This is a genomic window from Bacteroides sp. B1-V-101 (assembly GCF_023656585.1).
Lineage (GTDB): Bacteria > Bacteroidota > Bacteroidia > Bacteroidales > Bacteroidaceae > Bacteroides > Bacteroides thetaiotaomicron.
Genome location: NZ_JAMOKH010000044.1, coordinates 1 through 50150, shown reverse-complemented (window position 1 = coordinate 50150; position 50150 = coordinate 1). Strand labels below are relative to the sequence as shown.

The window sequence follows — 50150 nt, the reverse complement described above, 5'->3', positions numbered from 1 at the left end:
AACTCCAAAGAACTCTAATAATACTCTAACGAAAAACAAGAATATAAATACAGAATCACTATAGCTTTGTTCGATTTGCTATAGCGATTCTTTTTTATACGGGTACTTTATCGGGGGCTTACATTTAAATATTGTTTGTGAAAATAGTATGCAAGATGTATGTGTCTATATTTCTAATAAGAGTAATGGAAGTATAATCTATGATGAGATGGTTTCTTTCGATAGGTATCCTTTATGCATTGATTTATCAAGTTATGATAAAGGAGATTATGAAATAGAATTTGTTTTATCGGATGAAGTGCTTGTCGGTGATTTTGTTTTGTAATAGAAAAACTCTAAAATTTATTCTTATGAAACGACTATATTATTTCTTATTTTTGTTAGTATGTATAGCATGTTCAGATGCTATAATAGAACAGCATGTTTATACTCAGGATTCTCAAATGGATGTTTTAACTCGAAGTGGTGGAGATAGAAAGTATGATTTACTTGGGTTTGGTTACGATATAACAGGGAAGTATTTTACTAACACATCGGCTAAAGCTCAAGTTATTGATCCAGTAGCTTTAAAGAAAGATTATAATGATAGGGTTGATTATGATTTAATAGCTAGTACTGATGGCAGATTGACAGCTGGAGTTTCTGCGGGTGAATATACAAAGAATTTGAGTGTACATTTAAAACTCTACTCTGATTCAGATTCTATCTCAGCTTTTAAGGGGCATTTGGAATCAAGCTTTAGTAGCGCAGAACACTATTCTGCTAAATATTCTATAGCTGGTTATTCTTTATTTATGAGAATGAAACAATTATATATGACTGCTCCTAATGCTATGTTGTCAAAATACCTCACGAATAAATTTAAAAAAGATTTAGAAACTCAAGATATGGAGTATATTATAAATAATTATGGAACACATGTTTTGACGAATATAACATTAGGTGCTCGTCTAGATATTATGTATCGTAGTTTGGTTGCATCTTCTATGAAAAAAAGGACAGTTGAGTCAGGCTGCTCTTATCATGTTAAAGGGATTTTTGGGATAAATGTGGATGGTCATATTGATGAAACATTGTTGAAAGATAATACGGAGCAAGAACTGGTTTATAGGGCAATAGGAGGTAATCCTAATAAACCTTTTGTTGGGAGTATAAATGCAGACACACAGACTCCAATATCTATAGATATTTCGGTGTGGCAATCAAGTTGTGATACTACCAATATGCAACTAATAGATGCAGAGTCCCAAACTGTTATTCCTATTTATGAGTTAGTAGAGGATTTTGCTAAAAAAGAACAGTTAAAAGCTGCTGTAATGAAATATATAAGAGAAAAAAGTTATATCGATGTCGGGGATCCTATACCCTTATATAGGTATATTTATGAAGGTGAAATTCATACGGTCAATGATCGAGGCGGAGCTACTAGAGATATATTTTGGCCCGTAAAAGACTATTATTACACAACTGATTATAGAGAATATGGACAAGGCAATGGTATATATACTTATGACAAAATATTGTGCTATGTATATTCTGCATCTGAACATCCAACCGGTACGATTCCATTATATGAATACTTATATAAAATAAAACCTACCTCAGATAAGGTTAAATCTTATTATACAACTGATTGGAATGAATTAGGGCAGGGTAATGAATATTATAAATATAGACGGATAGCTTGTTATGTTTATGCACTTGATAGTAAACCTTCTAATAGTATTCCACTTTATAGCTTCTCACGTTATTATGAGAAGGTGCTTAGGCCATATCATTTTTTTATAGACTTGAATGAAGCTAATTATAATAAAAATAATGGTTCTGGAAATAGTTCAAGAAGGGATTCAGGAAGCGATAGAGATTCGGGAAGTAGTCGTTCTTCTGGCAGTTCAGTCAATAATAGTGCTAGAAATAGTCGTTCATCACGTAGACCTGGTACAGGGGGGAGAGATGAGTCTACAATAAAACTATCATTTGCCACTTATTCATCTGGGCCAGACACATGTTGCTACGTATTACCAATCATTCCCCCTAGATGAGATGAATGACTAATATATATATTGAAGAAATTTTGCCCATTGATAGAGATGTCTGAGTTTGAATAAGGGTATAATCTATAATCCCTGGAATGCTGAGTGTCTACAGCGGTTCCAGGGATTTCTTTATTATCTTTTCATTTACTGCCAAAGAAGGTTGTTTCTGTTTCGAATATTGCAATTTTATTAGCGGATATAATTATTCTTTTTGTTTAAAGAAAAAAAACTACTTAATTTCTTGTTATTTAAAATAATTTCATATTTTTGTAATCGTAGTCAGAACCAAACTATGAAATTTTGATGTCCTCTCTACACACAGACTATTTTTATTAACCTTAAAAGAGCAGTATTATGTTTAAACCACTCAAATCAGTAAGTGTGCTGTTGCTCTTGTGTGCCATGCCGGCAGCAATTTCCTATGCAGCCTCTGAGAATGGAGCAACAAGTGTGAATGTCACACAGCAAAACGGTACGTGTAAAGGTGTAGTAAAAGACAAGGCAGGTGAAGCGGTTATTGGAGCTTCAGTTGTAGTCAAAGGTACTACAAATGGTGTAATTACCGACTTGGACGGTAATTTTGTTCTTTCCAATGTTCCTGACGGAGCAACGATTCAAATCTCTTATGTAGGTTATACTCCACAGGAAGTGAAGTTCACGGGTAAACCTTTAGACATTACCTTGCAGGAAGATACGCAGACACTCGATGAAGTTGTTGTGACAGCTTTGGGTATTAAGCGTCAGAAAAGGTCCCTCGGCTATTCTACAACGACAGTAGGAGGAAAAGATTTCACCGAAGCTCGTACAACGAACATTGGTAACGCACTTTCCGGCAAGATTGCCGGTGTTTCTGTTTCCGGAAATGCAACTGGCCCGGGTGGTAGTAGCCGTGTCGTAATTCGTGGTAATGCTTCTTTGACGGGAAACAACCAGCCGCTTTATGTTATCGACGGTGTTCCGTTTGATAATACTAATATCGGTAGTGCAGGTCAATGGGGAGGTAAAGATATGGGCGATGGTTTGTCAAGTATCAATCCGGATGATATTGCAGATATTCAGGTGTTGAAGGGTGCTGCTGCATCCGCTCTTTATGGATATCGTGGTGGTAACGGTGCTATCTTGATTACTACTAAATCCGGTCAGAAAGGAAAACCGGTCTCCGTTGAATTCAACAATAACCTGGCTTTTGATGTGATTTATGATTACCGAGATTTCCAGAATGTCTACGGGCAAGGAACTCAGGGTAACCGTCCGCTTTCTGCAGATGTGGCAAAAGCAACGGAAACATCCAGCTGGGGTGAAGTAATGGATGGAAAAAAAGCAGTAAACTTCTTGGGGAACGAATATGCCTATTCTCCTGTAGATAACTGGAAGAACTTCTATCGTACTGGGATTAACAATACAACAACTTTGGCAGTAAGTGGTGCTTCCGATAAGATATCCTATCGTTTTGGTGTTTCCAATATGGCGGTAAAGGGGATACTTCCCAATTCCAGCATCAGTCAGCAAGGTATCAATATGAATACGACTTATGACATTTCTTCAAAAGTTCATTTAATGGTGAATGCCAACTACGTATTCGACAAGAATAAAGGTCGTTCTAACTTGTCCGATGGTAACAGTAACACGAATGCCGCACTTCTTTATCATGCCAATTCATTTGATATCCGTTGGATGGAACGTGAAAATCCGGATTGTGACTGGGGTACCGGTGCTGACGGCAAAGAGTTGCTAGGCGGTACGAACGGTTATTTCAATAATCCGTATTGGTTGCAGTACAGGGTTACCAATGAAACCAACCGTAATCGTCTGACTGGTGGTATGACTTTGAAGTATGATATTTTTGACTGGTTATACATTCAGGGTGCTGTGACACGTGACGGTTATAATCTGGAATATTCTGAAGTGAAGCCAATCGGTTCCGCTTCTCCGGAAGATCCACGCGGTTATATAAAGGAATACACTCAGAACTTCTCTGAAATGAACCTGAACTATTTGATCGGATTCAATAAGACATTCGGAGACTGGAGTGTCGGTGCTACTTTCGGTGGAAATCGTCAGAGAAATATTACAAAGAAATACGGTCTGGATGATAAGGCCTCTTCATTCTTTGTGCCCGATTTTTATTCAAGCAGCAACACTGCGAAGCATGTGTATAAGAAAGAATATACAGAATACCGGGTAAATTCAATCTATGGTACTGCAGACCTTGGTTATAAGAATCAGGTATTCTTAAACTTAACCGGACGTAATGACTGGTTCTCTACACTGGACCCGGATAATAATCATTATTTCTATCCTTCTATCGGCATGTCATGGGTATTTAGTGATACATTCAAGACTCCCGACTGGTTTACTTTCGGAAAGGTGCGTGCATCTTATGCAGCTGCATCCAACGGAACCAAAGCATATCAGAATCTTCTTACCTATAAAGTGGATAATTACCAATCGAACGGACAGCCTGTAGTAACGATCAATAATTCAACCGTACCTAACAAAGGACTGAAACCGGTTCAGATTTCCGAATGGGAAATTGGTTTGAACCTTTCTTTCTTGGATAATCGCCTGTCATTGGATGCTGCATATTATGTAAAAACAACCAAAGATGATATCGTGCAGGTAACCACCAGTGGTGCTTCCGGTTTTGAATCAGCTATCCAGAATGTCGGAGAAATCAGAAATAATGGTGTGGAAGTAATGGTGAATGCCGTTCCTGTTCATACAAAGGACTTTAACTGGAATTCTACATTCAATATCGCTTATAACAGCAGTGATGTGAAATATCTGGGAATAGACGGAACGGGAGAAAAGATAAAGAGACTTACTCTTGACGGAGCCAATTCACGTGTAGGTAGTGTTTCTGTTCAGAATATCTTGGGACATCCTTATGGTGAATTAGTAGGTTATGAATACAAACGTACTTCGGATGGACAAGTTATTTTTGAAAACGGTCTTCCTGTACACTCAGACGAGGTACAGGTATTAGGAAACGGCGTTTATAAGGTAACCGGTGGATGGCGCAATGAGTTTACTTACAAAAACATAACTCTTTCTTTCCTGATTGACTTCAAGGCAGGAGCTAAGATGTTCTCCGGAACCAATCTGTCTCTTTACAGCAACGGTCTGCACAAGAATACTTTGCAGGGACGTGGTGCTGACGGTAAAGGAACAATGGTGGGCAATGGTGTAATGTCTGATGGTAAAGGGGGCTATGTGAAGAATACCGTAGCCGTTTCTGCACAAGATTACTGGCAGGCTATTACCAGTCAGAATATTGCTGAAGAGTTTGTTTATAATGCGAGTTTTATAAAACTGCGCGAATTGTCAGTCGGATATACTTTGCCGCAGGCATGGTTGAATAAGCAGACACTTATAAAGGGGGTAACCCTTTCTTTAGTCGGTCGTAACCTTTGGACTATATTGAAGCATACGGATAATATTGATCCGGAATCAGCTTATAATAACGGTAATGCTCAAGGTCTGGAATTGAACGGATATCCTGCCACGAGAAATGTGGGATTCAATGTAAATGTTAAGTTCTAACATCTTAAATACTGTAACAATGAAAAAGTTTACTTTATATATATTGACGGCTTTTGGTCTGATGGGATTAGCGACGAGCTGTAATGACTTTGGGGATGTGAATAACGACCCTATGAACCTGAATCCCGGAGTGGTGGATTATAAAATGGAATTTACTCAGGTTGAAGCACAGATATGTGGCTCCGACTGGGACGTGTGGCGTAATGGCTGTATCTACACAGCCAACATGATACAGCATACGGCTAGTGTAGATTGGGCGTATGGAGTTTTCTATACATGGAACGATCAGTATAGTGGTGCTTATTGGGGAGGATTCTATTCCGGTGGGCGTGCAGCTATTCGCAATATTATAGATGTGATGAATAATTGGGAAGGAAATCCCGCTTATGCGAATGAATATCAGATGTGCCGCATTCTGAAAGCATATATGTTCCAGAATATGACTGACCTTTATGGAGACGTTCCTTATTCTGAAGCAGGGCAGGGGTATTCTACCAATCCGATTCCGTATCCTAAATATGATACACAAGAAGCAATCTATAATGACCTGCTGAAAGAACTCGATGAAGCACAAGCTGCATTAAGCACTTCTGCCGGTAATACGATAGGGGCTGCCGACGTTATCTATAACGGTGATGCTGCGAAATGGAAGAAATTTGCAAACTCACTGATGCTCCGGGTAGCCATGCGCCTGACCAAAGTAGCTCCTGATAAAGCGAAAACATGGGTAGCTAAAGCGGTTTCGAATGGCTTGTTCGTAAGCAACGATGATAATGCGATCGTCAGACATACCAATGGTTCACCAAGCGATGACTCTGCCGAACCTTACGGAAAAGTATTTTCCAGTCTGGATACTCAGGCGTTCTATATCAGCGAAACATTTATAAACATCCTTCAGGACGATCCTCGTCTGCCTCTGATTGCTACAGTTTGTACCAGAGATCCTAAACCGGGATGGGGAGATGCTGATTTTGATTTAGGTGACAACGCGGCTGCTAAGCAGAAAGGTATGCCAGTTGGTTATGATGTGTCAGGAGGAGACTGGGATTTGAGTAAAGCTCCAAGCTATCAGGTTGATTGGAGAAAAGCATATTCTGTTCCTAACCGTACAGTTTATGCACGCCCGGATTCACCCTCTATGCTTGTCACTCATGCCGGTAACTTGTTATTATTGGCTGATGCAGTGAAACGTGGACTCTATACAGGAGATGCAGAAAAATTTTATAGAGATGGAGTAACTGCTGCCATGAAACAATTCTCCTATTATGAAAAAGCCTCAGCTACGATTACAGATGATGCGATAACTGCCTATCTGAATGCTAATCCATTGGATGCTGATACGGAAAAAGCGCTGGAACAGATTAATACGGAATATTATATTCATACGTTCTGTAATGAGTATGAAGCTTTTGCAAATTGGCGTCGTACCGGATATCCTAAATTAACCCCGTCTCGAAATGCAGCCAGCTATCCTAACAATGTGACAAATGGAGAGATTCCTCGTCGTTTCATTTATCCGGCAAGCGAGATAACGGCTAATCCTGTTAATTACAACGATGCAGTAAAGAGACTCAGCGACGGTGATAAGATGACATCACGTGTATGGTGGGATAAAAAATAATACGCTATAAATAAGTCGGTCGGTTCCTAGGAGCTGATGACCGGCCTTATATAGTTTTTAGGTATAAATAAAAAACGGGATTCATCATGAATCCCGTTCTTTTATTTATATAATCTGCAAGATTGCCTTTAAGTGCAATCTTCTTATCTGTACAATGGAACATTGCCATCAATAATACCTCCGAATCTTTTTGATAATCTGACAGAAAGTGTGCTTCCGGCTTTTAAATCAAGATCTTCCACTGCACTGATCTTCTGAGTGACTCCTCCGACAGTGATCGTTCCTATTTCCTCTCCAGCATTGATCTTTTGCGGGAGAACATTGGTAGTAACGCCTTCGGATACTTTCTTTACTTCGATATTCTCTGACAGCGCATTTTCGTTGATTTCTATGGTACCGTTCAATAAATCCTGCGTACCTTCGTTTTTCAGGCTGAGCTCAACTTTAGCTTCGCCTTCATACGGACGATCGTTCTCATCAAGTATAATAACCGGCACGGTCATTCGTTTGAATTTCAGTGATACATTCTGGCTGCCCGGAGCTGCTTCCGCTGTTCCGAACAAGTGCTCCTGACCTCCTTTTAAATAGCGTTTGTTACCGCCTGATCTGGTAGCGGCTTCGTCTGTCAATGCCGGATAGTGGGCGTAGAAGGTTACTGTGCCTGTGGCAGTTCCTATTTCGTTCCATGCGCGGCTGTCTTTGCCAACAATAAACGGAGTATAGTCCTGACCGGAGGCAGCCATGGAGATAACTTCTCCTGTAGTGATGCTATTTCTGGCAGGGAACAGATCATTGCTGGTACGGGTGAGCGGGTCAGAGAGAGCGTCGTCGATAGAGATAGAGAAGTTGGTTGCTTCTTTACTTGTTTCTTGCAGTTCATCCTGTTGCTGACAACTGAACAAACATCCTGCGGCTAGAAGAATCAAAAAGTTTTTTCTTTTCATTTTACTAAGTATTAGTGAGTTTAAGTGAGATTAGATGCTAATATTCTACTTTGTCTTCTTTGGACATCCAGGCTTCAAAGGCTGTAATGGCTTCGTTGTGCAATAATACTTCCGAGGGAAGTTTTCTGTCGGCAGGTTTTAGAGCCAGCTCATCGTAAATAAAGGAATCGTCAAAACCGATGTTTTTGGCATCTGTCTTGTTGTTCCCATAATACATTTTGTCCAGTCGTGCCCAATAGATGGCACCCAGACACATCGGGCAAGGTTCGCATGAAGTATAGATTTCGTATCCGCTGAGGTTGAATGTTCCCAGTTTCGCGGCTGCGGCACGTATGGCACTAACTTCGGCATGAGCAGTGGGATCACATGAAGAGGTTACTCTGTTGACTCCTGTAGCTATAATTTCTCCTTCTTTTGTTGCAATGACAGCTCCGAACGGGCCTCCACCATTAGCAACATTTTCCTTCGAAAGCTCTATTGCTTTCCTCATTAGTTCTTCTTTGGTCATAGTTATAAAAAATAAATATCGTTAGTTTTGCTTTTATTGCTACCTTTCGCAAATATAAAGAAAACTAACGATAGAATATAGTGATTAAATTATTTTAAGAAACAAACGAGGGAGCTTTATCTTAGAGCTTCCCTAATATTTTGTCCATTACCCAGTTAGTCAAGGTAGCACTTTCTCCGTCGCATGAGCAGACTGACTTACCGAGCAGATGATCTACTACTGCCTGAATAAGAGGTTGTTGAACATGCTCAGGGTTACCGATACAGATTTCCTCCCGGCCGCGTTCGGTGTGCAGACCAATCGGCTCGTACGTAAAGACAGAGAAGCAGATCATACCTTTATCTCCGATAATTTCGATGCGGTCTTCGCGGGCGGAATCATGGGCAACAAAGCACCATGAACCACTGCCGACCAATCCGTTGTCGAACTGGAAGCAGGCGCTCAGCGTATCTTCGGCAGGATAAAGCCCTCCACGATTGCTCTTATATCCGCTGGCTTCGAGGATGCAGCCGAACATATCTTGCAGCAAGTCGATCTGATGCGGGGCGAGGTCATAGAAGTAACCGCCACCGGCAATATCAGCCTGTACACGCCAAGGAAGATTTTCACGGTTGTAATCCAAATCACGTGGCGGCTGTGCAAAGCGGACTTGTACGTTGATGACATTACCGATAGAACCGTTCTCTACCATTTCTTTCACTTTCTGAAAGTAGGGGAGATAGCGGCGGTAATATGCGACGAAACAGGGAACATCCGTTTCCTTAGAAATACGGTTGATACGTGTACACTCCTCATAAGTGACAGCCATTGGTTTTTCAATATAGGCAGGCTTGCCTGCTTTCATAGCCATAATGGCGTATGTAGCGTGTGAAGAAGGAGGAGTGGCGATATAAATGGCATTTACTTCCGGATCGTCTATCAGTTCCTGAGCGTCATCATACCATTTTCTGATTCCTCTTTCTTTTGCATAAGCCTTTGCTTTGGCGCCGTCGCGGCTCATTACAGCTACTACTTCAGAATGTTCTACCTTTTGAAAGGCGGGGCCACTTTTGGTTTTGGTTACTTCTCCGCAGCCGATGAAGCCCCATTTAATCATCTTTTCACTCATAATATACCTATTGTGCTTGTTTTAACAACTCCCAAAGATAAAGCTATTTTTTATTAAGAACAACTTTATTGATTGTTAACTGTCAGAAATAGGCAAGGGTCTGAGTATTTACTTTACCAGTACCAGCATACACCGAAAGAGAACGGATAAAGTTCGGGACCTTTGTTCTTCTCAAAGAGGCCGTAGGTGGAGTAACGCATATACACTCCTAAATCTGCATAACCGGCTTGTGCAAGTAAGTTGATACCTAGCGGGCGCCCGTTCAGTCCCTTGTCAATCGTCTTCTTCGATCCATTGACTTTGGCTTTGGATCTGAATCCGTGACGTATTTCGGCTTCGGGACCTACAGCAAAAAACAAAGGACCTTTGCCGTTGATCCGTGTTTGCCATTCGATGGAGAGCGGAATGCGGAAGTAGAAATAGCGCAGACGGCTTTTGCTGTACTCTGTAGGTTCTTCTGCCTCCATGCCGGAGTAAATTTCAGTCACTCCGTCTATTTCACGAAAAGCATAATTGCCGTCCAGGCGCATACTGCGGTATCCCCATCCTAGTCCGATGGTGATCCCCCAGTTATAGGTAGGTGCAAAGGCGTGCGAACCGGTAAACAGATTGCCGCCTATCTCCCATGAATGACTGGTGTTGAGGTCGGCACCGTTCGACGGATTGAATGAGAGGAAGTCATTGGACAGTCGGGTGTAGCCGATGTAGAATCCGCCGGCATGTGGCTCGAACCTGTTTCTCTTGTTGTTTTTCTTCGAGAAGGGGAGAGCGCTCAGCACGGTACGGCTTTCCGTACTCTGCCCGTTCAGGTAGACTCCTTCGAAGATTTGCGCGTTTGTTATCGTATCTCCGCCGGATGCGCTTTCGTAGAGTTTCACTTTAATCTTGTCGCCTTGTTCCTTGATTACGATCTTTCGTCCGTTGACGTAAAGTGTTGTATCCTGCGGTGTACTTTCATTTTGTGCCATGCCGCTCATTGGAGCTATCATGAGCCATAGTAATAATAGTTTTTTCATATTCGTATTTCTTTATCTGTTTTTTATTCTTTCTTCATGAATAACATGGTGATCAGGTCGTCGGCATCTAGTTCTCCTTCAATATAGATAAGGGTAGCCGAATCTTTCTTTCCGGTTTTGAAGAGGATAAAGCGGTTCACATCTTCCTTAAGCTGGGGAAGTTGGTAATAGCCGGACTTGATTTGCCCGTTGGAAACCACTTCTTTCACCTTCTTTGCTTTCTTCTTGTCGGCTTCCAGGCAACGGAGAATCGTAGGTAGTGCATCGCTGGCATCCTTGAAAACAAGACTTTTATAAAGAGTCATCTGGTAAGTTTCCAGCATTTCATTGGATAGCTCTACCATAGTTACCCCTTTTTGCTTTCCGTACTTCTGGAAGACGGTGGCAATCTGTAGTCCCTGTTGGGCGGCCGCATGGGCGGCGAATGTAAGTAACAGGGTGATTAGTGTGGTACGAATGATTTTATTCATCATAATTATATGCTGTTTTTATATTATTCATCAAATAAAGTAGCGAATACTTCCTCCTCGCTGAGGCTGACGTCACGAAAGGCGACCATCGCCTGTTCACGGATTAAATGAACGTCCGTATATTCCTTACCGTCAATGATCACATAGTTGGCCGGTGCAGGGGATAGATGACGGTAGATACCGGAGATGCCCACCAGTAGCAGGATGGCGGCAGCGGCAGCACTGAGACTGTAAGTCAGATACTGTCTGACCGTTTTTGTCTTTTTCTCGAATGGGGCGAGTTCCGGCATCTCGGCGGCATTACCTTTACCGGAGATTTCCGCAAGTTCCTTCTGTTCCGCTTCGAAGAAAGCGAACATCGGGCGATATACCTCCAGATGTTCCGGTACGAGCCCTTCGGCAAAGAAACGTCGTAGTCTGCGTTCTTCTTCGCAAGTGGTTTCTCCTTCGAAATATTTGTTTAGCAAGGTTTCTATATCTTTCATGCTTTGTTCCTCCTTTTTCGTTCTTGTATCGTTTGCAAATAGACTTCCCTTACTTTCTTGCGGGCCCTCGACAGATTACTGCGGATGGCTTCTGCGTTGCAGCCGGTGATTTCGGCAATCTCTTCCGTCTCGTACTCTTCGATGTCTTTCATGCGGATAATCGTTCGTTGCAGCGTAGGCAGGGAGTCGATAATTTCCCGCATCAATCTGAACTCATCTTTCTCTTCCAGCAGTCGCTCCGGAGTAGCCGAAGGGGTGGGAGCCTGTACACGGTCGAGTGATAGAGTGTCCGGTCGTTTGGCACGCCACATATCCATGCAGAGATGATGCGTCATGGTCATGGCTACGGCTTCGATACTTCTGTACTCGTCTAGCTTCTGGCGCAGATTCCACAGCTTCAGCATGACTTCCTGTACGGCATCTTCCGCATCCGAAGGATCATCTGTCATCCTTCGGGCGTAGTTCAGCAGCTTGTCTCGAAGGGGTACAACGGTTATTTTAAATTGTTTCAGTTCCATTTACACTGATAAGACGGTGGCGGATTAAAAACGTGACATCGAAAAGGAAATTTTTTTCAAAAGTAGAGCAAATTTTTGTCAAGAGCAACTTTATTGATTGTTAACTCTTGGGAGCTGTCCGGAAACAGAGCTTCTGTTTTGGGAGAACAAAGCATCGGTTTATGGATAACAAAGCATCTGATTAATCATAACAAAGCATCTAATTAGTCATAAGATACTATGTTAAGTATGGTAACAAACGAGGTAAAACGGACTAAGCTCGGGGGTAAAATGAGCAAAAAGCTGGGAAAAAGGCTGATTTTCATTCATTGTAACAAAAAGAAAGGAGGGAACTGTGATTCCCTCCTTTACGTGTAGTTTAACTGAAACTACTTTATGATTACGTTGACAAAGATACGACATTCAAATGCGAAAGTCAAGTCTTCGGCGTATTATTTTTTATCTATTTATCACCATAGTATTTCCGGTAAATCTTTTGATACTCTTTTTCTTTTTGGAATTTATCCAGCCATGTATTCAAACTATCGAGCAATGCGGGTGATTGCTTGCTGACTGCCCATGAGTAGAATTGAGTAAAACTGATTGCGGTATTGATATCTACCTGAGGCAATGAATCTGCCACTGCACGGGCAATGCTTTCATCACAGACGGCATAATCGATATCTCCATGAGCAACTAACGAAATCAACTGCTCTGAACCGTATTTCTCTATTTCCTTTATATAAATAGTATCTCCGATTTCATTTCCCAGATTCTGAATACGTAGAATAGAAGGCGAGCCTTTTACCACATGAAGTGTCTTTTGGGCAAGGTCCAATTGGTTTCGGATATAAAGTGAATCATTCTCCCCGTTCGCTTTTCGTTGCACCAGCACCTGCTTGTTGAGTATGATGGGGGAGGTGAGAAGCAGAGAATCTTTCAGTTCGCTGGTTGCCAGTATTCCGTATGCTATGACATCGTAGCGTCCGTCGCTTAATCCTCTCAGCCGTTCGTCGAAGCTCATGACAGGAGTGATTTCAGTTTTCAGCCCCTTGTCACGTGCGAACGCTTCTATCAGTTCATAATGGAATCCGGAGACAGTGTCACTGTCTACATAAAAACTGATTGAATTATATTCGGTGGCTACATGCAGGATGCCTTCTTTGGCGATGGCTGCGTAATCACGCGGATGCCCCAGAGGTTTTTCTTGTTTACCGCAATAGCGGACAGAGAAGATAAGTGCCAATACAATGACTACCGGCAACAGATATCTGAATAGTCTCAATTTCGGGCGCGTTTTCATAAGCCATAGAGGTTTTGTTAATCATAGAAGTTCCATGAAAGTCCGAATTTCAGCACACGTGGGTTAATGGGGTAATGAGGTGCCAGGAAGTAATTAGGTTTGCTCATTCCCTGATTGACGTGATACATCATCACATAGAAACGGGTACGTTTCAAATGTAAGTTAGCATAAACATTCACTATCGGATAACCGCCTATCTCTACTTTACCTTCTTCCGGTTGCAGGTAGAACTGCTGTGTAGCAGGCATATAGGCCGGAGCATCATATTTAGTGAAGTAACGTACATCAGCACCTAATTGTACACTCAATACTTTTTTCGCCAGTTTGAACTGCATATAGAAGTTATGATACAGCGAAAGTTCCGGCAATGGAAGTACAGCCTGATCACTGGATTTCTGCCAGATCACTTCATTGTCCAGATGGAAGATTCCCACTTTGAAATCCTGATTGAAGCAAGCTGATACTACTTGCAAGCTACCACCTTTTTGTTCCGGTAATGCCTGCTGGTTGAAATAAGTATAGTTCTTTATATTTTCAACGCCGGCTCTTAAGCGGGTCCCCCAATTAGCTATGCTCAGCTCGCCTTCGATACGGGTGCGGAATTCCTTATCCATATCATCATCCCACCAAAAATGTTTGGAGTGGTAATGACGCATGTAGAATGGAGCAAGTTTATTACTGATTTCTCCGCGTGCAATCACACTGACGGTATCTTTCCATAAAGGGATGTTTAAGTCGATATCTCCTTTGACATCAAACTGTCCGATAGCCTTTCCTGCCATTCCCACTTCACCGATTGCGTGATAATGAAGAAAGTTTCCCTGTTTTTTAGTCAGTTCGCCACCGATATAGATTTCTGTCTCATTGTATTTATCCTGCTTTAGCGGGTCTAGGCTCATTAATGAATATTTGCTCAGCTTATGTGAGGCAAAGGCTGTCAACCCTGCTTTTGCATATTTGTTGAAGCCTTCGAGCAAAGCAATACCTATGGTATTCTTGACTCCGATATAGACAGTACTGTCTCTGACGAATGTATTCTCTTTATCAAGGAGAGTTTGCTTGTAATAGTTTTCTACATTATCATCCGAACGGAAATTATGGCGCGAACGTTCTACCTGAATGGTATGTATAAAGCTGGTGACCGGAACAAATTCCTGTTTGGCAGGCATCGTATCATTTTCTGCCTGTGGAATATCCCGGTGGAATCCCAGATTATAGCGTTGTGTCAGAAAGACATAGAAGTCATGGTTACGGTTGGCACTGGCATTGAGTACGGTAGGGATATTGACAGATTCATATTCTTTTCTTCCTTCTGCCATTTCTTCCGGTGCGGTAATGTATCGGTCGTCAGTGATACCACCGTTCTCATTCGTTTTCAGATAGTTGTTGCTATAGATTCCCTGCACCTGATAGCGGTCGCCAATGTAACTACCGAAAAGCGCGGCATTAAAATAAGAAGTATTTTGATTATTATAGTAGCCTCGGCCATACAGATAATCAATATTAAAGCCGAAAGCCAGCTTCTTGTTTACATTGACTGAAAAATAAGATTTGAAACGTTCTTCTCCATTTTGCTTATTTCCGGCCTTGTGATAGGTCAGGTTAGTATAAGGAACATTACTATTCGTAAAGTTAAATTCCGTCGGGCGAATGAAAAAGCTGGAGAAAGGCTCCATAAAGATGGTTGGCTCCGGATAACGACGCTCAAAGAAGATACGCGACAGACGCGGTGAACCTAGGTTGGCCAGATAATTATAATGTCCGGTGATTCCTTCTGTAAGATTTGTATTCTGAAAGTGATGATAAGTTGTATCTGCCGGAATCATTGTCCGGTCGCCCAATTGATTTTTAATGCGCCACATGTAGAGTGTAGGTGGCAATCCCTGTACTTCAACATTGGCACTATCCAGTTTGTCCGGAATCATGGCAGGGTCTACCTGATTACCATATTGGTCGCGTCCGTTCTCGTCGATTTGTTGGCGGGCAGGGTTGAGCTGTGCATGGATAGCACTCAGTCCTACAACGGAGAATAATATATATAATAGTAAGATTCGTCTCATAATTGGAGGCAAAGATACTTACTTAAATTGAGAATTGAGAATTGAGAATTGAAAATTATGTTGCATCGCGCTATTATCTAGCAAATAATTCTCAATTCTCAATTTTAAACTCTTAATTTATTAAACTTCGTGGATTAATTCCATTCCTTTTTTGATCGCTTCCTCGTTCATAGGAATCAAGTGGTGATGGCGTTCCGGAAGAGTTTTCTTCAATCCTTTGATGACGTTTTCCAGAGTTACGATAGGACGGAGTTGCAGTAAACCGCCAAGTACGATCATATTGAAGGCTTTCGCATTATTCATTTCGTTGGCAGCATCCATTGCGTCGATGCGATATACTTTGATATCCTTGCGGGTAGGAGGGTTGATAATCCCATATCCGTCATAGATCAGGATACCGCCCGGCTTTACTCTGCTTTCAAACTTTTCCAGTGAAGGCTGGTTCAGTATGATCGCCGTATCATATTTACTCAGGATCGGTGAAGAGATTTTGTCATCGCTGACAATCACTGTCACATTGGCTGTTCCGCCTCGTTGTTCAGGACCGTATGCCGGCATCCAGCTCACTTCTTTTCCTTCCATCAGTCCGGAATAAGCAAGGATTTTACCCATGGACAATACGCCTTGTCCACCGAATCCAGCAATAATTATTTCTTCTTTCATTGTTCTGTTGACTTTTGCGTTATTCTTTATCTTTTAAATCACCCAGCGGATAGAATGGGAACATATGTTCTTCCATCCATTTATTTGATTTTTCCGGAGTCATCTTCCAGCCGGAGCTACAAGTTGATACGATTTCTACCAGATTGGAACCTTTGCCGTTCATCGAATTTTCGAATGCCTTGCGTATTGCTTTCTTGGCTTTGCGGATGGCGGGCACTGATTGTACCGACTGACGCGTAACATAAGCAGTTCCTTCCAGTTGGGCGGCAATCTCGGTAATCTTCAATGGATAGCCGTGTAGTTCGACATCACGTCCGTAAGGACAAGTAGAACTCTTCATGCCTACCAGAGTCGTCGGAGCCATTTGTCCGCCGGTCATACCGTAGATAGCGTTATTGATAAAGATAATGGTAATGTTTTCGCCACGGTTCAGTGCGTGGATTGTTTCGGCGGTACCGATACAGGCCAAGTCACCGTCACCCTGATAAGTGAAAACGAGACGGTCGGGCCATAAGCGTTTGATAGCCGTAGCTACTGCAGGTGCACGTCCGTGAGCGGCTTCCTGCCAGTCTATATCCAGATAGTTGTAGGCGAAAACTGCGCATCCTACCGGAGAGACTCCCACCGTTTTTTCTTCCATGCCCATTTCCTCAATGACTTCGGCAACGAGCTTGTGTACCACGCCGTGACTGCAACCCGGGCAGTAGTGCATGGCATTATCATTCATCAGAGTCGGTTTTTTATAAACCAGATTCTCAGGTTTGATTATTTCTTCTTTAGTCATAACTTCTTCTCCTTATCTGTTGGTGAACCGTATAAAAAACTCCATCAGCTTGACAAAGATTGCCGCGCCGCATACGTAGATAAACATTTTAAAATCTTCCTTTCCTACTACAAAGTAGACAATGATAGCGGCAAGTGCCAATATCATGAAAAGGATGTTCAATACGTTTCTTATTTTATCGGGATTCATCGTCGTTTCGTTATTTGATTATTTTTTCTTCCAGAGCAGTTACAATTTCATCCGGATCGGGAACAATACCGCCGAGACGTCCGAAATGTTCTACTTTTACTTTACCATTGACAGCCAGGCGGACATCTTCAATCATCTGTCCGGCATTCAATTCTGTAACGAGCATACCTTTCACTTTGTCAGCGTAAGCGGCAATGGCTTTGGTCGGGAACGGCCACAAAGTGATGGGGCGAAGAATACCTACTTTGATTCCTTTTTCGCGGGCGAGTTCCATTGCTTTCTGACCGATACGTGCCATGGAACCGAAAGCTATGATCAGATATTCTGCATCTTCGCAGTTGATTTCTTCGAAGCGTACTTCGTTTTCCTCAATCTGTTTGTATTTAGCCTGGAAACGGATGTTGTTGATTTCCATTGCTTCCGGCTTCAGTTCGAGTGAAGTAATAATATTCGGTTTACGACCTTTCGCTTTTCCGGTAGCAGCCCACGGACATTGTTCGATAACTTCTGCATCGGTGCGGCGTGGCTTCTGTGCAGGAAGAACTACTTTTTCCATCATCTGTCCGATTACACCATCGGCAAGGATGATAGCCGGATTACGGTATTTGAAAGCAAGTTCGAATCCGAGTGCAACGAAATCCGCCATTTCCTGTACGGATGCCGGAGCAAGGGCAATCAGTCTGTAGTCACCGTGACCGCCTCCTTTCACTGTCTGGAAGTAGTCCGCCTGACTCGGCTGGATGGTTCCCAATCCGGGGCCGCCGCGCATTACGTTTACAATCAGACAAGGAAGTTCGGCACCTGCGATGTAGGAGATACCTTCCTGTTTCAGACTCACGCCGGGACTTGAGGAAGAGGTCAATACCATCTTTCCACTACCTGCGCCTCCATATACCATATTGATAGCTGCCACTTCACTTTCTGCCTGGAGAACTACCATGCCGGTTGTTTCCCACGGTTTCAGTTCGGCAAGCGTTTCCAGTACTTCCGATTGGGGAGTAATAGGATATCCGAAGTATCCGTCCGCACCGCAACGGATAGCTGCGTGGGCGATGGCTTCGTTTCCTTTCATTAATACAACTTCTTCTGCCATATTCTTTTTCTTTTATTCTACTTTTACTTTATACACTGAGATACATCCGTCGGGACAAACCATTGCACACGAGCTGCATCCGTTGCAGGTATCTTCTTTTACTTGCCAGGCATAGTTATAGCCTTTCATATTCACCTCTTTGTTGAGGGCGATTACATCGAGCGGACACGCTACTACACATAGGTTGCATCCTTTGCAACGCTCCGTGTCGACTACGATTGCTCCTTTAATTTTTGCCATAATCTCTATTTTATTACGTTATCTTTGAATTCGGTTATTGATTATACATATCTTTGTGGTAGAAATTCAGGATATCTATCGCCATTGTTCTGGCTTGAACAGCGGGGCTGTCGGGATTAAGATCGATAGCATACTGGTAGTTATCCAGCGCCTGCTTCCAATCTCCTTTTTTTCGGTAGGCATTTCCCCGTAAATAGTAGAGCATATCTTTATCTTTCTCGACAGAATCGTCTTGGAGAAGTTGGTCCAGTTGCTTGATTGCTATGTCCACATCCCCTTGATTGATAAGCTCTTTTAGGTTGTCTATTTGCTCCATTTTCTTTCGTCTTTCGGGATTCTGAATCGCAAAGATAGTTTTTATTTATGTAAATGGGGGAAAATGAGAAAGGAAATTTACCTCCTTTTGTTTTTATTGCATATTGGGTGAATAAATAATCAATATTAAATATGCCTTAAGATAATTCTTGAGTATAAAAGACAGAATTAGAGAAGATGTATTTATGTTAATGACAGGTAAAACCGTATATTTGTAAGCCGTTTATCTGCAAACAATGCATAGGCGGTAAGGTGAATAACATCTTTATTTATGTGCAGAATCAAAGAATAATATGGAAATAAAAGAACGTATACAGTTGCTGCTGTCCGAAATGAACAGGGGGGTATATGAGAAAGAGGCTGAAATCGGTTTGTCTTTGCTGGCTGCTTTGGCGGGCGAAAGTATTTTGTTGCTGGGACCTCCTGGGGTGGCAAAGTCGATGGTGGCCCGTCGGTTGAAGAGAGCTTTTGTAGATGCAAGGGCATTTGAATACCTGATGTCTCGTTTCTCCACACCTGATGAGATCTTTGGTCCGGTGAGCATCAGCCGTCTGAAGGAATCGGATAAATACGAGCGTGCTGTGGACGGGTATCTGCCTACAGCGGATGTCGTGTTTCTGGATGAAATATGGAAAGCCGGTCCGGCTATTCAGAATACGTTGCTGACGGTCATCAATGAAAAGCTGTTTCGGAATGGAGATACGGAACTGAAACTTCCGTTGAAGCTGCTGGTGGCTGCCAGTAATGAACTGCCTACGCAGGGCGAAGGACTGGAAGCCTTGTGGGACCGTTTCTTGATTCGCATTATCAGCACTTGCGTGAAACAGGAGGAAGCGTTCTATCAAATGTTGCTGGACGATGATGACGAAGAAGAACAGGAAGCATGTCGGTGGCAGATTTCGGATGAGGAATATGCCGGATGGCAGAAAGAGATACGGCAGATCAAGGTATCTGCCGAAGTCCTGTCCTGCATCACAGAAATCCGTAAGAACCTGGAGAAAGTCGAGATTCAAGGCTCGGAAGTACATCGGAATGTCTATGTGAGTGACCGTCGCTGGAAGAATATCGTGAAGCTGCTGAAAGCTTCTGCTTTCATTCATGGTCGGAAGGAAGTCTGTCTGACAGATTTATTACCTGTTTACCACTGCTTGTGGAATGAACCGGAAGAGTGTGCGGATATCCGGCAGATCGTTGTCCGTGCGCTGTTTGTTCCTTATGTGAAGGAGATAGCCGCTATCAACTTATCATTAAAGTCGGACCTGAAAGTGAGCCGCGTGTGTGAAGCATTGGAGAAAGCCCGTCAGAAAGGTGACCGCAGAGACGATGATTTGATGATCATCGATCATTTCTACTATCAGATAGAGAATCATGGTACGGGAAATACCTACATATTTATTGTGGATTATAAGAATCTGAAAGAATACAGTCCGAAGGATGTTCCTGCAACAGGAGTCATGTATGCCGATCCGCTGAATCCGAAGCGAACGATTATACGTACTTTTTCGGATGCCACCAAAATGAAGGAACAAGGTGCCGAAAGGGTGACACTTTACAGGGATGAGAAGAATCTTTATATCAATGGTGTCCGCTTTCCGATGCGTCGGCTGAAGAGGGGAGAGCAACAGCAGTTGTGGCTGGGCAATATGACTCTCACCGACCGGGATTATGAGACGGAGTTGGAGACAGCCCATGGCCGGATTGAGAAATTAGTAAAAGACTTGTCTGAGAATATTTTTATTTCCGAAGAAGATAAAAAAGGGGTGGCACAATATGTGGCGACCCTTCGTAAAGAGATTGCATGGGCACGTGTGGATGTCCGTAAACTGAGATACGGCGATGAGTCTTAGATATGATGCTGCATTTTATGTGCAGGTGCTGGATAAGTATGTAGCGACCGGAGAGTGTGCGGAGGCGGATAACGAACCGCTGTACGCTTACCTGCTTTCCGTCATGAACGATCCGATGATAAAGATACAAGTCCTGAGTGATGAACTTTGTGCCCGAATCTTTTACGATGCAATGAGCCAGTTTATCCGTCTGAATCTGGAAAAGCAAAAGTACAATATGCAGAAAAGCCAGTCGGAACAGCAAGGAATGGAACTTGTGCTGGAATGGTCCGAGACCAAGCGGAAAGACGGGTGGCAGGCTTTACTACAGGAGGTTGCCGACAAACATGAAGGTAATGGTTTCGACAAGGCATTTTATCAGGGGCAGTTCGGCAATGAAGGGAAATATGCGGATGAGGAAGTCTGGGAGAGGATGGTGGACGACTGGAAAGAGGCTTTCCAACGGGATTTGCAGGAGCAAAAGGAAAAGGAGATAGAACAGCGCAAAGATGATTTCGAACGCAGACTTCATGCCAATCTCAGGAATATCCCCGGATATATCCGGCAAAATAACATAGAGAAAGACGAGTTCTATCAGGCTTGGGGCTTGATGAGCGGTATGTGGAATACGGTGGATTTTGAGCGGATACGCAAAATCGTCCGCATTCAGAAAGAATATCCGGAAGTGGTCAAGGTTGCCAATAAGATGGGGCGTATGGCTGACGATGAAGGACAGGAGCAGCTACATGTCGCGCAGGGGAATGTATATAAGATGGAGCATTCTTCTAAAAGTGACATTTTGGGTATCACAGTAGGGAATGACCTGAACGCATTGCTTCCTACAGAACTGGCGCATTGTGCCGATGATGAGCTGGAAGACTTGTTTGTCTATAAATATGTTACCCGAAAACTTCAGACCTTCCGCTATAAATCCGAGATCATGCAACCGGCACGGCGACTGGAAATAAAGCCTGCTACGCAGAAAGGACCGATGATAGTCTGTCTGGACACTTCCGGAAGTATGGTCGGGAAACCGGAAAAGATTGCATATTCGCTGCTGATTAAAATATTGGAAATAGCTGACAGGCAACGTCGGGACTGTTTCCTTATTGCCTTTTCTGTATCCATCAATCCGATTGATGTGCGGAGAGAGAGGGCGCGGCTGCTTGAATTTTTCTCCACCACCTCTTGTGGAGATACGGATGCTACCCGAATGCTGCAAGCTATCTTCCGGTTGCTTCAGTCAAAAAAGGAGTATATGAATGCGGATGTGTTATGGATCAGTGATTTTAAGATACCTTTATCCGTGCCGGAACTGACTGACAAGATGCTGGAATATAGAAAAGTGGATACGCATTTCTACGGTCTGCAACTTGGGATTGCGGAGAATGAATGGAGTCCTTTCTTCGACCGTATTTATAGAATTGATTATACTCCTTCCCGACGTTACTGATTGTTTTTTGGAGGATTCGGTTTATTTGCTTAAATTGCCACCGGATATAAAGTACATCTTTCAAATGCAATAAAACGATGTTAGATATTATTCTGATTATACTAGGTGTGTTATGCCTCATTACCGGACTGATGGGATGTATTCTTCCCTTTCTACCCGGTCCTCCCGTTGCTTATTTGGGATTGGTCCTTCTTCATTTTACGGATAAGGTTCAATACACTACCACACAACTTATTGTATGGCTGCTGATTGTTCTTGTCGTGCAAGTCTTGGACTACTTCACCCCTATGCTTGGCAGCAAGTATAGCGGTGGTAGCAGATGGGGCAATTGGGGATGTATCATCGGGACCCTTATCGGCCTTCTTTTCCTGCCTTGGGGAGTGATTTTCGGTCCGTTCTTGGGAGCAGTTATTGGCGAATTGCTAGGGAATAAAGAGTTTTCTCAAGCACTTAGATCGGGGGTAGGATCATTGATTGGATTTCTACTGGGAACATTCCTGAAATTTGTAGTTTGTGGCTATTTCTGTTATCAGTTTATAGTCGGGTTTATTCGATCATAGAATTCGTTTTGTACGGATTTGAATTATAAGTTTTTGCTTCTTTTCGGAACAAAAAGGGGCAAAACTCGACCTCGCCAACAAAGAAACGACATTCCGTATTCAGTCCTTTCAGCCTTGTCCGCAAATGCCCAGTCAGAAGGGGATAGCGGCTGAAGGGGGCATTTTATACCCTGTCTTTAGGAGCTTCTGAACGGTGCAAGTGGCTTCAGTCCCTTCAGCCTGAAAAATAATCCATTCGAACGTCGGTAGTTACTGACTTAATAGAGCCTGTGTTTATCTCAAACAAAGGTTCTGTTTGGAATAAACACAGGCTCTGTTTGAGGTAAACAGACCTTCTGTTTTTTATCTGAACTATTGGTTAGTTTATTGATTTGAAGTAAGCCGGTATCCCACCAATCTTACCCTCGGTGTTGAGTACCCTTCGCCTCGGTACTGAGTGACGTTTAGCGCCGAGCTTATAAAATTCACCTCGCATGCGGAGTAGCTACAACTTGCATGCAAAGAGCTATAACCAATTAACTATGGATTTATTATTGAGGATGAAAGGACTGAAGCCACTTGCACCGTTTAGAAGCTCCTAAAGACAGGGTACAAAATAGTGCCTTCAGCCGCTATCCCCTTCTATCAAGTCGTTTGCGAGTAAAACTGAATAGTCTGAATACTGAAAGTACTCCAATTGTAGCAATGGCATTTTTATTATTTTCATCCTATTCGAGTACTAAATTGATGTATGCCCGTCCTAACTATAATAGCACATTGAGTTTGTACCATGAAAAAGACAATCGTTGTTCTTCTTTTTATGGCTTCTTTAGGTTTATTTTCCGTTCTCGTCGCAGGCGAGGTTTATGTTTCTCCGCATGGGAGTGACAGGAATGCAGGTACCAAAGAAGCTCCTTATCTTACCTTGAATCGCGCCATCAAGCAGGCTCGTGAATGGAGAAGGCTGAATCGTCCCGAGGCGGCCGGAGGAATTTGTATCTGTTTGGAAGACGGGGTTTATGCACAGTCCGCTCCTTTGTTTATCCGACCGGAGGATAGCGGCACGCCCGATTCTCCGACACTCATCCGTGCGGTGGAGAATGCGCATCCTGTCATCAGTGGCGGAGTGGCAGTGACCGGATGGAAGAAGGGATGTGATGATCCTCGGATTACAAAGGAATTAAGATCAAAAATATGGGTGGCAAAGGCGCCATCCTTTGGAAATAGAATCGTAGAAACCCGCCAGATGTGGGTAGACGGCAACAAGGCCCAGCGAGCGGCACAGTTTCCTGATGGAGTGATGGAACGGATGATTGATTTCAATCCGGAAGAACAGACGATAATAATCCCTGCTTCTCAGATCGGAAACCTCCTCAATGCCCGTCGACTGGAAATGATAGTTCATCAACGTTGGGCGATTGCCATTCTGCGTGTGAAGAGTATAGACGTTAGGGGAGAACAGGCCGTCATTCGCTTTCACGAACCGGAGAGTCATCTGGAGTTTGCCCATCCGTGGCCTCAGCCCGTCATCGGGGGAGAGAAAGGCAACTCTTCCTTTTGCCTGACGAATGCTCTGGAACTGCTGGACCAACCCGGAGAGTGGTTTCAGGAATATCCGTCGGGGACAATCTACTATTATCCCCGCTCGGAAGAAGATATGGAGACTGCCGAAGTGATCGTTCCTGCTCTGGAAACATTGATGATTGTAGACGGCACATTGGAACGCCCGGTGCGGCATATTCGAGTGGAAGGAATCACCTTTGCCCATACTTCATGGATGCGTCCTTCCTATCAGGGACATGTCACTTTGCAAGGAGGTTTTCCTCTGCTGGATGCTTATAAACTGCATGAACCGGGACTTCCGGAGAAAGCGGAACTGGAGAACCAGGCGTGGATTGCACGCCCCGAAACGGCAATACGTGTACGGGGTACTGAGCATCTTACGTTCAGTCGCTGCAGGTTCCGGCATCTGGCATCTACCGGACTGGATTATGAATGGGCTGTTTCATCTTCCGGCATAGAGAATTGTGTCTTTTCGGATATCGGCGGTACAGGCATACTGATTGGTGCATTCCCCGACGGAGGTTTTGAGACGCATGTGCCTTTCATCCCTCCGGAAGAACGTAACCTATGCACGGACATTACCATTAAAAATAATCTGATCACCGATGTGACCAATGAAGACTGGGGGTGCGTGGGGATCGGTGCGGGATACGTCAGCGGTATCGACATTTCCCATAATGAAGTCTGTCACTTGAATTATTCGGGTATTTGTGTCGGCTGGGGGTGGACATCGCTGGAAAGCGGAATGAAAAACAACCGGATAGAAGCCAACTACGTACATCACTTTGCCCGTCGTCTGTATGATGCCGGAGGACTTTATACGCTTTCCAACCAACCGGGCTCCGTGATGCGGAATAATCGGATCGAACATCTCGAAGAAGCACCTTACGCCACCAATGACAGGGCCTTTTATATTTATTTGGATGAAGCTACGGACGGATATACGATTGAAAACAACTGGTGTCCGACTGAACGTTTCGACTCGAATCGTCCCGGCAATCGGAATGTATGGAAAAATAACGGACCACAAGTGACAGAAAGCATTAAGAATAAGGCCGGAAGGATAAAACCGGAGTAAGTACAGTCCGACACTGAGCCTATCGCAGTGTCGGGCTGTGCAAAAAGTGGGGCCATAGAGACTTGTGAAGTCTGCATGAGTATAGATAAATAAAGATAAAACTAATAATAATAGATCATAAATGAAACCTACTAATTACCATTTGTTCGATTTCCTTGATTTCGATACAGAGTTATTAAGGGATGAGTCACTTTGGAAAGCCTGTAAACCGACAGCCGTTTACGAAAAGGATGGGGATATCTGTGTCACGGTCCCCTTTCAAAAACAGCTGTTAGCTAATGATATGGTTGCGGATACGGCTGTCCCCCGAGAAGAATATACGTTGATCATACGCCAGTATAATATCGGCATTACCCGTCTGTTTCTTGGATTTGGTGAATATGAACTGACAGATCAGTCGGAAATGCTGCAATTCAGCGAACGGATTCGCAGAGTACCTTTGTCTGTAGAGAAGCAGGGAGGCAAATGGATTCTTTTCACCCAAGACGGGACGAAGCGTGCCGCTATCAATGTAGAAGAGCCGGCTTTGGACCGATGGAGCGAGTTACTGCCCGATCCTCAGGAAACACTGGACATCACTCTGTATCCTGACGGCAAACGGGAAATCCGCCTGGCAGCATACGATCATTTCTCGCCTCCCCGCTATGACGGACTGCCCATTGCCTTCTGCAAACGGACGGGCAAAAAGGAACGTGCCACCCTTTCTTTCGAGAGCCGGCCGGATGAATGCTTTGCAGGAACCGGAGAGCGTTTCTTCAAAATGGACTTGAGCGGACAGACGCTTTTCCTCAAGAACCAGGACGGGCAGGGAGTAAACAACCGGCGTACCTATAAGAATATACCTTTCTATCTCTCCAGCCGGATGTACGGGACTTTCTACCATACCTGCGCCCACAGCAAACTTTCGCTGGCGGGACATTCCACCCGCTCCGTACAGTTCCTGAGCGATCAGGCTATGCTGGATGCATTTGTCATTGCCGGCGATACGATGGAAGAGATACTCCGCGGCTACCGTGACCTGACCGGATATCCTTCGATGCCTCCTCTCTGGAGTTTCGGAGTGTGGATGAGCCGGATGACTTATTTCAGTGCCGACGAAGTAAATGAGATCTGCGACCGTATGCGTGCCGAACATTATCCCTGCGATGTCATCCATCTGGATACCGGATGGTTCAGAACCGACTGGCTGTGTGAATGGAAGTTTAACGAGGAACGTTTTCCCGACCCGAAAGGATTCATTCAGAGATTGAAGAAGAACGGTTATCGTGTGTCCCTATGGCAGTTACCTTATGTTGCTGAAGATGCGGAACAGATCGAAGAGGCAAAGGCGAATGAGTATATAGCTCCGCTAACGAAGCAGCAGGATACGGACGGTTCCAACTTCTCGGCTCTGGATTATGCGGGTACTATTGACTTTACTTATCCGAAGGCAACCGAATGGTACAAGGGGTTATTAAAGCAACTTCTGGATATGGGAGTCACCTGTATTAAAACCGATTTCGGAGAAAATATCCACATGGATGCTGTCTACAAGGGCATGAAACCGGAACTGTTGAATAACCTGTATGCCTTGCTCTATCAGAAAGCAGCTTACGAAATAACAAAGGAGGTAACAGGGGACGGCATTGTCTGGGCACGTGCCGCTTGGGCGGGTTGCCAGCGTTATCCGTTGCACTGGGGAGGTGACTCCTGCAGTTCATGGGATGGCATGGCCGGTTCACTCAAAGGAGGCCTGCACTTCGGTTTATCGGGCTTTGCCTTCTGGAGCCATGATGTCCCCGGATTCCATACCTTGCCCAATTTTATGAACTCAATCGTAGCGGATGACGTCTATATGCGCTGGACCCAGTTTGGAGTGTTCACCTCACACATCCGTTATCATGGAACCAATAAGCGGGAACCCTGGCATTATCCGGCTATCGCCCCGCTGGTGAAGAAGTGGTGGAAACTGCGCTACTCGTTGATTCCCTACATCATAGAGCAAAGTAAACTGGCAGTAGAAAGTGGCTGGCCATTGTTACAGGCACTCATCCTGCATCATCCGGAAGATAAACTCTGCTGGCATATCGATGACGAATATTACTTCGGCAATGATTTCCTGGTAGCTCCGGTGATGAATAGCGAAAACCGTCGCGACATTTATCTCCCCGAAGGACAGTGGGTGAATTTCTTTACCGGCGAACGGTTGCAAGGCGGACGCTGGCTGAAAGAGGTGTATGTGCCCTTGGAAGAGATGCCTGTTTATGTGCGTGAGAATGCCGTTATCCCGATTTATCCGAAGGAAGTGAATTGTACGGACGAGATGGATTTAAGCAAAAGTATTGCCTTGCGCATAGATCATAATTACAAAGGATTTTGGACTAAATAAAGAATAGCGATGAAAACTTGGAAAACAAACTTAGAAGAAACGAAACAGCGTTATATAAATTGGTGGAATCATAAAGGAATTATTCTTTCTATGTGGGAACACTTTCAGGAAGGCGTGAAACCGCACGCCGACATTGCTCCACCTGCTCCGGCAAGGGATTTGTCGCAGAAGTGGTTCGACCCTCAATGGCGGGCGGAATATCTGGATTGGTATGTCGCTCACAGTAGTCTGATGGCGGATATGCTGCCTGTTGCAAATACTCAGTTGGGTCCCGGCTCACTGGCTGCTATTCTGGGCGGAGTGTTTGAAGGAGGCGAAGATACGATCTGGATACATCCCGATCCGAACTTTAATGATGAGATCGTATTCAATCCCGAACATCCGAACTGGCTCTTGCATAAAGAACTTCTGAAAGCCTGTAAGGCTAAAGCCAACGGAAACTACTTTGTTGGTATGCCCGACCTGATGGAAGGACTGGATGTATTGGCGGCTTTGAAAGGTACGGATATGGTATTGCTGGATACGGTGATGCAACCCGAAGTGCTGGAGCAACAGATGCAGCAGATCAATGACATCTATTTTAAAGTCTTTGATGAACTCTACGACATTATCCGTGAAGGGGATGAAATGGCATTCTGCTATTTCTCTTCATGGGCTCCGGGCAAGATGAGTAAGTTGCAGAGCGATATTTCTACCATGATCAGTCAGGATGATTATCGTCGTTTTGTGCAGCCGTTTATTCGTGAGCAATGTCAGAAAATCGATTATACGCTCTATCATCTTGATGGAGTGGGAGCGATGCATCACCTTCCCGCCTTGCTGGAGATTGAAGAACTGAATGCCATCCAATGGACGCCCGGTGTCGGCGAGCCGCAGGGAGGTTCTCCGAAGTGGTACGATTTATATAAGAAGATACTGGCAGGAGGCAAGAGCGTAATGGCTTGCTGGGTGACTCTGGAGGAACTGAAACCTTTGTTGGACCATATCGGGGCAGACGGAGTGCATCTGGAAATGGATTTCCACAATGAGAGGGAAGTGGAGCAGGCAATGAGAATCATTGAGGAATATACCGGCTCTTCTTCGTCTGTGTCTGCAGATGTTCACACGAATCAACCCGTTGGAGAACAGGATAATGCACAGGAAAGTATTCGGATCAGAGAAGAAAAGTCTCAGGAAGAGGATCGGATGAAACCTTTGTATGATGCCATTGTAGCCGGAAAATTGGAACCGGCTGTTGAAGTTACAAAGGATGCCATTGCTGCCGGGGTACTCCCGCAGGATATTATCAATGGTTATATGATTACGGCTATGGGCGAAGTCGGTCAGCGTTTTCAGGACGGCAAGGCCTTTGTTCCTCAGCTTCTCATGGCGGGGCGTGCCATGAAAGGAGCTTTGGAACTTTTGAAACCTTTACTGGCGGGGAATGCATCTGCTACTATCGGGAAAATTGTGATCGGTACTGTAAAAGGAGATTTGCATGATATTGGAAAGAACCTCGTGGCTTCCATGCTGGAAGGTTGTGGCTTCGAAGTGATTAATATCGGTATTGATGTCACTTGCGACAAGTTTGTTGAAGCGGTGAAGGAAAACAAAGCGGACATCTTATGTATGAGTGCCTTGCTGACTACCACTATGACTTATATGCAGGATGTGATTCGGGCATTGGAAGAGGCGGGGATCCGCGATCAGGTGAAAGTGATGATCGGAGGAGCACCCGTGAGTCAGGGATTTGCCGATGAAATCGGTGCTGACGGGTATAGTGATAATGCTAATACTGCCGTGGCGGTCGCCAAAGTGCTGATGGGGAAAAGAGATTAAGAATATTTTAATTGTTAATACTTGAATTATGCATGCGAAATTCTTAGACACACTGGATTGGGGCATTCTGATTGCCTATTTTCTGATTCTTATCGCCATTGGTATATGGGCAAGTTCCAAACGAAAGAAGGGGAGCAGTCTCTTTTTGGCGGAACATTCTTTGAGATGGCACCATATCGGATTCTCCATGTGGGGGACTAATGTGGGGCCGTCTATGTTGATAGCTTCTGCCAGTGCCGGATTTACTACCGGCATCGTTTCGGGCAATTATGCCTGGTATGCCTTCGTTTTTATATGCCTGCTTGCTTTTGTTTTCGCTCCCCGTTACTTGGGTTCTCGTGTTTCCACCTTGCCGGAGTTTATGGGAAAGCGGTTCGGACAGTCTACCCGTAATATCTTGGCATGGTATACGATTGTTACAATCTTGATTTCCTGGCTGGCATTGACATTGTTTGCGGGTGGCGTTCTGATTCGTCAGGTATTCGATATACCGATGTGGCAATCCGCTTTGATATTGCTGATCATATCCGCATTCTTTACGATGCTCGGAGGATTGAAAGCGGTTGCCTACACGAATGTTTATCAGATGATCCTGTTGATTCTTGTTTCGGCTGCGTTGGCTATTGTAGGAATCTATAAAGTTGGTGGTATATCGGCTCTGACAGATGCCGTTCCGGCAGACTTCTGGAATCTGTTCAGACCGAATGATGATACCGCTTTCCCTTGGTTGCCGATTATTTTGGGATATCCTGTGATGGGAGTATGGTTCTGGTGTACGGATCAGTCGATGGTACAGCCTGTGTTGGCAGCCAAAAGTCTGAAAGAAGGACAGTTGGGAACGAACTTTACCGGATGGCTCAAAATACTGGATGTTCCTCTTTATATTCTTCCGGGTATCATCTGTCTGGCCTTGTTTCCGCAGTTGGAGAATCCCGATGAGGCGTATATGACGATGGTAACCCATTTGTTTCCTGTCGGGATGGTGGGGCTGGTGTTGGCTGTGTTGACTGCCGCGCTTGTCAGTACTATCGGATCGGCATTGAATGCTTTGAGTACCGTGTTTACAATGGATATTTATGTGAAGAAGATTCGCCCGCAGGCGAAGCAGAAGGAGATCATCTGGGTCGGACAAGTGGTGACGGTAGCCGGTGCTCTGATATCGGTAATCATAACGATTGCCATTGACAGCATTCACGGATTGAATTTATTCAATGTTTTCCAGTCTGTATTGGGATTCATTGCACCTCCTATGGCGGCAGTTTTCCTTTTTGGCGTTTTCTGGAAGCGTACGACTACGTTGGCTGCTAACGCTGCCCTGACAGTGGGGACGGTATTCAGTATAGGAGTAGGTGTATTGTATCTATGGGTATTTCCTGCGGATCAATATTCTGCATGGCCTCATTTTATGTTATTATCCTTCTATCTGTTCGTTATTATCGGGATAGGGATGGTAGTTGTCAGTCTATTGGATAAGACTCCTCAGACGGCAATATTGAATATGGAGAAGATCGAAGAAAAGCCTGCCCGCATTGTACTTATCTTATGGGGGTTGCTTATCGTAACTATGATAGGGCTTTATATCTTCTTTAATGGCCATTAAAGAAGATATAAAGCTGACTAAAAAGTCGATAGTATCTTAAGTCTCCTCCTTCGGGAAGGAGGAGTACCCGTAGGGGGAGGTGGTAGGTAATTATATAACTTGTTTATTATCATTAATTTATTTCTTCACCTACCACCTCGGTCTTCGACCACTCCTTCCCGAAGGAGGAGAATGGTGGTACTACCGACTTTTAGTAAGCCCCCGATCACAAATTTATCTGTGTTTTCTTTTGCGATAACAGTTTTCGTAAGTGCACAGTCCACAAGTGTATTCAAGCTTGCGGACATTAGTGCCCGTTCCGATGACGCCACTAACTGATTTGATGGGTACCATGAGGCTGGAATCTGTCAACCGGATGCCACAGGGAGCAGCTATGGGGAACAATGGGAACAGTTTTTGTTGTTCCGAAACGTGCCATCCACAGTATCCTGGGCTGTATCGGTTGGTATGTTTCCAGTTCTTCTCCCGTATATATTCAGCCAAAGCGACTTCCATGCAATCAGCCGTCTTTTCTGCAATAATACTCCCTAACGAGTCTGCTATGTATATTTTGACCATATCTTCTTCTTGTTGCAACGTATGCTGGAATACCTCAAACTCAGTTCCGGCAGTAGCTGCAAAAAAGACAAACGCTTCCGATCCTCTTAATTGACGGGCGATGGTTTTACCAACAGAGAAAACGGTACTTTTACTTTGTGTAGAAAAAGTGTTTTGCTCAGGGCTCCGTGTGGGAATGGTGTCTTGTATAGGATTGACAGTGGGTGGATGGATGCTTTGTACGCTAAGAGTCTCTTTTTCGATATCAAGTGTACCTTCCATAAAGAAGAATGCGAACCGAGGGCGAAGCAGGGGAATAACCCGTTTTAGCAACGTATTAGTCTCATCTATTACCATCTGATCCGGTATAGAATCTTTGTATCCCATTGCTTCATAAATTTCGGACGATGGGATTCGTAAGTCTTGATAAGTGAGTTCTTGCTCAATCATTATTAATTGACATTATCTGAATGACAGCCTAATTTCGAGTTTCATTGAACTCTTCCAATGCTGTATAAAAAGCATTTATATTAGCTAATGGCGTATATGGCGGTATATCGCAACCGCTCGACAGAACGAAGTTCGGATATGCGGCAGTGGCTTCCAATAACTGTAGAGTCGCTTTTTTCATTTCCTCCGGACTCGACATCTTGAAAAGACTGACCGGATCAAGATTACCCATCGCAAGAGCATCGGCAGGAACTTCTTTCAATGCTTCTTCCATGTTGATTTTATTTCCGAAATGATAGGCTGCCGCACCCGTATATACCATAGCCTGGGTGCAATTTCCTGTATTCCCGCAATTATGAAGTACAACGGTGAAATGATCATCCTGAACCTTCTCAACTATTTCTTTTACGAATACAGAAGAATACTGCAGGCAATCTTCATTGGATAATAATCCGGCAGCAGGTTCCGCCATTACCACTCCATTCACTCCGGTCGCTTTCAGGGCCATGCAGTATCGAATAATGAAATCGGTACATTTGTGGAGCAAAGTGTTGGCTGCTTCGGGATTGATATAAATCAGCATCATGATTTCGGACATATCATACAAGCGTCCCGCTAATGAATAAGGACCGATACAACCAGCCAGCACCGGACGGTCTGTGATATTCTTTGCAGTCAGCATATTCGCTTTGAGATATTGCGCGATCCTTCCTTTATTCAGTGCTGGTATTTCCAAGGCATCAATGGCAGCTTCGTCTGCAAGCAAACGACCGGATACGCTTGGTACTTCATTCTCCGGAAATATAATTTCGGCTCCGAATGCTTCCGCCTCTACCGTTAAATCCATGATAACCGTTGCGGCAGCAGCAGGATATTTGTCGCAGAGCGCTTTGATTGCTTCATAATGCACCTGTCCGTTCGTTACTGCATCATGAACCGTCTTTCCGATAAGCTCGATGCCCGGATGTGTCATGATAGGAATGGAAATGACCTTTTTATTTAGGATCGTCTGACCGATCCAGTCTTTCATATTCAGTTTACCCATAACTTCTGTTTTTTAACTTCGTCATATAGTAAGACGATATTATTGTTCTTTTGTAATCTTGAAGTTTGCATAAAAAATAGATGATTATTATAAAAAACTATGTGTCATAATTGTATCTATGATATTTTACGCACTAGAATCAACGTAAGTGAAGGATTTTAGACTGAACATTTCATTGATCTTAATGGCATATTATATAAAATATCTCGGCGGATAATGTACTGGAGAGGATGAAATTATTACACTTTATGCGATAATAAGTTGGACGTTACAAAAATAACGAATATATTTGGTGTTAAATTAGTATCATATAGTTCTCTTTTGGTATAATGGCAAATAGAAAAATGATGCAATGTAATTCTTTAATAGTACCTACTTTAAAAATTGAAATTATGAAGACGATTAAGCAAATTGTATTTTGTGTCTCATTACTACTTGTAATGAATTGTTTTTATTCTTGTTCAAACTCAAATGATGTTGTTATAAATACACAACAAAATCAAGAAAAAACACAAGATGTTGAAATTCAAGAGTTAATAGACTTTATAGAAACCTTGAATGCTAATAAAATACAGACTCGTGGTCCCTTTTGGAATCGAATAAAGCGTTTTCTTGTAGGAGATGCTTGGGGTTATGGTTGGGGAGTAAATAAAGGTTTAACACCTAGAGGTGGCTTGATTACGGCTGTTGTATTCTCACTTATTTGTGCGGCTTCAGATGATGATCTTCCTAGAAATTGGTGGCATTTGAGTTCAAATTGGAAGGTATACGATGCTCCGTTAAGACCTTATGAAATAATTGGAAATGATCATAATAAGACAATATATAATATGATGAGGGAAGATCCCGTAATAGCTAATGGTACTTTTTCTAATTATTATTTATATAATTCTACTAACAAAAAATTGAAAAGTTATGGATATACAGAAGAAATGCCCCTGTTGCTTCAGACAAGATTGCTGGAAATAATGGATCTGGTTAAGAAAAGTACTTCTGTTGATCAACTGATGAATTTAATGAAGCAAGAATTTCCTCAGCGAGTATCTGAATTTCAGCTTGTAGAGAGTTATATTAATGGTTTAGTGAATATGGATGATAAATCAACTGTTCGTGATTATACTAAACAAGTATATGCCCAAATTGATGCTTCATCTTTAGATGTATCAGCTGTTTCTCGATTAAAAACTATGATAGCTATTGCTGAAAATAGCAAATTTTTGTGGGTTGAAACAAAATGATGATTGATTAAGGGAGCTTTCGTTTTTTCTCTTTTTATTAAACACACTTATTATGAAACAAAACAAATGCCTGCTAGTGGGATTAATATCTTTGATGTTCAGTATCAACTCTTTGTATGCTCAGAAAGATTCACTGAATGTTTCAACTAATAACGAGTCATATAAACGAGTATATATCTTGGATGTCGGGTTAGGGATTGGTTTTACTGGTATACAAAAAAATGGAAGCAGCTCTTGGTATATAGGAAATAATAAAAATGATGTTCCTTTTGTTTCTTCAATACAATTGATGACTTATACCCCTTACAGTAATATAGGATGTGGATTGTTTTATTATGACTATAGTAATGGTACAAAGAAACATGATGGAGTGCTATCATCGGGAATCAATGAAAAAAAATCGTTCTATTATGTAGCTCCGCAGATTTCTTTTATTAAACGGCAGGCTGGATTTTTGGATGGGATTATGTATGTGAGTGCTGGTATTGGATATGTTAATTATAGAAGTAAGGGAACAATATCGCAGTTGGAGAATTATAATACAACATGTTCGACAGTGGGAGGCAATATGGGGATTGCTTATGAATATGCTTTTGACTCCCGCTTGGGAATTAGGTTGGGTGTGAATTGTTTGTATGCTAAAATTAAAGGACTTCACAAAAATACCAGTATAGGTGAATTGTCTATACGCCCTCGTGAAAAATTTCATTTAATTGTTCCCTCTTTGGAAATAGGATTGTCTTATTACATTGTTCAATGGTAAACTTAGTCATAAGTGTATATAGCAATCTTCTTCAACAGATGTGTTATAGTAGATGGCTTTAACTTGAGAAAGATATAGAAGGAAAATGAAGACAAAGACTATGGTTATATATTCCTTGAGCCTCATGTTTTAAAAATAAGGTGGGATATTTATTAAATATTCCACCTTATTTTTATAGATTTTCAGGCATTATTTTACCGGAATCTTATCAATACGATTTTGATGGCGTCCCCCCTCAAACTGTGTTGAGAAGAACTCTGTCAATATCATGTCCGCCTCCTCAGTGCTGATGAAGCGTCCCGGCATCACGAGAATATTGGCGTCATTATGTTGACGGGCCAGATGTGCGATCTCTGCATTCCAGCAAAGAGCAGCACGTATTCCCTGATGCTTGTTCAGAGTCATGTTGATTCCGTTTCCGCTGCCGCAGATCGCAATACCGGGATAACATTCACCCGATTCTACTGCTAGGGCCAGCGGATGGGCATAGTCCGGATAATCTACGCTTGCGGCAGAGTTGGTTCCGAAATCTTTGTAAGCCCAGCCTTTTACTTCCAGCCAGCCGCGAACATATTCTTTTAGTTCAAAACCGGCGTGGTCGCATGCTAATCCAATTGTTTTCATTAAATCATTGCTTTTACCTGATTATATACGTTCTCGGCAGTAAATCCAAGTTTTTCATCCAATACTGTGTAAGGAGCAGAGAAACCGAAAGATTCCAATCCCCATACTTTGCCGTGGCAACCTACCAGACCTTGAAGAGTGACAGGCAAACCGGCAGTAAGACCGAATATCTTGGCATCAGCCGGAAGAACTGATTCCTGATATTCCTTAGACTGGCTGCGGAACAGACCTTCTGATGGTGCAGATACGATACGAACTTTTACGCCATCCTTGCGAAGCAACTCTGTACCGGCTACCAAAGTAGACACTTCGGAACCTGAAGCTACCAGGATTACATCCGGATTTTCGTCTGAACCGGCTACGATATAAGCACCCTTGGCTGCTTGTTCGTAATCAGTTCCGGCAGGCAGGTTGGCGATATTCTGGCGGGAGAAGATCAGACCTGTCGGAGTAGACATATTTTCCATGGCAAGTTTCCATGCGATAGTCGTTTCTTCCGCATCAGCCGGACGAAGTACCAACATAGAGTTGTGTCCCTTGTGGTTTTTCAGTTTCTCCATCAGGCGGATTTGAGCTTCCTGTTCTACCGGTTCATGAGTAGGACCGTCTTCACCTACGCGGAATGCATCATGAGTCCAGATGAACTTCACAGGCTGTTCCATCAGAGCAGCCATACGTACGGCAGGTTTCATATAGTCGGAGAATACGAAGAAGGTACCGCAAGCAGCGATCACACCACCGTGAAGTGACATACCGATACAGATACAAGCCATTGATAATTCAGATACACCGGCCTGGAAGAATGCACCGCTGAAATCGCCCTTCTTGAAAGAATGAGTTTTCTTCAGGAAACCGTCAGTCTTGTCAGAGTTAGAAAGGTCGGCAGAAGCAACGATCATATTTTCTACCTGCATTGCAAGAGCACCCAGAACAGTTGCAGAAGCGGCACGAGTGGCAGTACCTGCTTTTTGTTCGATGGCAGCCCAGTCTACTTTAGGAGCTTTGCCGGAGAAGAATGCTTCCAGTTTAGCTGCCAGTTCCGGATTGGCTTTGGTCCATTTGGCCTTCTTTGCATATCTTTCAGCTACGATTTTCTTTAATTCTGCTGCTCTCTTTGCATACAGTTCGGCTACTTCCGGGAAAATCACGAACGGATTGACAGGATCGCCACCCAAATTCTTGATTGTATTTACATAGGCGTCGCCACCGAGTGGAGCGCCGTGTGTAGCACAGTTGGCTTCGTAGCTGCTACCGTCTGCTTTGCGTGCGCCTTTACCCATAACGGTTTTACCGATAATCAGAGTCGGGCGCTCTTTTTCTGTCTGAGCTTCTTTGATAGCTGCACGGATTTCGTCAGGATCATTACCATTGATGCTGAGTACGTTCCATCCCCATGCTTCATATTTCATGGCAGTGTCTTCAACGGTTACATCTTTCGTTTCTGTAGAAAGCTGAATATCGTTGGAGTCGTAGAACATGATCAGGTTGTCCAGTCCCAATGCACCGGCAATGCGTCCGGCACCCTGAGAGATTTCTTCCTGAATACCACCATCGGAAATGTATGCGTAAATAGTCTGATTCATTACTTCATTGAAGCGTGCTTTCAGGAATTTAGCTGCGATAGCGGCACCTACAGCGAAAGTATGTCCCTGTCCCAGCGGACCGGAAGTATTTTCGATACCACGCATGATGTCTACTTCCGGATGTCCCGGAGTAGGGCTTCCCCATTGGCGAAATTCTTTTAGTTCGTCCAAAGTGAACTTACCTGTCAATGCCAATGTAGAATAGAGCATCGGAGACATATGACCCGGATCAAGGAAGAAACGGTCACGACCTTCCCAACGCGGATTTTCAGGATCGTATACTAGAAACTCAGAGAAGAGTACATTTACAAAGTCAGCACCACCCATGGCGCCACCCGGGTGACCGGAATTGGCTTTCTCAACCATTGAAGCAGCAAGAATACGGATGTTATCCGCTGCACGATTCATAAGTTTATTATCGTTCATATCTTTAATAATTAATAGATTTGCTAGTCTGTCAATGTGCCAATTACTTGGCATATTTCTCATAATGTTGGCAAAGATAGCTCTTTATGTGTAATTAACCATCCAAAAGAGCTATCTTTTTTGTAGGCTTTTTAACAGCCTTCTTGTTTATAATACAGTAAGTATTTACTATTAGATTACTGTAACTCTAAAGTAACAATTGACTTAGCCGGTAGTTTTACCTTCATAATTCCTTTATTGATTTTTACCTCTTTGAAGGAAGCCGGTTTTACAATATTAGGTTTTTCGAAAGAGTTGTAATCAGTCAGATTAGCAGAAGTCAGGATTTCTCCAATCGCCTTTTTGGCATTTACGTCCGGAAGATTGACTGTGATTTCCTGTGCGTTGTCTGCATCTACGTTGGAGAGAGAAATATGGATCACTCCGTTCTTGTTCTTAGAAGCTGTTGCGCTGACCATGGGAACTGTACGGTTATCGCGTACGTTCATTTTCTCGCAAGTCAGGTCGAGTGGAAGATAGGTTGCATCCTGATGCACTTTGTACATCTTAAATATATAATAAGTAGGAGTAAGTACCATATCTTTGTCTTTAGTCAGGATCATAGATTGCAGAACGTTGACTATCTGAGCAATGTTCGCCATTTTCAGACGGTCGGTATATTTGTGGAATACATCGAGGCTTAAAGAAGCAACGAAGGCATCACGCAATGTGTTTTGCTGATACAGATGACCTCTGACCGTTCCTGGTTCTTCGTCCCACCAAGTGCCCCATTCGTCAAGCAAAAGGGCAATCTTCTTGTCTTTATCATATTTGTCCATGATGGCGCAATGTTTTTTGATGACATCTTCCACTTCAAGACATTTGCCCATCGTCCAGTAAAAATCATCTTTGTTGAATTTGGTTGCCGCACCTTTGCTGCCGCTCCATCCTGTAACTGTATAGTAGTGTAAGGATAGACCTTGCATCCGGTGACCGACACGATTCATCAGTACATCCGTCCAGTTATAGTCGTAATCACTGGCACCACTGGCTATCTTAAACAGATGATTACCGTCATAGTTACGGCAATAAGTAGAATAACGGCGATACAGATCGGCATAATATTCAGGACGCATGCTGCCGCCGCATCCCCAGCTTTCATTTCCTACACCGAGATATTTTACTTTCCATGCCTTGTCTCGGCCATTCTTGCGACGCAGATTTGCCATTGGAGAATCACCGTCGGAAGTCATGTACTCCACCCATTTGGCGAGTTCTTCTACCGTGCCGCTGCCTACGTTTCCACTTATATATGGTTCGCAGCCCAGCATTTCGCAAAGGTTCAGAAATTCGTGTGTTCCGAAACTGTTGTCTTCAATCGTTCCTCCCCAGTTGTTGTTCACCATCTTCGGGCGGTTTTCTTTGGGACCGATACCGTCCATCCAGTGATATTCGTCTGCAAAGCAGCCGCCCGGCCAGCGGAGAACAGGAACAGACAAGTCTTTTAATGCATTAAATACGTCCGTGCGGTATCCTTTGATATTAGGAATATCCGAATTTTCGCCTACCCAAAGACCACCGTAGATACATGAACCCAGGTGTTCGGCAAATTGGCCGTAGATTTCCTTCGGGATAATTTCTTTGCCTTGGTCGGCATGTACAGTGATGGTAGCACTTTTTTGTGCAGAAAGAGATACCGAGGCTGCCAGAAAGGCCGTGCTGACTAATAGTTTTGCTTTCATAAATGGAATTTGTTTAAATGATTATATAGAAGTTTGATTTTTACGATGATCATTCTCTTGTTCTTACGGTTACTTCAGTAAGCGTACTTCATAAACGGCAGAGGTCCATTCTGTTCCGTCCGGCTTAAAAAGAATCTCGCAGCTTCCTACTTTTAATTTACGGGGCAGGAGATAACAGAGTCTGATAAAACCGTCTTTGTCGGCTTTGCTCACAGTGGGATGAACGGTCAGTTTTTCGTTATTCAGCAGGATCACTGCTTTGTTACGGTCTTCTTGCCGTACGGTGATCATAAGCTGGCTTGCTTCTTCTTTTATTTTCAGGTTATAGCTGAACCAACCTTTAGCCCGGCGGAAATGACGGTCTTTGTGGGTTCCGGTTTCGGAAGCTTCATATTGAATGCTATGATCAGATTCCGGTTGCTGTTCACCGGGGAAGATCAGGTCAACTGTCCGGTTCGCCAGTTCGGTCGCTTTCCGTTCGGCTGTAGCCATTTCTTCCTGAATCGTTTTGAACTGTTCTTCACTGGCTTGGCGGAAATAAACGGCATAACGGGAATTATGCAGGCGGAAGAACGGAATAAGCTCCAGTGATTTACTCTTTTGTGTCGGATAAACGTTTCCATCATAACTAAAAGCTAGTTTGCTTCCGCTCAGTTTGTGAAGAGAATGGCGGATAGAATCGGGATTCCCGATCAGCATCGGGATCTCTTGCAAAGGTGTTTGCCGGCCGTGGGCAATGTGACCGCCGCGGCTGTCGTCTGCATAGATGCCGTCAAGGTTTTCTGTTCCTGTAGAAGCTGCAAGAACGATGGGACCGTATAAGAAAGCATAGTAATCTTTCTTGTCGGGAATCTGCTCCAGACTGACCTTCATAGGCAGATGAAAGGTGATCATATCTCCTTTCTTCCATTTACGCCGGAGGGGAAGGTATGTACTGGTTCCCGCCTGTATGTCAGAAAGGTGCTTCTTACCGTTGATGGTGATTTCATACCCTTCTGAATTTCCTGCCCATTCCGGTATACGAATCATTAATGTCAGTTTCTTCTTAGCGGCTTTGTCTATTCGTAAGGTAACTTTTTCATCATCGGGGAAGAGAGTTTCCTGCGTTAATGTAACGCCTTGTTCTTTCCAGTTCAGTTGTGAAGGAATAAAAAGATTGACGTAAAGCGTATCTTGTTGATGCGCATAAATAAATTCACCATACTTGGTGTGATTTTCCAAGCCTGAACCGACGCAGCACCACATCGATGTTTCCGGTTGCGAATATACCCGATAATGTCCGGGACGCATCGGAGTAAAGTAGACGAATCCACCTTTATCCGGTTCTTGTGATGACAGGATATGATTGTAGAGTGCACGTTCATAATAATCTACATAACGTGGGTCCGGTTTGTTGGAGTTGTCAACGTCTCCGGAGTTCTGATAAAGCATTTTGGTCAGCCGGAGCATGTTGTAAGTATTGCAAGTCTCCGGTCCCTGAACGTCATTCAGCATAGACGTAAAGTTGTCCGATGGATGAAAATGTTCGCGTACGCTGTTCCCGCCGATACACACGGAACGGTGATTGACTACGGTATTCCAGAAAAAACGGGCTGCATGGTCCCATTCTGCTGCATGATTCCAGTCTTTGTCATTCTTTGAAACTTCGGCTACCCGTTTGTATCCGATTACTTTAGGAATTTGTGTGTTGGCATGCATTCCGTTTAACCTGTCTTCGTTTTTGATAAGCGGGTCGAGAATGACTTTATGAGAGAAACGGCGTGCCAGTTTCAGGTATTTCTTATCGCCTGTTATTTCCGCTACATCCGCAAACGTTTCATTTAAGCCGCCGTGTTCACTGCGGAGCATATCCTGCATTTGGTTGTCGCTAAGACCGGAAGTAATATCAATCATCCAGTCGGTAAGATCAATCAGCATCTGACGTGCCAGATCGCTGTGAGCATACAGGTAAGCGTCCCGCAGTCCGGCATACGTTTTGTGTATATTATAGAGGGGTACCCATTTGCCGTTTAAGCTGAAGCCTCCGGCACGAATGTCACCTGCTTTGATTTCTTTCCAAAGTTGGAGGCTACCGGGTGTTCCTCCGATAAATCCTGTGCCGACAGCTTGCTGTGCACGGTGTAGTTCGTTGAGCATATAGTTGAGGCGGTGGTATATCGCCGTATCTCCGGTGGCGGCATACATCATGGAAAGTGCGGAAAGGTAATGTCCGCCGATGTGACCGTCCAGTCCTGTATTCTCCCAGTTGGTATAGCTTGGGGCTTTGGGTGTCAGTCCGGCTTCGCGAAGGAAAGGAGCTGATAATCTGTCCGGGTCGAGAGCTAAGATATAATGTAAATCAGTCTGTTGAGCTTGCAGAAAAGGACTGCTTAATAACTTCACATCTTGAAGGGAAAAGTAAGAGACCTGATGGTTCGTCTGGGCTTTTCCGATGGAGATGGATATAATAAGGGCAAGTATGAACGAGGTGGTTTTCATGATAATAGGATAAAATAGAATTGACAATTGACAATTGACAAATGACAATTACTGTGCAGGTTATAATAGCGCAGCCAATTGTCAATTGTCAACTGTCATTTGTCAATTATTTAAGTTTGACAGCTGCTTCTTCTATAGGCAAACCTGCCTTGTAGCTTTCGATGTATGTGTTGAAGCCGGCTACATCTTCGGGTGTGGGTGATACCTCGACACCAGCATCGCTGACAAATACACTTTCATCCAGGAAATCGGCAAGAGATTGACCCTTTTTATTGTTTACCAGGTAAGAACCCAGCAGGGCAATTCCCCATGCACCGCCTTCACCGGCTGTTTCCATAACAGATATGGGCGAGTTGATGGCTGCTGCAAGTACTCTTTGACCGACTCCTTTGGTTCTGAACAATCCTCCGTGACCTGTGATTCTGTCGACTTTGATCTTTTCTTCGTTGAACAAGATGTCGTTGCCAATCTTGAGAACTCCGACTGAGGCGTACAAATGAGCCCGCATAAAGTTTGCAAGGTTGAACTTGTCATTGGCCGAACGTACGAACAAAGGTCTTCCCTCGGCAAGTCCCGTAACAGGTTCGCCTGAAATGTAGTTGTAGGAGAGGAGACCACCGCAATCGGTATCACCGGTAAGGGCAATGTTATAAAGTTTGCCATAGAGTTCATCCATATCTACAGGTATACCCAGAAGTTCCTGGTATTCTTTGAACAGGTTGACCCATGCGTTAAGATCCGAAGTACAGTTGTTGCAATGTACCATGGCTACGAGGCTTCCGTCGGGAGTGGTGACCATGTCGATCATTTCGTATGGCTTCGACAACTCTTTTTCCAATACGATCATAGAGAAAGAAGAAGTACCTGCCGATACGTTGCCGGTGCGTTGCTTGACGGCGTTGGTTGCTACCATGCCGGTGCCTGCGTCTCCTTCCGGCGGGCAGACCGGTATTCCTGCCTTCAGATGACCGGATGCATCGAGCTTTTTACAGCCTTCCGGTGTGAGGACACCGGCATTTTCACCAGCCGACAATACTTTGGGCAGAATGTCTTCCAGTTTCCAACTGTATTCTTTCGAAGCAATCAGATTGTTGAATTTGGCCACCATTTCGGCGGAATAGTTGTTGGTAGTCGGATCTATGGGGAGCATACCCGATGCGTCACCAATGCCCAACACCTTTTCGCCTGTTATTTTCCAATGTACATAACCTGCAAGAGTTGTCAGGAACTTGATGTCTTTGACGTGCGCTTCGTTGTCCAGAATAGCCTGGTACAAATGAGAAATGCTCCATCTCAAAGGGATGTTATAGACAAATAATTCGGATAATTCTGCCGCAGCACGGCCTGTATTGGTATTTCTCCAAGTGCGGAAAGGCACGAGGATTTCTTCTTTTTCATTGAAAGGCATGTAACCATGCATCATGGCGCTGACACCGATGGCTGCCAGTGTTTCGATCTCTGTGTCGTATAATTTCTTCACGTTGGAGCGGAGGTCGGCGTAGCAATCTTGCAGTCCGGACCAGATGGCATCAATGCTGTAAGTCCAAAGCCCGTTGACCAGTTGATTTTCCCAAGTGTGGCTGCCTTGAGCGATAGGTTTGTTTTCCTGGTCAATCAGAACAGCTTTTATTCGTGTAGAACCGAGTTCTATGCCAAGGATGGCTTTACCTGTCTCGATGGTTGATTTTGCATCTAATTTCATGTTGAAACCGATATTTTAAGGTATAACAATAAGTGTGGAGAACAAAAACTGAGTCTACTTTCAAAAGCCGGAAGTGTCTTTAATTCGGGTTGAATTAAAAGTCACCAGTATCTATATTGTATGTAACTAAAAAGTCGATTCTATCTCCAATCTCCTCCTTCGGGAAGGAGGAGTACCTGTAGGGGGAGGTGGTAGGTGAATACATAACTCTGTTATTTACAGTAAAATAGGAATACACATCCTTTTTCCTACCACCTCGGTCTTCGACCACTCCTCCTTCCCGAAGGAGGAGAATGGAGATGGTACCGACTTTTAAAAGTGAACTCAGTGATTGGTTTTTAGCAAAGCGCTTTGTTCAGCATATAATATACTTCATTCATGCGCAGTTCTTTCTTGAAGCAGCTGATAGTCGTATCTTTATTGATATGTACCATTTCGATGCCTGCGATTTCTGCATAATCTTCCCAGTATTCTGCTGTCAAATCATATGAGAAGCAAGAATGGTGAGTTCCACCGGCCAGAATCCATGCGCCTGCGCCTACTTCGAGGTTAGGCATCGGAATCCAGAGTGCGGAAGCAACCGGCAATTTCGGAAGTGGTTTCGGTTCGATACATTCTACATCGTTTACGATCAGACGGAAACGGTTACCCATATCCACTACAGTTGCGGTGCAGCCTGTTCCTGTCTTTGAAGTGAACACAAGGCGGGCAGTCTGGCTCTTACGGATACCTATGCCGAGGAAGTGTACTTCCAGACGAGGCTTGTTAGCTGCGATAAGCGGACAGATCTCCAACATATGTGACTGTAGGATAGAACTGTTGGCACCATCAAAGTTCAGTGTATAGTCTTCGAGGAATGAACAGCCTTTCGGAAGTCCTTGATTCATTACCCATACAGTACGATAAAGAGCAGCCGATTTCCAGTCACCTTCAGCACCGAATCCGTAGCCTTCTGCCATCAGGCGTTGAGAAGCCAGTCCCGGAATCTGATCGAAATAGCTACCGTCAGTCTGACCCAGATCGTCAAAGTTGGTAGTGAATCCTTTGGCGCCTTTCGCTTTGAGGATAGCACGGAGAGCAAGCTCGGCTTTGGCAGCATTCCATACTTTCTGATAAGCTTCGGTTGATTTGTCTTCCAGAGAAGCGTCATGATCGTAGTCATTGAAGTAAGTAGCTACCAAAGCATCTACATCAGCATTTTTGATATCTTTGTGATATTCCATCAGCTCGCTTGCCGGGCAATAATCTACATGATAGCCCATGCGTTGTTCTGCTTCTACCTTGTCACCATCGGTTACGGCTACATTATTCATCTGATCGCCGAAACGGATGATCAGCATATCCTGAGAGTCTGCCCAACCTGTGCAAACACGCATCCAGACAGCAATCTTATGCAATGTTTCTTCTTCTTTCCAGTAGCCTACCACTACTTTGCGACGGATGCGCATACGGGTACAGATATGTCCGAACTCGCGGTCGCCGTGAGCTGACTGGTTCAGATTCATAAAGTCCATATCCATTGTATCCCAAGGAATTTCCTTGTTGAATTGAGTATGCAGGTGCAGCAATGGTTTCTTTAATTGTTGCAGACCATGAATCCACATTTTAGCAGGAGAGAAAGTATGCATCCAAGTGATGACGCCTACACATTTGTCATCGTTGTTGGCTGCTTTGAATACAGCTTCCACCTCTTTAGAAGAGTTGGCCGTTCCTTTGTATACTACTTTAACAGGAAGTTTGCCCGATTCATTCAGACCGTTAACCATTTCGTTAGAGTGTGCGTCTACTGCGATTACTGCATCACCTCCGTACAAGAGCTGTGCTCCTGTTACGAACCATACTTCATACTGATCAAATACGTTATTCATAATGTTTTAATTTTTAATTTATAATCTTTACTCGTTTTATTGTCCGTAGTAAGCGTTCGGACCATGCTTGCGGCTGAAGTGTTTCTCTACCAGCAACGGGTTCATTGTTAAATTGGGATTCACGGCATAAGCAATGCTTGCCATTTTGGCAACTTGTTCCATCACTACTGCATTGTGTACGGCATCGTGTGCGTCTTTTCCCCAAGAGAAAGGACCATGATTCTTGACCAATACTCCCGGTGTATGTACAGGGTTCAGGCCTTCGAAACGTTTTACGATCACGTTTCCGGTTTCCAGTTCATAGGCACCTTTTACTTCAGCTTCCGTCATATCCGCTGTGCAGGGGATTGCATCATGGAAATAGTCAGCGTGAGTTGTCCCGATATTGGGAATATCACAACCGGCCTGCGCCCATGCGGTAGCATAAGTAGAGTGGGTATGCACCACTCCGCCGATTTCGGGGAATGCTTTGTAGAGTACCACGTGAGTAGGAGTATCTGAGGATGGCTTCAGCCGTCCTTCGACGACTTTGCCATCCAGGTCCACTACTACCATATCTTCCGCTTTCATATCATCATAACTGACTCCACTGGGTTTGATGACTACCAGTTCCGTTTCACGGTCGATGGCAGAAACATTTCCCCATGTAAAGATGACTAATCCATGCTTTACCAATTCGAGATTGGCATGAAATACTTTTTCTTTCAGTTCTTCCAGCATATTGATTATAATTTAAATTTCGGGTCCTTGCGGTAGGCTTTGCCGTTGAATTTATACAAGGCTGCACCCCGTTTGGAACCCAGTTTATCGATTTTATCCGTCTTTTCGATAAAGTCCATTTCTGCGACACGCTTGCGGAAATTCCGTTTGTCCATCGGTTCGCCGTAAATAGCTTCGTAGAGACTTTGCAGTTGGGACAGTGTGAACAGCTTCGGCAACAGATTGAATCCGATAGGCTCGACAGATGCTTTCTGTTTCATCATCTCCCGTGCTTTATCGACCATCTCCGGATGGTCGAAAATCAGTGCGGGGAGTTCGTTGATGTTTACCCAGTAAGCATTGTGCTTCTGAACCAGTTCGCGGTCGTACTCATTGATGTTGATCAGCGCATAGTAGGCAATCGAAACTACCCTTTCGCCTGGATCGCGGTCGATGGCGCCGAAGGCTCCCACCTGTTCCATGTATACGTTTTCCAAACCTGTAAGTTCAGCCAGTACACGTTTGGCAGCGTCGTCCACGCTTTCGTCTTTTTGCACGAATCCTCCCATCAGTGACCATTCGCCCATTGCCGGTTCGAAGTTTCTCTTCAGCAGCAGCAGGCTTATTTCGCCTTCATTAAAACCGAAGATGATGCAGTCGATACCGAGATAGAAGGTAGGATTCGAACTGTAATAGTTTTTCATCGTTTGAATGAATTTATTTAATTACCAGAAATACCAGTAGAAGGCACCTGTGATAGCAAGGATGATTACTGTATGAATGATATCCCAGTGATCCCAGCTTGCGCGAGTAGCCGCTTTTTGTTCTTTCGTTGCCGTACCGAATACCAGTCCCTGAATCTTTTCAGCTGTCGGAGCTTCCGTGGCAAGGCTGACTACGATGACTACGATGATACAGAACAGGAACATCCATCCGCAGAAGAACAGCCAGTTCATATCGTAGAACAAATATTTGAAGGTAGAATCTGCCACTTCACCTGCGTTGCTGTAATATACTTTGGCACCCAGACGAGTCAGACCGATGATCATACCGGCGATCAATCCCCACATACCACCTTGTGCGGAAGTACGTTTCCAGCAGATACCCAGCAGGAAGGCAGCGGCAATACCCGGAGCCAATACAGACTGAACGTCCTGCAAATAAGTATAAAGTACATCACCTACGCTACGCATGATAGGAATCCAGAGAATACCGAGGATTACGATCACTACAGTTGCTATCTGACCAATACCCACCAGTTTCTTTTCCGGAGTCTCCGGACGGAAGCGTTTGTAGAAATCGATTGTAAACAACATGGCAGATGAGTTGAACAGTGAAGCCAGCGAACTCATCAAGGCAGCGAGGATACCGCATACTACCAGACCTTTCACACCGGCAGGAAGCAATTTAGCTACCAGAGTAGGGAAGGCAGCGTCAGCGTTGGCAGTACCATTGGCAAGCATTGGGAGGAAACCTTCGCCACCGGCACCGATATATTTCTGATGTAATGCGAAAGCAATCATACCCGGAATCAGGAACAGGAATACAGGCAACAGCTTCAGGTAAGCGCCGAAGATAGTACCGCGACGAGCCTCTTTTTCATTCTTTCCGGAAAGTACACGTTGTACGATGAACTGGTCAGTACACCAGTACCAGAAACCGATAATGGCAGAACCGATAAGTGCACCCAGCCAAGGGAAGTTCGCATCATCGTTGCTGCGGATCAGATTGGTCATGGTGTCACCATAATCGTTTACCGTCACAGCACCGCACACTCTCATCATTTCGTCCCAGCCTCCCAGTTCTTTGAAACCGAGCACAAGGATAATCAACGAACCTAACAGAAGAATCGGAGTCTGAAGTACAGAAGTATAAAGTACCGATTTCATACCACCGAAGATCGTATATAGTGCAGTGAGAACAACCAGTCCGATAGCGGCAATCCAGAAGAAGTCGATTCCCCAGAGTTCCTTGATGCCGAATACTTGCTGGAATACCAGTCCGCCGGCATATACTGTCACTGCTACCTTGGTCAATACATAACTTACCAGAGAAATGACCGATAAGATGGTACGTGACTGAGGATTGTAACGGCGTTCCAGAAATTCCGGCATCGTGTATACCATGCTTCGTGAATAGAAAGGTACGAATACCCATCCCAGAATCAGGATCATCCATCCCTGAATTTCCCAGTGAGCCATCGCCATACCGCTTGAAGCTCCTGCTCCCGCCAGTCCGATCAAGTGTTCCGAACCGATGTTTGATGCGAAGATAGAGGCACCGATCGCAAGCCATGTTGCGTCACGTCCGCCTAAGAAATAATCTGCCGAGTCATTTTGTTTTTGTCTGACTACCCAAACAATAATACCTATCAGAGCCAAAAAGAAGACTCCAATTACTAGCCAATCTAATGCTTCCACAATAAATTTGATTTATAAGTTAATATTATTTCTCTGTCGAGAATTTAAAGATACATTCGCTGTTGTACGTTTGTCCCGGTTCCAGCACAACGGACGGCCAGTCGGCTTTGTTGGGGCTGTCGGGGTAGTGTTGTGTTTCGAGGCAGACAGAAGCACGTTGGTTGTAAACGATGCCTTTCTTTCCGCTTACGGTTCCGTCGAGGAAGTTACCTGTGTATACCTGAATACCCGGTTCGTTGGTATATACTTCCAATGTGATTCCGGTTTCGGGAGACGTCAGTCTGGCAGCTACCTGCGAGATGTCACCTTTGGTGTTGAGCACCCAGTTGTGATCATATCCGTTGCCGTTCTTGAGTTGGACGAAGTCGTAATCCTTGATATCTTTGCCTACCGCTTTCGGAGTAGTGAAGTCCATCGGAGTATCTTTGACCGGAGCGATTTCGCCGGTTGTCATGAAGGTGCTGTCTACCGGAGTATAGTAATCTGCATTTACATACATGATGTTGTCTGTCGATGTTTTTGACGGATCACCAGCCAGATTGAAGTAAGAGTGGTTGGTCATGTTGATGATTGTCTTTTTGTCGGTAGTAGCGCTGTACTTGATGTCGATGGCGTTGTCATCTGTCAGTTGATAAGTTACTTTAGCAGTCACATTTCCGGGGAAATTCGCGTCACCGTCCGGAGAGATAAGAGTCAGTTCCAGTGTTGTCGGATCGATAAGGTTGGCTTCGTATACTTGGTATTGCCATCCTTTCGGGCCTCCGTGCAGGCAGTGGCCGAAGTTGTTTTGCGGCAGTTGGATGGTATCTCCGTCCAGTACAAAACGCCCTTGGTTGATGCGGTTGGCGTAACGGCCGATAGAAGCACCGAAATCACTGGGTACATTAATATAATCAGCAATGCTGTCAAAACCTAAAACTACATCCTGCATCTTGCCGTTCTTGTCGGGCACCATGATGGACACGATACGTCCGCCGAAGTTAGTGATGCATACTTCCATACCCGCCTTATTCTTTAAGGTATAAAGAGCTGTTTGGGCATTGTTCACTTCTGTTTGAAATTTTGCCGGGTCAAGACCGGATAAAGTCAGCTCGGAAGCCGGCTTGTTATTGCACGCGGCAAGCATCAGCGCGGCAATTCCTGCAAGTAGAAAATGTTTTTTCATGGTTTTATTTTTAATGTAAATGAGATGCTTATCTTATTTTGGGTGTAAAAGTAACACTTTTGTTTGGTGTATCAAATACACTCTTATATGTTGTGCAACATAAAAGGATAAGAACTTTACTGTTACGTATAAAACTATCGCATGTTCCTGTCTTCGGAGCGGGATCGTTATATTGCATTTTCTCTTTCTATATTTTGTCTTACCCTGGATTTGGTTGACTACTATAAGTATCAACTAAAATGAATAAAAGATGAAAAAGAGTGACATGACCTTTAGTCCTTATCAGCTTGAACTTCTTGGCGATTTCTATC

At 44.0% G+C, this 50150-nt stretch carries 40 protein-coding genes; 13 read left to right on the top strand and 27 right to left on the bottom strand.

The window, feature by feature from the left end; genetic code table 11:
* The first annotated feature begins 73 nt into the window (after positions 1 to 73).
* The 4 genes from NBH01_RS26735 (at position 74) to NBH01_RS22480 (ending at position 7200) form a co-directional block, all read left to right on the top strand.
* Positions 74 to 325, top strand: a complete 252-nt coding sequence (locus NBH01_RS26735; protein WP_352230659.1) for a DUF3244 domain-containing protein — start codon at positions 74 to 76, stop codon at positions 323 to 325.
* 25 nt (positions 326 to 350) lie between these two features.
* A complete protein-coding gene (locus tag NBH01_RS22490; RefSeq protein WP_055229362.1) occupies positions 351 to 2042 on the top strand; it encodes an MAC/perforin domain-containing protein in 1692 nt (563 codons plus the stop codon).
* Positions 2043 to 2390: 348 nt separating this feature from the next.
* The gene (locus NBH01_RS22485) at positions 2391 to 5579 is read left to right on the top strand and encodes a SusC/RagA family TonB-linked outer membrane protein (RefSeq protein ID WP_055229361.1); all 3189 of its coding nucleotides are present in this window, start codon (positions 2391 to 2393) and stop codon (positions 5577 to 5579) included.
* 19 nt (positions 5580 to 5598) lie between these two features.
* Positions 5599 to 7200: a SusD/RagB family nutrient-binding outer membrane lipoprotein gene (locus NBH01_RS22480; protein ID WP_143920258.1), complete on the top strand. Its 1602-nt coding sequence runs from the start codon at positions 5599 to 5601 to the stop codon at positions 7198 to 7200.
* Positions 7201 to 7343: 143 nt separating this feature from the next.
* Here the strand turns inward: NBH01_RS22480 and NBH01_RS22475 are convergent, their stop codons facing one another.
* From NBH01_RS22475 to NBH01_RS22405, 15 genes are all read right to left on the bottom strand, one after another.
* Complete coding sequence (locus NBH01_RS22475; RefSeq protein WP_143919922.1) at positions 7344 to 8144, bottom strand: fimbrillin family protein; 801 nt, start codon at positions 8142 to 8144, stop codon at positions 7344 to 7346.
* A gap of 37 nt (positions 8145 to 8181) precedes the next feature.
* A complete protein-coding gene (locus NBH01_RS22470; protein ID WP_008760614.1) occupies positions 8182 to 8652 on the bottom strand; it encodes a nucleoside deaminase in 471 nt (156 codons plus the stop codon).
* Between the two features lie 121 nt (positions 8653 to 8773).
* On the bottom strand, positions 8774 to 9760 hold the full coding sequence (locus tag NBH01_RS22465) for a Gfo/Idh/MocA family protein (RefSeq protein ID WP_250700315.1): 987 nt from the start codon (positions 9758 to 9760) through the stop codon (positions 8774 to 8776).
* 113 nt (positions 9761 to 9873) lie between these two features.
* The gene (locus NBH01_RS22460) at positions 9874 to 10776 is read right to left on the bottom strand and encodes a hypothetical protein (RefSeq protein ID WP_143919921.1); all 903 of its coding nucleotides are present in this window, start codon (positions 10774 to 10776) and stop codon (positions 9874 to 9876) included.
* Between the two features lie 23 nt (positions 10777 to 10799).
* The gene (locus tag NBH01_RS22455; RefSeq protein ID WP_032813845.1) at positions 10800 to 11246 is read right to left on the bottom strand and encodes a DUF6108 family protein; all 447 of its coding nucleotides are present in this window, start codon (positions 11244 to 11246) and stop codon (positions 10800 to 10802) included.
* 23 nt (positions 11247 to 11269) lie between these two features.
* On the bottom strand, positions 11270 to 11731 hold the full coding sequence (locus tag NBH01_RS22450; RefSeq protein WP_008760618.1) for a PG0215 family putative anti-sigma factor: 462 nt from the start codon (positions 11729 to 11731) through the stop codon (positions 11270 to 11272).
* Positions 11728 to 12249 carry a GFO_1088 family ECF-type sigma factor gene (locus NBH01_RS22445; RefSeq protein WP_008760619.1) on the bottom strand — a complete coding sequence of 174 codons (522 nt, stop codon included), beginning with the start codon at positions 12247 to 12249 and terminating at the stop codon, positions 11728 to 11730. The genes NBH01_RS22450 and NBH01_RS22445 overlap by 4 nt, the downstream gene beginning before the upstream one ends.
* A 442-nt stretch (positions 12250 to 12691) precedes the next feature.
* Complete coding sequence (locus NBH01_RS22440) at positions 12692 to 13531, bottom strand: transporter substrate-binding domain-containing protein (protein WP_008766141.1); 840 nt, start codon at positions 13529 to 13531, stop codon at positions 12692 to 12694.
* Between the two features lie 17 nt (positions 13532 to 13548).
* Complete coding sequence (locus NBH01_RS22435; RefSeq protein ID WP_008760621.1) at positions 13549 to 15591, bottom strand: putative porin; 2043 nt, start codon at positions 15589 to 15591, stop codon at positions 13549 to 13551.
* A 120-nt stretch (positions 15592 to 15711) separates the two neighbouring features.
* Positions 15712 to 16254, bottom strand: coding sequence for a 2-oxoacid:ferredoxin oxidoreductase subunit gamma family protein (locus tag NBH01_RS22430; RefSeq protein ID WP_008760622.1), 543 nt, complete (start codon positions 16252 to 16254; stop codon positions 15712 to 15714).
* A 19-nt stretch (positions 16255 to 16273) separates the two neighbouring features.
* Positions 16274 to 17038, bottom strand: coding sequence for a thiamine pyrophosphate-dependent enzyme (locus NBH01_RS22425; protein ID WP_008760623.1), 765 nt, complete (start codon positions 17036 to 17038; stop codon positions 16274 to 16276).
* Between the two features lie 12 nt (positions 17039 to 17050).
* Positions 17051 to 17227 carry a hypothetical protein gene (locus NBH01_RS22420; RefSeq protein WP_008760624.1) on the bottom strand — a complete coding sequence of 59 codons (177 nt, stop codon included), beginning with the start codon at positions 17225 to 17227 and terminating at the stop codon, positions 17051 to 17053.
* A 10-nt stretch (positions 17228 to 17237) separates the two neighbouring features.
* Positions 17238 to 18320, bottom strand: a complete 1083-nt coding sequence (locus NBH01_RS22415; protein ID WP_008760625.1) for a 3-methyl-2-oxobutanoate dehydrogenase subunit VorB — start codon at positions 18318 to 18320, stop codon at positions 17238 to 17240.
* A 12-nt stretch (positions 18321 to 18332) separates the two neighbouring features.
* Positions 18333 to 18560 (bottom strand): 4Fe-4S dicluster domain-containing protein, encoded by a 228-nt coding sequence (locus NBH01_RS22410; protein ID WP_008760626.1) that lies wholly within the window; start codon positions 18558 to 18560, stop codon positions 18333 to 18335.
* A gap of 34 nt (positions 18561 to 18594) precedes the next feature.
* Complete coding sequence (locus NBH01_RS22405; protein WP_008766138.1) at positions 18595 to 18876, bottom strand: tetratricopeptide repeat protein; 282 nt, start codon at positions 18874 to 18876, stop codon at positions 18595 to 18597.
* 292 nt (positions 18877 to 19168) lie between these two features.
* Here NBH01_RS22405 and NBH01_RS22400 point away from each other — a divergent pair, with 292 nt between their 5' ends.
* The 7 genes from NBH01_RS22400 to NBH01_RS22370 all read left to right on the top strand — a co-directional run bounded on the left by NBH01_RS22400 (position 19169) and on the right by NBH01_RS22370 (position 31120).
* The gene (locus tag NBH01_RS22400) at positions 19169 to 20722 is read left to right on the top strand and encodes an AAA family ATPase (RefSeq protein ID WP_250700314.1); all 1554 of its coding nucleotides are present in this window, start codon (positions 19169 to 19171) and stop codon (positions 20720 to 20722) included.
* Positions 20712 to 22154, top strand: coding sequence for a vWA domain-containing protein (locus NBH01_RS22395; RefSeq protein ID WP_008766136.1), 1443 nt, complete (start codon positions 20712 to 20714; stop codon positions 22152 to 22154). Before NBH01_RS22400 ends, NBH01_RS22395 begins: the two co-directional genes overlap by 11 nt.
* 77 nt (positions 22155 to 22231) lie before the next feature.
* Positions 22232 to 22714, top strand: coding sequence for a DUF456 domain-containing protein (locus NBH01_RS22390; protein WP_008760630.1), 483 nt, complete (start codon positions 22232 to 22234; stop codon positions 22712 to 22714).
* Between the two features lie 769 nt (positions 22715 to 23483).
* Positions 23484 to 25334, top strand: coding sequence for a right-handed parallel beta-helix repeat-containing protein (locus NBH01_RS22385; RefSeq protein WP_032840962.1), 1851 nt, complete (start codon positions 23484 to 23486; stop codon positions 25332 to 25334).
* A gap of 121 nt (positions 25335 to 25455) precedes the next feature.
* Positions 25456 to 27702 (top strand): glycoside hydrolase family 31 protein, encoded by a 2247-nt coding sequence (locus NBH01_RS22380; RefSeq protein ID WP_234138576.1) that lies wholly within the window; start codon positions 25456 to 25458, stop codon positions 27700 to 27702.
* A gap of 9 nt (positions 27703 to 27711) precedes the next feature.
* Positions 27712 to 29520, top strand: a complete 1809-nt coding sequence (locus NBH01_RS22375) for a cobalamin B12-binding domain-containing protein (RefSeq protein ID WP_008760633.1) — start codon at positions 27712 to 27714, stop codon at positions 29518 to 29520.
* Positions 29521 to 29548: 28 nt separating this feature from the next.
* Complete coding sequence (locus NBH01_RS22370) at positions 29549 to 31120, top strand: sodium:solute symporter (protein ID WP_048696538.1); 1572 nt, start codon at positions 29549 to 29551, stop codon at positions 31118 to 31120.
* Between the two features lie 213 nt (positions 31121 to 31333).
* On the opposite strand, the gene NBH01_RS22365 is transcribed toward NBH01_RS22370, so the two are convergent.
* Both NBH01_RS22365 and NBH01_RS22360 read right to left on the bottom strand, forming a co-directional pair.
* Positions 31334 to 32107 (bottom strand): vitamin B12 dependent-methionine synthase activation domain-containing protein, encoded by a 774-nt coding sequence (locus tag NBH01_RS22365; RefSeq protein ID WP_011107208.1) that lies wholly within the window; start codon positions 32105 to 32107, stop codon positions 31334 to 31336.
* 28 nt (positions 32108 to 32135) lie between these two features.
* The gene (locus NBH01_RS22360) at positions 32136 to 33152 is read right to left on the bottom strand and encodes a uroporphyrinogen decarboxylase family protein (protein WP_074858555.1); all 1017 of its coding nucleotides are present in this window, start codon (positions 33150 to 33152) and stop codon (positions 32136 to 32138) included.
* 392 nt (positions 33153 to 33544) lie between these two features.
* On the opposite strand from NBH01_RS22360, the gene NBH01_RS22355 reads away from it, so the two are divergent.
* The gene (locus NBH01_RS22355; RefSeq protein WP_008766129.1) at positions 33545 to 34390 is read left to right on the top strand and encodes a hypothetical protein; all 846 of its coding nucleotides are present in this window, start codon (positions 33545 to 33547) and stop codon (positions 34388 to 34390) included.
* A gap of 52 nt (positions 34391 to 34442) precedes the next feature.
* A complete protein-coding gene (locus NBH01_RS22350; protein WP_008766128.1) occupies positions 34443 to 35153 on the top strand; it encodes a hypothetical protein in 711 nt (236 codons plus the stop codon).
* 189 nt (positions 35154 to 35342) lie between these two features.
* Here the strand turns inward: NBH01_RS22350 and rpiB are convergent, their stop codons facing one another.
* From rpiB to NBH01_RS22300, 10 genes are all read right to left on the bottom strand, one after another.
* Positions 35343 to 35777 (bottom strand): ribose 5-phosphate isomerase B, encoded by a 435-nt coding sequence (rpiB, locus tag NBH01_RS22345; protein WP_008766127.1) that lies wholly within the window; start codon positions 35775 to 35777, stop codon positions 35343 to 35345.
* Positions 35777 to 37786: a transketolase family protein gene (locus NBH01_RS22340; RefSeq protein ID WP_008766126.1), complete on the bottom strand. Its 2010-nt coding sequence runs from the start codon at positions 37784 to 37786 to the stop codon at positions 35777 to 35779. The genes rpiB and NBH01_RS22340 overlap by 1 nt, the downstream gene beginning before the upstream one ends.
* A gap of 176 nt (positions 37787 to 37962) precedes the next feature.
* Positions 37963 to 39507: an alpha-N-arabinofuranosidase gene (locus tag NBH01_RS22335; protein ID WP_072067590.1), complete on the bottom strand. Its 1545-nt coding sequence runs from the start codon at positions 39505 to 39507 to the stop codon at positions 37963 to 37965.
* A 69-nt stretch (positions 39508 to 39576) separates the two neighbouring features.
* A complete protein-coding gene (locus NBH01_RS22330; RefSeq protein ID WP_234141710.1) occupies positions 39577 to 41985 on the bottom strand; it encodes a beta-L-arabinofuranosidase in 2409 nt (802 codons plus the stop codon).
* Positions 41986 to 42091: 106 nt separating this feature from the next.
* The gene (locus tag NBH01_RS22325) at positions 42092 to 43687 is read right to left on the bottom strand and encodes a xylulokinase (protein ID WP_250700313.1); all 1596 of its coding nucleotides are present in this window, start codon (positions 43685 to 43687) and stop codon (positions 42092 to 42094) included.
* A gap of 338 nt (positions 43688 to 44025) precedes the next feature.
* Positions 44026 to 45555, bottom strand: a complete 1530-nt coding sequence (gene araA / locus NBH01_RS22320; RefSeq protein WP_225693904.1) for an L-arabinose isomerase — start codon at positions 45553 to 45555, stop codon at positions 44026 to 44028.
* A gap of 36 nt (positions 45556 to 45591) precedes the next feature.
* Positions 45592 to 46275: an L-ribulose-5-phosphate 4-epimerase gene (locus tag NBH01_RS22315; protein WP_008766123.1), complete on the bottom strand. Its 684-nt coding sequence runs from the start codon at positions 46273 to 46275 to the stop codon at positions 45592 to 45594.
* 5 nt (positions 46276 to 46280) lie between these two features.
* Complete coding sequence (locus tag NBH01_RS22310) at positions 46281 to 46958, bottom strand: NUDIX hydrolase (RefSeq protein WP_008760645.1); 678 nt, start codon at positions 46956 to 46958, stop codon at positions 46281 to 46283.
* A 21-nt stretch (positions 46959 to 46979) separates the two neighbouring features.
* Positions 46980 to 48674 (bottom strand): sodium:solute symporter, encoded by a 1695-nt coding sequence (locus NBH01_RS22305; protein WP_008766122.1) that lies wholly within the window; start codon positions 48672 to 48674, stop codon positions 46980 to 46982.
* A gap of 25 nt (positions 48675 to 48699) precedes the next feature.
* Positions 48700 to 49839: an aldose epimerase family protein gene (locus tag NBH01_RS22300; RefSeq protein ID WP_234141709.1), complete on the bottom strand. Its 1140-nt coding sequence runs from the start codon at positions 49837 to 49839 to the stop codon at positions 48700 to 48702.
* Positions 49840 to 50150 lie beyond the last annotated feature (311 nt).

Excerpts from the sequence above, each read along its gene's own strand:
- NBH01_RS22490 (WP_055229362.1), top strand. The coding sequence starts at position 351 with ATGAAACGACTATATTATTTCTTATTTTTGTTAGTATGTATAGCATGT.
- NBH01_RS22485 (WP_055229361.1), top strand. The coding sequence starts at position 2,391 with ATGTTTAAACCACTCAAATCAGTAAGTGTGCTGTTGCTCTTGTGTGCC.
- NBH01_RS22480 (WP_143920258.1), top strand. The coding sequence starts at position 5,599 with ATGAAAAAGTTTACTTTATATATATTGACGGCTTTTGGTCTGATGGGA.
- NBH01_RS22475 (WP_143919922.1), bottom strand. The coding sequence starts at position 8,144 with ATGAAAAGAAAAAACTTTTTGATTCTTCTAGCCGCAGGATGTTTGTTC.
- NBH01_RS22470 (WP_008760614.1), bottom strand. The coding sequence starts at position 8,652 with ATGACCAAAGAAGAACTAATGAGGAAAGCAATAGAGCTTTCGAAGGAA.
- NBH01_RS22465 (WP_250700315.1), bottom strand. The coding sequence starts at position 9,760 with ATGAGTGAAAAGATGATTAAATGGGGCTTCATCGGCTGCGGAGAAGTA.
- NBH01_RS22460 (WP_143919921.1), bottom strand. The coding sequence starts at position 10,776 with ATGAAAAAACTATTATTACTATGGCTCATGATAGCTCCAATGAGCGGC.
- NBH01_RS22455 (WP_032813845.1), bottom strand. The coding sequence starts at position 11,246 with ATGAATAAAATCATTCGTACCACACTAATCACCCTGTTACTTACATTC.
- NBH01_RS22450 (WP_008760618.1), bottom strand. The coding sequence starts at position 11,731 with ATGAAAGATATAGAAACCTTGCTAAACAAATATTTCGAAGGAGAAACC.
- NBH01_RS22445 (WP_008760619.1), bottom strand. The coding sequence starts at position 12,249 with ATGGAACTGAAACAATTTAAAATAACCGTTGTACCCCTTCGAGACAAG.
- NBH01_RS22440 (WP_008766141.1), bottom strand. The coding sequence starts at position 13,531 with ATGAAAACGCGCCCGAAATTGAGACTATTCAGATATCTGTTGCCGGTA.
- NBH01_RS22435 (WP_008760621.1), bottom strand. The coding sequence starts at position 15,591 with ATGAGACGAATCTTACTATTATATATATTATTCTCCGTTGTAGGACTG.
- NBH01_RS22430 (WP_008760622.1), bottom strand. The coding sequence starts at position 16,254 with ATGAAAGAAGAAATAATTATTGCTGGATTCGGTGGACAAGGCGTATTG.
- NBH01_RS22425 (WP_008760623.1), bottom strand. The coding sequence starts at position 17,038 with ATGACTAAAGAAGAAATAATCAAACCTGAGAATCTGGTTTATAAAAAA.
- NBH01_RS22420 (WP_008760624.1), bottom strand. The coding sequence starts at position 17,227 with ATGAATCCCGATAAAATAAGAAACGTATTGAACATCCTTTTCATGATA.
- NBH01_RS22415 (WP_008760625.1), bottom strand. The coding sequence starts at position 18,320 with ATGGCAGAAGAAGTTGTATTAATGAAAGGAAACGAAGCCATCGCCCAC.
- NBH01_RS22410 (WP_008760626.1), bottom strand. The coding sequence starts at position 18,560 with ATGGCAAAAATTAAAGGAGCAATCGTAGTCGACACGGAGCGTTGCAAA.
- NBH01_RS22405 (WP_008766138.1), bottom strand. The coding sequence starts at position 18,876 with ATGGAGCAAATAGACAACCTAAAAGAGCTTATCAATCAAGGGGATGTG.
- NBH01_RS22400 (WP_250700314.1), top strand. The coding sequence starts at position 19,169 with ATGGAAATAAAAGAACGTATACAGTTGCTGCTGTCCGAAATGAACAGG.
- NBH01_RS22395 (WP_008766136.1), top strand. The coding sequence starts at position 20,712 with ATGAGTCTTAGATATGATGCTGCATTTTATGTGCAGGTGCTGGATAAG.
- NBH01_RS22390 (WP_008760630.1), top strand. The coding sequence starts at position 22,232 with ATGTTAGATATTATTCTGATTATACTAGGTGTGTTATGCCTCATTACC.
- NBH01_RS22385 (WP_032840962.1), top strand. The coding sequence starts at position 23,484 with ATGAAAAAGACAATCGTTGTTCTTCTTTTTATGGCTTCTTTAGGTTTA.
- NBH01_RS22380 (WP_234138576.1), top strand. The coding sequence starts at position 25,456 with ATGAAACCTACTAATTACCATTTGTTCGATTTCCTTGATTTCGATACA.
- NBH01_RS22375 (WP_008760633.1), top strand. The coding sequence starts at position 27,712 with ATGAAAACTTGGAAAACAAACTTAGAAGAAACGAAACAGCGTTATATA.
- NBH01_RS22370 (WP_048696538.1), top strand. The coding sequence starts at position 29,549 with ATGCATGCGAAATTCTTAGACACACTGGATTGGGGCATTCTGATTGCC.
- NBH01_RS22365 (WP_011107208.1), bottom strand. The coding sequence starts at position 32,107 with ATGATTGAGCAAGAACTCACTTATCAAGACTTACGAATCCCATCGTCC.
- NBH01_RS22360 (WP_074858555.1), bottom strand. The coding sequence starts at position 33,152 with ATGGGTAAACTGAATATGAAAGACTGGATCGGTCAGACGATCCTAAAT.
- NBH01_RS22355 (WP_008766129.1), top strand. The coding sequence starts at position 33,545 with ATGAAGACGATTAAGCAAATTGTATTTTGTGTCTCATTACTACTTGTA.
- NBH01_RS22350 (WP_008766128.1), top strand. The coding sequence starts at position 34,443 with ATGAAACAAAACAAATGCCTGCTAGTGGGATTAATATCTTTGATGTTC.
- rpiB (WP_008766127.1), bottom strand. The coding sequence starts at position 35,777 with ATGAAAACAATTGGATTAGCATGCGACCACGCCGGTTTTGAACTAAAA.
- NBH01_RS22340 (WP_008766126.1), bottom strand. The coding sequence starts at position 37,786 with ATGAACGATAATAAACTTATGAATCGTGCAGCGGATAACATCCGTATT.
- NBH01_RS22335 (WP_072067590.1), bottom strand. The coding sequence starts at position 39,507 with ATGAAAGCAAAACTATTAGTCAGCACGGCCTTTCTGGCAGCCTCGGTA.
- NBH01_RS22330 (WP_234141710.1), bottom strand. The coding sequence starts at position 41,985 with ATGAAAACCACCTCGTTCATACTTGCCCTTATTATATCCATCTCCATC.
- NBH01_RS22325 (WP_250700313.1), bottom strand. The coding sequence starts at position 43,687 with ATGAAATTAGATGCAAAATCAACCATCGAGACAGGTAAAGCCATCCTT.
- araA (WP_225693904.1), bottom strand. The coding sequence starts at position 45,555 with ATGAATAACGTATTTGATCAGTATGAAGTATGGTTCGTAACAGGAGCA.
- NBH01_RS22315 (WP_008766123.1), bottom strand. The coding sequence starts at position 46,275 with ATGCTGGAAGAACTGAAAGAAAAAGTATTTCATGCCAATCTCGAATTG.
- NBH01_RS22310 (WP_008760645.1), bottom strand. The coding sequence starts at position 46,958 with ATGAAAAACTATTACAGTTCGAATCCTACCTTCTATCTCGGTATCGAC.
- NBH01_RS22300 (WP_234141709.1), bottom strand. The coding sequence starts at position 49,839 with ATGAAAAAACATTTTCTACTTGCAGGAATTGCCGCGCTGATGCTTGCC.